At 59.9% G+C, this 57,671-nt stretch carries 52 protein-coding genes and 1 pseudogene (2 of these 53 running past the window's edge); 29 read left to right on the top strand and 24 right to left on the bottom strand.

Translation table 11 applies throughout. The annotated features are described in order from the left end of the window. Window positions 1-778, bottom strand: the 5' portion of a protein-coding gene (locus ACYZUA_RS00705; protein WP_461961696.1) for a formimidoylglutamate deiminase. 587 nt of this gene lie to the left of the window's left edge; 778 of the gene's 1,365 nt are visible here — the first part of the coding sequence; it begins with the start codon at window positions 776-778; its stop codon lies beyond the left edge, outside the window. A 200-nt stretch (window positions 779-978) separates the two neighbouring features. On the opposite strand from ACYZUA_RS00705, the gene hutC reads away from it, so the two are divergent. The 12 genes from hutC (at window position 979) to hutG (ending at window position 15,651) form a co-directional block, all read left to right on the top strand. Next, window positions 979-1,647, top strand: coding sequence for a histidine utilization repressor (gene hutC / locus ACYZUA_RS00700; RefSeq protein ID WP_236713266.1), 669 nt, complete (start codon window positions 979-981; stop codon window positions 1,645-1,647). Further along, entirely contained in the window at window positions 1,644-2,213 is a 570-nt protein-coding gene (locus tag ACYZUA_RS00695; RefSeq protein WP_461961695.1) for a HutD/Ves family protein, read from the top strand. The genes hutC and ACYZUA_RS00695 overlap by 4 nt, the downstream gene beginning before the upstream one ends. Window positions 2,214-2,705: 492 nt before the next feature. Next, window positions 2,706-4,373 carry a urocanate hydratase gene (gene hutU / locus ACYZUA_RS00690; RefSeq protein ID WP_461964166.1) on the top strand — a complete coding sequence of 556 codons (1,668 nt, stop codon included), beginning with the start codon at window positions 2,706-2,708 and terminating at the stop codon, window positions 4,371-4,373. Window positions 4,374-4,521: 148 nt separating this feature from the next. Next, entirely contained in the window at window positions 4,522-5,994 is a 1,473-nt protein-coding gene (locus ACYZUA_RS00685; RefSeq protein WP_461961694.1) for a purine-cytosine permease family protein, read from the top strand. A gap of 68 nt (window positions 5,995-6,062) precedes the next feature. After that, window positions 6,063-7,031, top strand: coding sequence for an ABC transporter substrate-binding protein (locus ACYZUA_RS00680; protein ID WP_461961693.1), 969 nt, complete (start codon window positions 6,063-6,065; stop codon window positions 7,029-7,031). A gap of 71 nt (window positions 7,032-7,102) precedes the next feature. After that, entirely contained in the window at window positions 7,103-7,954 is an 852-nt protein-coding gene (locus ACYZUA_RS00675) for an ABC transporter permease (RefSeq protein WP_074872803.1), read from the top strand. Continuing rightward, window positions 7,951-8,781, top strand: coding sequence for a quaternary amine ABC transporter ATP-binding protein (locus ACYZUA_RS00670; RefSeq protein ID WP_461961692.1), 831 nt, complete (start codon window positions 7,951-7,953; stop codon window positions 8,779-8,781). The genes ACYZUA_RS00675 and ACYZUA_RS00670 overlap by 4 nt, the downstream gene beginning before the upstream one ends. Window positions 8,782-8,924: 143 nt before the next feature. Beyond that, window positions 8,925-10,448 (top strand): histidine ammonia-lyase, encoded by a 1,524-nt coding sequence (gene hutH, locus ACYZUA_RS00665; protein ID WP_461964164.1) that lies wholly within the window; start codon window positions 8,925-8,927, stop codon window positions 10,446-10,448. Between the two features lie 114 nt (window positions 10,449-10,562). Further along, window positions 10,563-12,095 (top strand): histidine ammonia-lyase, encoded by a 1,533-nt coding sequence (hutH, locus tag ACYZUA_RS00660; RefSeq protein WP_461961691.1) that lies wholly within the window; start codon window positions 10,563-10,565, stop codon window positions 12,093-12,095. 109 nt (window positions 12,096-12,204) lie between these two features. Beyond that, entirely contained in the window at window positions 12,205-13,614 is a 1,410-nt protein-coding gene (locus tag ACYZUA_RS00655; protein WP_461961690.1) for an amino acid permease, read from the top strand. A 17-nt stretch (window positions 13,615-13,631) separates the two neighbouring features. After that, on the top strand, window positions 13,632-14,837 hold the full coding sequence (hutI, locus tag ACYZUA_RS00650; RefSeq protein ID WP_461961689.1) for an imidazolonepropionase: 1,206 nt from the start codon (window positions 13,632-13,634) through the stop codon (window positions 14,835-14,837). Between the two features lie 10 nt (window positions 14,838-14,847). Further along, a complete protein-coding gene (gene hutG / locus ACYZUA_RS00645) occupies window positions 14,848-15,651 on the top strand; it encodes an N-formylglutamate deformylase (protein ID WP_461961688.1) in 804 nt (267 codons plus the stop codon). 202 nt (window positions 15,652-15,853) lie between these two features. On the opposite strand, the gene ACYZUA_RS00640 is transcribed toward hutG, so the two are convergent. Beyond that, entirely contained in the window at window positions 15,854-16,249 is a 396-nt protein-coding gene (locus ACYZUA_RS00640) for a DUF6124 family protein (protein ID WP_461961687.1), read from the bottom strand. Window positions 16,250-16,765: 516 nt separating this feature from the next. Between ACYZUA_RS00640 and pip the strand changes: the two genes are divergently transcribed. From pip to ACYZUA_RS00605, 7 genes are all read left to right on the top strand, one after another. Next, window positions 16,766-17,737: a prolyl aminopeptidase gene (gene pip, locus ACYZUA_RS00635; protein WP_461961686.1), complete on the top strand. Its 972-nt coding sequence runs from the start codon at window positions 16,766-16,768 to the stop codon at window positions 17,735-17,737. Then, on the top strand, window positions 17,734-18,171 hold the full coding sequence (gene dtd / locus ACYZUA_RS00630) for a D-aminoacyl-tRNA deacylase (RefSeq protein WP_461961685.1): 438 nt from the start codon (window positions 17,734-17,736) through the stop codon (window positions 18,169-18,171). Before pip ends, dtd begins: the two co-directional genes overlap by 4 nt. A 321-nt stretch (window positions 18,172-18,492) precedes the next feature. Then, window positions 18,493-20,328, top strand: a complete 1,836-nt coding sequence (locus ACYZUA_RS00625; RefSeq protein WP_461961684.1) for a glucan biosynthesis protein — start codon at window positions 18,493-18,495, stop codon at window positions 20,326-20,328. After that, window positions 20,321-22,891, top strand: a complete 2,571-nt coding sequence (mdoH, locus tag ACYZUA_RS00620) for a glucans biosynthesis glucosyltransferase MdoH (protein WP_461961683.1) — start codon at window positions 20,321-20,323, stop codon at window positions 22,889-22,891. The genes ACYZUA_RS00625 and mdoH overlap by 8 nt, the downstream gene beginning before the upstream one ends. A 420-nt stretch (window positions 22,892-23,311) precedes the next feature. Further along, window positions 23,312-24,109: a transporter substrate-binding domain-containing protein gene (locus ACYZUA_RS00615; protein ID WP_461961682.1), complete on the top strand. Its 798-nt coding sequence runs from the start codon at window positions 23,312-23,314 to the stop codon at window positions 24,107-24,109. Between the two features lie 147 nt (window positions 24,110-24,256). Next, entirely contained in the window at window positions 24,257-25,216 is a 960-nt protein-coding gene (locus ACYZUA_RS00610; RefSeq protein WP_461961681.1) for an amino acid ABC transporter permease, read from the top strand. After that, complete coding sequence (locus tag ACYZUA_RS00605) at window positions 25,209-25,943, top strand: amino acid ABC transporter ATP-binding protein (protein ID WP_461961680.1); 735 nt, start codon at window positions 25,209-25,211, stop codon at window positions 25,941-25,943. The genes ACYZUA_RS00610 and ACYZUA_RS00605 overlap by 8 nt, the downstream gene beginning before the upstream one ends. A gap of 154 nt (window positions 25,944-26,097) precedes the next feature. Here the strand turns inward: ACYZUA_RS00605 and ACYZUA_RS00600 are convergent, their stop codons facing one another. From ACYZUA_RS00600 to ubiE, 11 genes and pseudogenes are all read right to left on the bottom strand, one after another. Next, window positions 26,098-26,802, bottom strand: a complete 705-nt coding sequence (locus ACYZUA_RS00600) for a methyl-accepting chemotaxis protein (RefSeq protein WP_461964162.1) — start codon at window positions 26,800-26,802, stop codon at window positions 26,098-26,100. A 201-nt stretch (window positions 26,803-27,003) separates the two neighbouring features. After that, a pseudogene (locus ACYZUA_RS00595) lies at window positions 27,004-27,885 on the bottom strand (methyl-accepting chemotaxis protein); the annotation flags it as partial. A gap of 336 nt (window positions 27,886-28,221) precedes the next feature. Continuing rightward, entirely contained in the window at window positions 28,222-28,929 is a 708-nt protein-coding gene (locus ACYZUA_RS00590) for a 16S rRNA (uracil(1498)-N(3))-methyltransferase (RefSeq protein WP_461961679.1), read from the bottom strand. Further along, window positions 28,926-29,720: a twin-arginine translocase subunit TatC gene (tatC, locus tag ACYZUA_RS00585; protein WP_095127518.1), complete on the bottom strand. Its 795-nt coding sequence runs from the start codon at window positions 29,718-29,720 to the stop codon at window positions 28,926-28,928. Before tatC ends, ACYZUA_RS00590 begins: the two co-directional genes overlap by 4 nt. Next, the gene (tatB, locus tag ACYZUA_RS00580; RefSeq protein ID WP_461961678.1) at window positions 29,717-30,178 is read right to left on the bottom strand and encodes a Sec-independent protein translocase protein TatB; all 462 of its coding nucleotides are present in this window, start codon (window positions 30,176-30,178) and stop codon (window positions 29,717-29,719) included. Before tatB ends, tatC begins: the two co-directional genes overlap by 4 nt. Before the next feature lie 10 nt (window positions 30,179-30,188). Continuing rightward, window positions 30,189-30,461: a twin-arginine translocase TatA/TatE family subunit gene (locus ACYZUA_RS00575; protein ID WP_461961677.1), complete on the bottom strand. Its 273-nt coding sequence runs from the start codon at window positions 30,459-30,461 to the stop codon at window positions 30,189-30,191. A 25-nt stretch (window positions 30,462-30,486) separates the two neighbouring features. Continuing rightward, window positions 30,487-30,819, bottom strand: a complete 333-nt coding sequence (locus tag ACYZUA_RS00570) for a phosphoribosyl-ATP diphosphatase (protein ID WP_461961676.1) — start codon at window positions 30,817-30,819, stop codon at window positions 30,487-30,489. Beyond that, on the bottom strand, window positions 30,812-31,213 hold the full coding sequence (hisI, locus tag ACYZUA_RS00565; RefSeq protein ID WP_008149521.1) for a phosphoribosyl-AMP cyclohydrolase: 402 nt from the start codon (window positions 31,211-31,213) through the stop codon (window positions 30,812-30,814). Before hisI ends, ACYZUA_RS00570 begins: the two co-directional genes overlap by 8 nt. 79 nt (window positions 31,214-31,292) lie before the next feature. Beyond that, a complete protein-coding gene (ubiB, locus tag ACYZUA_RS00560; RefSeq protein ID WP_461961675.1) occupies window positions 31,293-32,897 on the bottom strand; it encodes a ubiquinone biosynthesis regulatory protein kinase UbiB in 1,605 nt (534 codons plus the stop codon). Further along, complete coding sequence (locus tag ACYZUA_RS00555) at window positions 32,894-33,517, bottom strand: ubiquinone biosynthesis accessory factor UbiJ (RefSeq protein WP_461961674.1); 624 nt, start codon at window positions 33,515-33,517, stop codon at window positions 32,894-32,896. The genes ubiB and ACYZUA_RS00555 overlap by 4 nt, the downstream gene beginning before the upstream one ends. Continuing rightward, a complete protein-coding gene (gene ubiE, locus ACYZUA_RS00550; protein ID WP_007948968.1) occupies window positions 33,517-34,287 on the bottom strand; it encodes a bifunctional demethylmenaquinone methyltransferase/2-methoxy-6-polyprenyl-1,4-benzoquinol methylase UbiE in 771 nt (256 codons plus the stop codon). The genes ACYZUA_RS00555 and ubiE overlap by 1 nt, the downstream gene beginning before the upstream one ends. A gap of 155 nt (window positions 34,288-34,442) precedes the next feature. Between ubiE and ACYZUA_RS00545 the strand changes: the two genes are divergently transcribed. The 3 genes from ACYZUA_RS00545 (at window position 34,443) to ACYZUA_RS00535 (ending at window position 36,186) form a co-directional block, all read left to right on the top strand. Beyond that, complete coding sequence (locus tag ACYZUA_RS00545) at window positions 34,443-34,718, top strand: polyhydroxyalkanoic acid system family protein (RefSeq protein ID WP_461961673.1); 276 nt, start codon at window positions 34,443-34,445, stop codon at window positions 34,716-34,718. Between the two features lie 231 nt (window positions 34,719-34,949). Further along, a complete protein-coding gene (locus ACYZUA_RS00540) occupies window positions 34,950-35,372 on the top strand; it encodes a phasin family protein (RefSeq protein WP_095127512.1) in 423 nt (140 codons plus the stop codon). A gap of 10 nt (window positions 35,373-35,382) precedes the next feature. Next, window positions 35,383-36,186, top strand: a complete 804-nt coding sequence (locus ACYZUA_RS00535) for a phasin family protein (protein WP_461961672.1) — start codon at window positions 35,383-35,385, stop codon at window positions 36,184-36,186. 175 nt (window positions 36,187-36,361) lie between these two features. Here the strand turns inward: ACYZUA_RS00535 and ACYZUA_RS00530 are convergent, their stop codons facing one another. The 10 genes from ACYZUA_RS00530 to ACYZUA_RS00485 all read right to left on the bottom strand — a co-directional run bounded on the left by ACYZUA_RS00530 (window position 36,362) and on the right by ACYZUA_RS00485 (window position 49,359). Further along, the gene (locus ACYZUA_RS00530; RefSeq protein ID WP_033055348.1) at window positions 36,362-36,982 is read right to left on the bottom strand and encodes a TetR/AcrR family transcriptional regulator; all 621 of its coding nucleotides are present in this window, start codon (window positions 36,980-36,982) and stop codon (window positions 36,362-36,364) included. 59 nt (window positions 36,983-37,041) lie between these two features. After that, entirely contained in the window at window positions 37,042-38,724 is a 1,683-nt protein-coding gene (gene phaC / locus ACYZUA_RS00525) for a class II poly(R)-hydroxyalkanoic acid synthase (RefSeq protein ID WP_461961671.1), read from the bottom strand. 114 nt (window positions 38,725-38,838) lie between these two features. Then, a complete protein-coding gene (gene phaZ / locus ACYZUA_RS00520; RefSeq protein ID WP_282481081.1) occupies window positions 38,839-39,693 on the bottom strand; it encodes a poly(3-hydroxyalkanoate) depolymerase in 855 nt (284 codons plus the stop codon). A 232-nt stretch (window positions 39,694-39,925) separates the two neighbouring features. Beyond that, window positions 39,926-41,605: a class II poly(R)-hydroxyalkanoic acid synthase gene (gene phaC / locus ACYZUA_RS00515; RefSeq protein WP_461961670.1), complete on the bottom strand. Its 1,680-nt coding sequence runs from the start codon at window positions 41,603-41,605 to the stop codon at window positions 39,926-39,928. A 257-nt stretch (window positions 41,606-41,862) separates the two neighbouring features. Next, window positions 41,863-42,240 carry a gamma-butyrobetaine hydroxylase family protein gene (locus ACYZUA_RS00510; protein ID WP_008149540.1) on the bottom strand — a complete coding sequence of 126 codons (378 nt, stop codon included), beginning with the start codon at window positions 42,238-42,240 and terminating at the stop codon, window positions 41,863-41,865. Between the two features lie 119 nt (window positions 42,241-42,359). Next, the gene (gene hslU, locus ACYZUA_RS00505) at window positions 42,360-43,700 is read right to left on the bottom strand and encodes an ATP-dependent protease ATPase subunit HslU (protein WP_461961669.1); all 1,341 of its coding nucleotides are present in this window, start codon (window positions 43,698-43,700) and stop codon (window positions 42,360-42,362) included. A gap of 55 nt (window positions 43,701-43,755) precedes the next feature. Beyond that, window positions 43,756-44,286 carry an ATP-dependent protease subunit HslV gene (hslV, locus tag ACYZUA_RS00500; RefSeq protein ID WP_007899242.1) on the bottom strand — a complete coding sequence of 177 codons (531 nt, stop codon included), beginning with the start codon at window positions 44,284-44,286 and terminating at the stop codon, window positions 43,756-43,758. 230 nt (window positions 44,287-44,516) lie between these two features. Beyond that, window positions 44,517-45,224 (bottom strand): SPOR domain-containing protein, encoded by a 708-nt coding sequence (locus ACYZUA_RS00495; protein ID WP_461961668.1) that lies wholly within the window; start codon window positions 45,222-45,224, stop codon window positions 44,517-44,519. Between the two features lies 1 nt (window position 45,225). Next, window positions 45,226-46,962, bottom strand: a complete 1,737-nt coding sequence (gene argS / locus ACYZUA_RS00490; RefSeq protein WP_461961667.1) for an arginine--tRNA ligase — start codon at window positions 46,960-46,962, stop codon at window positions 45,226-45,228. 177 nt (window positions 46,963-47,139) lie between these two features. Further along, the gene (locus tag ACYZUA_RS00485; protein ID WP_461961666.1) at window positions 47,140-49,359 is read right to left on the bottom strand and encodes a primosomal protein N'; all 2,220 of its coding nucleotides are present in this window, start codon (window positions 49,357-49,359) and stop codon (window positions 47,140-47,142) included. 354 nt (window positions 49,360-49,713) lie between these two features. Here ACYZUA_RS00485 and rpmE point away from each other — a divergent pair, with 354 nt between their 5' ends. From rpmE to ACYZUA_RS00470, 3 genes are all read left to right on the top strand, one after another. Then, window positions 49,714-49,944: a 50S ribosomal protein L31 gene (rpmE, locus tag ACYZUA_RS00480; protein WP_008149553.1), complete on the top strand. Its 231-nt coding sequence runs from the start codon at window positions 49,714-49,716 to the stop codon at window positions 49,942-49,944. 14 nt (window positions 49,945-49,958) lie between these two features. Beyond that, window positions 49,959-50,759, top strand: coding sequence for a thermonuclease family protein (locus ACYZUA_RS00475; protein WP_461961665.1), 801 nt, complete (start codon window positions 49,959-49,961; stop codon window positions 50,757-50,759). Between the two features lie 183 nt (window positions 50,760-50,942). Then, window positions 50,943-52,211, top strand: coding sequence for a malic enzyme-like NAD(P)-binding protein (locus ACYZUA_RS00470; RefSeq protein WP_461961664.1), 1,269 nt, complete (start codon window positions 50,943-50,945; stop codon window positions 52,209-52,211). A 254-nt stretch (window positions 52,212-52,465) separates the two neighbouring features. Here the strand turns inward: ACYZUA_RS00470 and ACYZUA_RS00465 are convergent, their stop codons facing one another. Beyond that, a complete protein-coding gene (locus ACYZUA_RS00465; RefSeq protein ID WP_461964160.1) occupies window positions 52,466-54,907 on the bottom strand; it encodes a penicillin-binding protein 1A in 2,442 nt (813 codons plus the stop codon). A gap of 218 nt (window positions 54,908-55,125) precedes the next feature. Between ACYZUA_RS00465 and ACYZUA_RS00460 the strand changes: the two genes are divergently transcribed. The 4 genes in view from ACYZUA_RS00460 to ACYZUA_RS00445 are tightly spaced (each overlapping or abutting the next) and all read left to right on the top strand, a layout consistent with a single transcriptional unit that may run on beyond the window. Then, entirely contained in the window at window positions 55,126-56,190 is a 1,065-nt protein-coding gene (locus ACYZUA_RS00460) for a pilus assembly protein PilM (RefSeq protein WP_046045616.1), read from the top strand. Then, the gene (locus ACYZUA_RS00455; protein WP_461961663.1) at window positions 56,190-56,756 is read left to right on the top strand and encodes a PilN domain-containing protein; all 567 of its coding nucleotides are present in this window, start codon (window positions 56,190-56,192) and stop codon (window positions 56,754-56,756) included. The genes ACYZUA_RS00460 and ACYZUA_RS00455 overlap by 1 nt, the downstream gene beginning before the upstream one ends. Next, window positions 56,753-57,376: a type 4a pilus biogenesis protein PilO gene (pilO, locus tag ACYZUA_RS00450; protein WP_461961662.1), complete on the top strand. Its 624-nt coding sequence runs from the start codon at window positions 56,753-56,755 to the stop codon at window positions 57,374-57,376. Before ACYZUA_RS00455 ends, pilO begins: the two co-directional genes overlap by 4 nt. After that, window positions 57,373-57,671 carry the 5' portion of a pilus assembly protein PilP gene (locus ACYZUA_RS00445; RefSeq protein ID WP_461961661.1) on the top strand. 229 nt of this gene lie beyond the right edge of the window, so only the first 299 of its 528 coding nucleotides appear in the window; its start codon is at window positions 57,373-57,375; its stop codon lies off the right edge, out of view. Before pilO ends, ACYZUA_RS00445 begins: the two co-directional genes overlap by 4 nt.

Raw genomic sequence — 57,671 nt, 5'->3', positions numbered from 1 at the left:
TGTTCTCGTACAGCCATTGCAGCGGACGGCGGCCACTCCAGCTCAGGCAGTCGTCGACTTCCTTCTGCTGTTCAGCAATGTGAATGTGCACCGGGCACTGCTTGTCGCTGGCCGCCAGCACTTCGCTGATTTGCTGCGGTGTTACTGCGCGCAACGAGTGGAAACATAAACCCAACGACTGCGCCGGTTGCTGCGCCAGGATCGGCTGCAAGCGCGATTGAAGCGTGAGGTAATTTTCGGTGCTGTTGATAAAGCGGCGCTGGCCTTCGTTCGGGGCCTGGCCGCCGAAACCGGAATGGCTGTAGAGCACCGGCAGCAGGGTCAGGCCGATACCGGCGGAGCTGGCGGCCTGGCTGATGCGCAGCGCCAGCTCGGCCGGGTCCGCGTAAGGCTGGCCGTTGGTGTCGTGGTGTACGTAGTGAAATTCCGCGACCGAGGTGTAACCGGCCTTGAGCATTTCGATGTACAGCTGACGGGCGATGACGCCGAGTTGATCCGGGCTGATTTTTCCGACGAGGCGATACATCAAATCGCGCCAGGTCCAGAAACTGTCATTCGGATTACCCGCCACTTCCGCCAGCCCGGCCATGGCCCGCTGGAAGGCGTGGGAGTGTAGATTCGGCATACCCGGCAGCAGCGGACCGCTTAGCCGTTCGGCGCCATCTGCGTTGGAATCGGCCTGGATATGGGTCAACACGCCATCGGCGCTGACCTCAAGACGTACATTGTTGGCCCATCCACTAGGCAGCAGCGCGCGTTCGGCAAAGAAGGCGGACATGGTTCAGCACCCCATCGTGTGTTATTTGTATATACATATACAGACGTTTGCCTGCTCGGTAAACTCCGGCAAGCTAGCAACCTTTACTAAACGAACAAGGATTAACCGTGCCAACTCCGTCTGCCACATTGCCGCCGAATGCCAATCTGAGCGCCAATCTGGGCGACAGTCCGGCGCCCTTGTACGCCCGCGTCAAACAGATGATCACCCAGCAAATCGACAGTGGAAACTGGCCGCCGCACTACCGCGTTCCGTCGGAAAGCGAGCTGGTCAATCAGTTGGGTTTCAGCCGCATGACCATCAACCGCGCCCTGCGCGAGATGACCGCCGACGGTCTGCTGGTGCGCATGCAGGGCGTCGGCACTTTTGTCGCCGAGCCGAAAAGTCAGTCCGCGCTATTTGAAGTCCACAACATCGCCGACGAAATCGCCTCCCGTGGCCATCGCCACACCTGCAAGGTCATCACCCTCGAAGAAGAGGCCGCCGGTTCCGAGCGCGCACTGGCGCTGGACATGCGCGAAGGCCAGAAAGTCTTTCACTCGCTGATCGTGCATTTCGAAAATGACATCCCGGTGCAAATCGAAGACCGTTTCGTCAACGCACTGGTGGCGCCGGACTACCTCAAGCAGGACTTCACCCTGCAAACGCCATACGCCTATCTGAACCAGGTCGCGCCGCTGACGGAAGGCGAGCACGTGGTCGAGGCGATTCTGGCTGAGGCCAGCGAGTGCAAGTTGCTGCAGATTGAAAAGGGCGAGCCGTGCCTGCTGATTCGTCGCCGCACCTGGTCCGGTCGTCAGCCAGTGACCGCCGCCCGTTTGATCCATCCTGGTTCCCGTCATCGTCTGGAAGGACGCTTTCATAAATGAATGAATTGAAGGTTTTACGCGCAGTTGATTATCCGCGCATGCCGTGGAAAAACGGTGGCGGCAGCACTGAAGAAATCACCCGTGATGCGGGTGTTGGCCTTGATGGTTTCGGCTGGCGCCTGTCGATTGCCGATATCGCTGAGTCCGGCGGCTTCTCAATGTTTGCCGGTTACGAGCGCGTCATTACCGTGCTGCAAGGTGACGGCATGACGTTGCGTGTCGATGGTCAGGACACGCAGCCGTTGTTACCGTTGGAGCCGTTTGCTTTCAGCGGTGAGAGCCACGTTACCTGCACCTTGCTGGGCGGGCCGATTCGCGATTTCAACCTGATTTATGCGCCGCAGCGTTACGACGCGCGATTGCACTGGCTGGAGGGTGAGCAACGGTTTTTCACTTCGGCTGGCACCGTGATCGTCTTCAGTGTCACCGATGCGCTGGAAGCGAAGGTGGGTAGCCACGACGCACAATTGGGTCGCCATGATTGCCTGCGACTCGACGGTAACGTGGGTCTGTTGGAAGTCTCCAGCAACGGCCTGTGCTGTGTGATCGAGCTGACCGCACGCTGATTAACTGCTGAAGAAATCTAATGTGGCGAGGGGATTTATCCCCGTTGGGCTGCGTAGCAGCCCCAAAAAAAGGTCTGCTGCGCAGCCCAACGGGGATAAATCCCCTCGCCACAAAAGCAGTCTTCTACCCGTGTTCCCCATCGCGCACCACTTTGTTACCGAACGCCCCAGCGTGGCGCAAAACCACGCTCAAGTAACAGCCGCCATGCCCTCGCAAAATCCCCCCGAAAAATTTCATCTGTGCCAGAGCCCTTGATCCAGACGCTTTCCAGCCCTTTCAAAAATTTTCTTGAACACTCATCCAGCAAGTTGGCCGCTTGATTGCATATGCTTGTATGTACAAGTAAAGACGTATGCGTATGAGTCGATCGAGACTCCTCGCAACGTCCACTGATTCGCTTGTGTTGCTTTGACGCGCACAGGCTGGCTTACCCACCGCCAGGGTTGGTTTGGATTGATCGCTGAGGAGTCTCTTTCGTGACTGACAATAAAATGACCAAGTTTCGTGACGTTGAAATCCGCGCTGCCCGCGGTAACAAGCTGACCGCCAAGAGCTGGCTGACTGAAGCGCCGCTGCGCATGCTGATGAACAACCTCGACCCGGAAGTCGCCGAGAACCCTAAAGAACTGGTGGTTTACGGTGGTATCGGTCGTGCGGCGCGTAACTGGGAATGCTACGACAAGATCGTCGAAAGCCTGACCAACCTGAATGACGACGAGACCCTGCTGGTGCAATCCGGCAAACCGGTCGGCGTGTTCAAGACCCACAGCAACGCCCCGCGCGTGCTGATCGCCAACTCCAACCTGGTGCCGCACTGGGCGAGTTGGGAACACTTCAACGAACTCGACGCCAAAGGCCTGGCCATGTACGGCCAGATGACTGCCGGCAGCTGGATCTACATCGGTAGCCAGGGCATCGTTCAAGGCACCTACGAAACCTTCGTCGAAGCCGGTCGCCAACACTACAACGATGACCTGAAAGGTCGTTGGGTCCTGACCGCAGGCCTCGGCGGCATGGGCGGCGCTCAACCTCTGGCCGCGACACTGGCCGGCGCTTGCTCGCTGAACATCGAATGCCAGCAAGTCAGTATCGACTTCCGTTTGAACAGCCGTTATGTCGATGAGCAAGCTACTGACCTCGACGACGCTCTGGCTCGCATCGCCAAATACACCAAAGAAGGCAAAGCGATTTCCATTGCTCTGCTGGGCAACGCGGCTGAAATCCTGCCGGAACTGGTCAAGCGTGGCGTGCGCCCGGACATGGTCACCGACCAGACCAGCGCCCACGACCCGCTTAACGGTTACCTGCCAGCCGGCTGGACCTGGGACGAATACCGCGCTCGCGCCAAGACCGAGCCTGCCGCCGTCGTCAAAGCCGCCAAGCAATCGATGGCTGTACACGTTAAAGCGATGCTCGAATTCCAGAAGATGGGTATTCCGACCTTCGACTACGGCAACAACATCCGTCAGATGGCCCAAGAAGAAGGCGTCGAGAACGCATTCGACTTCCCAGGCTTCGTACCCGCTTACATCCGTCCGCTGTTCTGCCGTGGCATCGGTCCGTTCCGTTGGGCTGCACTGTCGGGCGATCCGCAAGACATTTACAAAACCGACGCCAAGGTCAAAGAACTGATCCCGGACGACGCGCACCTGCACAACTGGCTGGACATGGCGCGTGAGCGCATCAGCTTCCAGGGTCTGCCGGCACGTATCTGCTGGGTTGGCCTGGGCCTGCGCGCCAAGCTCGGTCTGGCATTCAACGAAATGGTGCGCAGCGGTGAATTGTCCGCGCCAATCGTGATCGGTCGCGACCACCTGGACTCCGGTTCGGTAGCCAGCCCGAACCGCGAAACCGAATCCATGCAGGACGGTTCCGATGCCGTGTCCGACTGGCCACTGCTCAACGCTCTGCTCAACACCGCGAGCGGCGCAACCTGGGTTTCCCTGCACCACGGCGGCGGCGTCGGCATGGGTTTCTCCCAGCATTCGGGCATGGTGATTGTCTGTGACGGTACTGACGAAGCGGCCGAGCGTATCGCTCGCGTCCTGCACAACGACCCGGCTACCGGTGTCATGCGTCACGCCGATGCGGGTTATCAGATCGCGATCGACTGCGCCAAGGAGCAAGGGCTGAACCTGCCGATGATTACCGGTAAATAAAAAACCCTGTGGGAGCGAGCCTGCTCGCGATGAGGGCGGAACATTCAACATCTGCGTTGACTGAAAAACCGCTATCGCGAGCAGGCTCACTCCCACAAAAGCCAACACAACAACCGGTATATCCAGAACAATCCACAGAGGTTGAATCATGGCTGTTAACAGCGATCGTGCAGGCAGTAAACCGTTGATCGAGAAACGTTCGATCGACTACATCCCGGAAGCGGAAAGACACGGTCGTCTGTTGAGCCAGTTCACCCTGTGGATGGGTGCCAACCTGCAAATCACCGCGATTGTCACCGGGGCCCTGGCCGTGGTGCTGGGCGGTGACGTGTTCTGGTCGTTGATCGGTCTGTTGATCGGTCAACTGCTCGGCGGTGGCGTAATGGCGCTGCATGCCGCACAAGGGCCCAAGCTTGGCCTGCCGCAGATGATATCCAGCCGGGTACAGTTCGGCGTGTATGGCGCGGCCATCCCGATCGTGCTGGTCTGTCTGATGTACCTCGGCTTCACCGCAACGGGAACCGTTCTTTCCGGTCAGGCGCTGGGCCAGTTGTTTGGTGTCAGCGATAGCGTCGGCATCCTGATCTTCGCCAGTGTCATTGTGCTGGTGACGGTGCTCGGTTATCGGGTGATCCATTGGATCGGCCGTGTCGCCAGCGTCATTGGTGTGATTGCCTTTGTTTACCTGTTCAGCCGCCTGATGAGCCAGACGGACGTGGGTGCACTCCTGCAAATCCGCCACTTCAGCTGGAGCAGTTTTCTGCTTGCGGTATCGCTCGCGGCGTCCTGGCAGATCGCCTTCGGTCCTTACGTGGCTGACTATTCACGCTACCTGCCGAGCAGCACGTCCTCGGTGAAAACCTTTTTCGCCGCTGGCGCGGGTTCGGTGATTGGCGCACAAGTGGCGATGATCCTCGGCGTGTTTGCCGCCGCTTCGGCCAACGGGCAGTTCGCCGGACACGAAGTGGCCTACATCGTTGGTTTGGGCGGTACCGGTGCCACCGCTGCGTTGCTGTATTTCAGCATCGCGTTTGGCAAGGTCACCATCTCCACGCTGAACTCGTACGGCAGCTTCATGTGCATTGCGACCATCATCAGTGGTTTCCGAGGCAACCTGCGGGTAACGCACTTGCAGCGTCTGGTCTTCGTGCTGGCCATCGTCGGCACTGCGACCCTGATCGCGTTGCTCGGTCAGCACTCGTTCCTCGGTGCGTTCAAGTCCTTCATCCTGTTCCTGCTGGCGTTCTTCACGCCATGGAGCGCGATCAACCTGGTGGACTACTACTGCATCACCCGCGAGCGCTATGACGTGCCGGCACTGGCCGATCCCAAAGGTCGCTACGGCCGTTGGAACGCCCTCGGTATCAGCGTCTATGTCTTCGGTGTGCTGGTGCAACTGCCGTTCATCTCTACCAAGTTCTACACCGGTCCGCTGGTGGACGCTCTGGGTGGCGTGGATATTTCCTGGATCATCGGCCTGGTACTTCCCGCAGCCCTGTATTACGTGTGCGCGAAAAAATGGCACAGCGCAGTACCCGATCACCTGATTCTGCCGGTCGAGCAGGACAGCGATGCAGCACCTATAACAAGCGGGGCCGGTCGCGCTTCGGCGCAGGCCTGATTGGACGTGGACAGGGCTGGATGCCTCTTGACTGCCGTAAGCCAACTCATGATTAGGAGCGTCACACAATGAAATCGAACAAGACCCTGCTGACCACATTGCTTTCCATGGGCCTGCTGGCCAGCGCCGGCGCCACTCAGGCGGCGGGTTGGTGCGAGTCGGGCAAACCGGTGAAATTTGCCGGCCTGAACTGGGAAAGCGGCATGCTGCTGACCGACGTCATGCAGGTGGTGCTGGAGAAAGGCTACGACTGCAAAGTCGACAGCCTGCCAGGTAACTCCATCACCATGGAGAACGCCCTGAGCAGCAACGACATTCAAGTGTTCGCCGAAGAATGGGTCGGCCGCAGTGAAGTCTGGAACAAGGCCGAGAAGGCCGGCAAGGTCGTCGGTGTCGGCGCGCCTGTCGTGGGTGCAGTCGAAGGCTGGTACGTGCCGCGTTACGTGATCGAAGGCGACGCCAAGCGCAAGCTGGAGCCTAAAGCTCCGGACCTGAAAGCGATTGCCGATCTGGGCAAATACGCTGCAGTGTTCAAGGATCAGGAAGAGCCATCCAAGGGCCGTTTCTATAACTGCCCGGCCGGCTGGACCTGTGAGCTGGATAACAGCGAAATGCTGAAAAGCTACGGCCTGGAAAGCACCTACACCAACTTCCGTCCGGGCACCGGTCCGGCGCTGGATGCCGCGGTGCTGTCGAGCTACAAGCGTGGCGAGCCGATCCTGTTCTACTACTGGTCGCCAACCCCGCTGATGGGCCAGGTTGACCTGGTCAAACTCGAAGAGAAACCAGGCGTGAACAAGGAAGTGACCATCAAGGTCGGCCTGTCCAAGACCTTCCACGAGCAAGCCCCGGAACTGGTGGCTGTTCTGGAGAAGGTCAACCTGCCAATCGACCTGCTGAATCAGAACCTCGGGCGCATGGCCAAAGAGCGGATCGAGTCACCAAAACTGGCGAAAATCTTCCTCAAGGAACATCCTGAAGTCTGGCACGCATGGGTGAGCGAAGACGCAGCCAAAAAGATCGACGCGGCCTTGTAGGTCAAGACTCTCCGGCTGCCCTGAGCGGCAGTCGGATGCTTGATCGCAACCCCTTGATTGAGAGTCTTTTTATGTTTCCCGAAAGCTTTACCTTTTCCATCGCCGACTGGGTCAACAGTTGGGTCGATTCGCTGGTCACCAACTACGGCGATGTGTTCCGCAGCATCTCCGACACCCTGTTGTGGGCGATCGTCAATCTTGAAGGGCTGCTGCGTGCGGCGCCCTGGTGGCTGATGCTGGCCATCGTCGCGGGCGTTGCCTGGCACGCGACCCGCAAAGTCGTGACCACCGCCGTGATCGTAGGCTTGTTGTTCCTGGTGGGTGCGGTCGGCCTCTGGGACAAGCTGATGCAAACCCTGGCGCTGATGATGGTGGCGACCGTCATTTCGGTGCTGATCGGCATTCCGCTGGGCATTCTTTCGGCGCGCAGCAATCGCCTGCGTTCGGTGCTGATGCCGTTGCTGGACATCATGCAGACCATGCCGAGTTTCGTGTACCTGATCCCGGTGCTGATGCTGTTCGGCCTGGGCAAGGTCCCGGCGATTTTCGCCACCGTGATCTACGCCGCACCACCGCTGATCCGCCTGACTGATTTGGGTATTCGCCAGGTCGACGGCGAAGTGATGGAAGCGATCAACGCTTTCGGTGCCAACCGCTGGCAGCAACTGTTTGGCGTGCAACTGCCGCTGGCCCTGCCGAGCATCATGGCCGGGATTAACCAGACCACCATGATGGCCCTGTCGATGGTAGTGATTGCCTCGATGATCGGCGCCCGTGGCTTGGGCGAAGACGTGTTGGTGGGGATTCAGACCCTCAACGTCGGACGTGGTCTTGAGGCCGGCCTGGCGATCGTGATTCTGGCAGTGGTTATCGACCGCATCACTCAGGCGTATGGTCGGCCACGGCATGAGGTGAGCAAATGAACAACGAAGCCATCAGCAAGATCGAAGTCAAAAACGTCTTCAAGATTTTCGGTAACCGTTCCAAGGATGCGCTGGCCATGATCGGCCAGGGCAAAACCAAGGATCAGGTGCTGTCCGAAACCGGCTGTGTGGTCGGCGTGAACGATTTGTCCCTGAGCATCGACACCGGCGAGATTTTCGTGATCATGGGCTTGTCGGGTTCCGGCAAGTCCACCCTGGTGCGCCACTTCAATCGCCTGATCGACCCGACCAGCGGCGCGATCCTGGTGGACGGCGTGGACATCCTGCAATACGACATGGAAGCCCTGCGCGAATTTCGCCGGCACAAGATCAGCATGGTGTTCCAGAGCTTCGGCCTGCTGCCGCACAAGACCGTGCTGGATAACGTCGCCTACGGCCTGAAAGTGCGGGGCGAGACCAAGCAAATGTGCTCCGAGCGCGCGTTGCACTGGATCAACACCGTGGGCCTCAAGGGCTACGAAAACAAATACCCGCATCAGCTCTCGGGCGGCATGCGTCAGCGTGTGGGCCTGGCTCGCGCGTTGGCGGCGGACACCGACATCATCCTGATGGACGAAGCCTTCAGTGCCCTCGACCCGCTGATTCGCGCCGAGATGCAGGACCAGTTGCTGGAGCTGCAAAAGACCCTGCACAAGACCATCGTCTTCATCACCCACGACCTCGACGAGGCCGTACGCATTGGCAACCGCATTGCGATTCTCAAGGATGGCCGCCTGATTCAGGTCGGCACGCCACGAGAGATCCTGCATTCGCCGGCGGATGAGTATGTCGATCGGTTTGTACAGCGGCGGGCTGCGGTGGTTTAAGAGCCTTGCGGTGTCTGTGCTGGCCTCATCGCGGGCAAGCCTTGCTCCTACAGGTCCGCGGTGAACCCCGTAGGAGCAAAGCTTGCTCGCGATTGCGTCGGTAAAGCTGCATAAATATTCAGGTTGTACGCATGAGGTTAATGATGTCCCAGGCTGAAAAAATCGTTATCGCCGACGCCCCGTTGCGTTGGCAGGATGTGGTCGCCGTCGCCCGCCATGGCGCACAGCTTGAGCTGTCACCACAGGTCTGGACGCGGATCGAAAATGCCCAGGCAATCGTCCAGCGCATCGTCGTCAGCGGCGAGCGCGCCTATGGCGTCAACACGGGCCTCGGCGCGCTGTGCAATGTCTCGCTCAAAGACGAGCAACTCAGCCAACTGTCGCGCAACACCCTGCTCAGTCACGCCTGTGGCGTTGGCGCGCCACTGGCCGACGAACAGACCCGCGCAATCATCTGCGCCGCCATTCGCAACTACAGCCACGGCAAATCCGGCATTCATCGCCGGGTGGTCGAAGCGCTGTTGGCGCTGCTCAATCGCGGCATCACCCCGCAAGTGCCGTCCCAGGGTTCGGTGGGTTATCTGACCCACATGGCCCACATCAGCATTGCGCTGCTGGGTGTCGGCAATGTCAGCTATCGCGGGCAGATCGTTTCCGCGCAGCAAGCCCTGGCCGAAGAAGGTCTGCAACCGGTTCAACTGGGCGCCAAAGATGGCCTGTGCCTGGTCAACGGCACGCCGTGCATGTCCGGCCTCAGCTGCCTGGCAATCGCCGACGCGACGCGTTTGGTGCAATGGGCCGACGTGATCGGCGCCATGAGCTTCGAAGCCCAGCGCGGTCAAATTGCTGCATTCGATGCCGAGATCATCGCGCTCAAGCCTCACCCAGGCATGCAGCAAGTTGGCATCAACCTGCGCGCGTTGCTCGATGGCAGTGAAGTGATTGCCAGCAGCAAAGGCATTCGTACTCAGGATGCATTGAGCATTCGCTCGATTCCGCAAGTTCACGGCGCCGCTCGAGATCAGCTTGAGCACGCGAAAAAGCAGATCGAAACCGAACTCAACTCGGTCACCGACAATCCGATGCTGCTGGGCACGCCGGACGACTTCCGAGTGGTGTCCCAGGCCAACCCGCACGGTCAATCCGTGGCCTTGGCGGCGGATTTGCTGGCCATCGCCATGGCTGAAATCGGCTCCATTGCCGAACGTCGCCTGGATCGCCTGATCAACCCGCATGTCAGCGGTTTGCCGGCATTCCTGGTGGCCAATCCGGGGGTGAATTCCGGGATGATGATCGTCCAGTACGTCGCCGCTTCGCTGTGTGCGGAAAACCGTCAGTTGGCGCAACCGGCGGTACTCGACAACTACGTCACCTCGGGCCTGCAGGAAGATCACTTGAGCATGGGCACCAACGCGGCGCTGAAGCTGCATCGCGCACTGGAAAACTGCACGCAGATCCTCGCCATCGAGTACCTGCTGGCGGCTCAGGCGTTTGAATTCCTGAAAGAGCAATGCTTCGGCGCCGGCACCGATGCCGCCTGGCGTCTGCTGCGTGAGCGAGTCCCAGCCTACGACCAGGACCGCTGGCTGGCACCGGACATCGCCGCCGCTGCCGGCGTGTTGAAAGACCCGATTTTGCTTCACAAGGCTTTACCGAACCTGAACTGATTCCCACCACACCAGCGTGCCAAGGCGCGGCTCCCCAAAAGCGAGACGCGACGGACAACGGACATCTCCGGAGCGTCTGGTGAGTTAATAAAAGACTCTCAAAAGGAGAATGATGTGACTGCGCTTAATTTGATTCCCGGCCAACTGAGCCTTGCCCAACTGCGTGATGTTTATCAGCAACCGGTCAAAATCACCCTCGACAACAGCGCCTCGGCGCAGATCGAAGCCAGCGTTGCCTGCGTGGAACAGATCCTCGCCGAGAACCGCACCGCCTATGGCATCAACACCGGTTTCGGCCTGCTGGCGTCGACCCGTATCGCCAGCGAAGACCTGGAAAACCTGCAGCGCTCGCTGGTGCTGTCCCACGCCGCCGGTGTTGGCGAGCCGATCAGCGACGCACTGGTTCGCTTGGTCATGGTGCTCAAGGTCAACAGTCTGAGCCGTGGTTTCTCCGGCATTCGTCGTGTAGTCATCGACGCGCTGATCGCCCTGATCAACGCCGAGGTTTACCCGCACATTCCATTGAAAGGTTCGGTGGGTGCATCCGGCGACCTGGCGCCTTTGGCCCACATGTCGCTGGTACTGCTGGGTGAAGGCAAGGCGCGCTACAAAGGCGAGTGGCTGGAAGCGACCGAAGCGCTGAAAGTGGCCGGTCTGACTCCATTGACCCTGGCCGCGAAAGAAGGTCTGGCGCTGCTCAACGGCACTCAGGTGTCCACCGCTTACGCGCTGCGTGGTCTGTTCGAAGGTGAGGATCTGTTCGCTGGCGCTGTGGCGCTGGGCGCACTGACCGTTGAAGCGGTATTGGGCTCACGCTCGCCGTTTGATGCTCGCATTCACGCCGCTCGTGGCCAGAAAGGTCAGATCGACGCCGCTGCCGCTTACCGCGATCTGCTGGGCGAGCGCAGTGAAGTCTCCGACTCGCACCAGAACTGCGAAAAGGTCCAGGACCCGTACTCCCTGCGCTGCCAGCCGCAAGTCATGGGCGCCTGCCTGACCCAGTTCCGTCAGGCCGCCGAAGTGCTCGCCATCGAAGCCAACGCCGTTTCGGACAACCCGCTGGTATTCGCCGCTGAAGGCGACGTGATCTCCGGCGGTAACTTCCACGCCGAACCGGTTGCCATGGCCGCCGACAACATGGCGTTGGCCATCGCGGAAATCGGTTCCCTGAGCGAACGTCGTATCTCGCTGATGATGGACAAGCACATGTCGCAACTGCCGCCGTTCCTGGTGGCCAATGGCGGCGTGAACTCCGGCTTCATGATCGCCCAGGTGACCGCTGCGGCTCTGGCCAGCGAGAACAAGGCGTTGTCCCATCCGCATTCGGTGGACAGCCTGCCGACTTCCGCGAACCAGGAAGACCACGTTTCCATGGCCCCGGCTGCCGGCAAGCGCCTGTGGGAAATGGCCGAAAACACTCGCGGCGTTCTCGCGGTGGAATGGTTGGCTGCGGTCCAGGGTCTGGATCTGCGCGATGGCTTGAAGACCTCGCCAAAACTCGAAAAAGCTCGCGGGATTCTGCGTGCCGAAGTGCCTTTCTATGAGAAAGACCGCTTCTTCGCACCGGACATCAATGCGGCGACTGAACTGCTGGCTACCCGTTGCCTGAATGAGTTGGTCGCGGCGAAGTTGCTGCCTAGCCTGTAAGGGCCCCATCGCGAGCAGGCTCGCTCCCACAGGGGTATGCATTCCAATGTGGGAGCGAGCCTGCTCGCGATTCGATTTTGCGTCGAATAAGAATAAATAAGGACGAGCAATGCAACAGTCAGAAAAGGGTTTGAAACGCGGGCTCTCTGCCCGACATATTCGCTTCATGGCGCTGGGGTCGGCAATCGGCACCGGGCTGTTTTACGGTTCTGCCTCGGCCATTCAAATGGCCGGTCCTGCGGTCCTGCTCGCTTACCTGATCGGTGGCGCGGCGGTGTTCATGGTCATGCGCGCCCTCGGCGAGATGGCGGTGCACAACCCGGTGGCCGGTTCTTTCGGTCACTACGCCAGCACCTACTTGGGTCCGATGGCGGGCTTCATCCTCGGTTGGACCTACGCGTTTGAAATGGTCATCGTCGGCATGGCCGACGTCACCGCGTTCGGTATTTACATGGGCTTCTGGTTTCCGGAAGTCGACCGCTGGATCTGGGTACTGGGCATCGTTTCGGTGGTCGGCGGCTTGAACCTGTGCAACGTCAAAGTCTTCGGTGAAATGGAATTCTGGCTGTCGCTGCTCAAGGTCGCGGCCATCATCGCGATGATCCTCGGTGGCTTCGGCATCATGCTGTTCGGTATCAGCACCGCGCCGGGCGCACAGGCGACCGACATCAGCAATCTCTGGAGCCATGGCGGCTTCATGCCCAATGGCGTGGGTGGCCTGATCGCTTCGTTTGCGGTGGTGATGTTTGCGTTCGGCGGCATTGAGATCATCGGCGTAACGGCCGGTGAAGCCAAAGACCCGCAGCGCGTGCTGCCCAGGGCGATCAATGCCGTACCGTTGCGTATCCTGCTGTTCTACGTGCTGACGATGTTCGTACTGATGTCGATCTTTCCATGGCAGCAGATTGGCAGCCAAGGCAGTCCATTCGTGCAGATTTTCGACAACCTCGGCATCAGCTCGGCGGCGACCATTCTCAATATCGTGGTGATCTCGGCGGCGGTGTCGGCCATCAACAGTGACATCTTCGGCGCTGGCCGCATGATGTACGGTCTGGCCCAGCAAGGGCATGCGCCCAAGGGCTTCGCCCGCTTGTCGCGCAATGGCGTGCCATGGATGACCGTGGTGGTAATGAGTGCCGCGCTGCTGCTGGGCGTGCTGCTGAACTACCTGATGCCGGAAAACGTATTTCTGTTGATCGCGTCCATCGCGACCTTCGCCACTGTATGGGTCTGGTTGATGATTCTGTTCACCCAAGTGGCCATGCGTCGTTCCATGAGTGCCGAGCAGGTCGCCCAACTGAAATTCCCGGTGCCGTTCTGGCCCTATGCGCCAATGGCGGCGATTGCCTTCATGCTGTTCATCTTTGGCGTGCTGGGCTATTTCCCGAATACCCAGGCGGCGCTGATCGTCGGCGTGGTCTGGATTGTATTGCTGGTGCTGGCCTACCTGACGTGGGTAAAACCGGCGGCAGGCAAGGCAGTACCGGTGGAGCGCGATCCTTCTTTTTCTCATCGATAACCTAACGGAGGCCACGGATGAAAACTCTCTGGCAACACTGCCACGTCGCAACCATGGCGCAAGGCGTCTACTCGATCATCGAGGATGCGGCCATCGTGACGTCAGGAGCGCACATTGAGTGGATCGGTCCACGCGCTGAACTGCCGTCGGGCGAGTACCCGGCAGTCAATGATCTTAAAGGGGCCTGGGTGACGCCGGGCCTGATCGACTGCCACACCCACACGGTGTTCGGCGGTAACCGCAGCGGTGAATTCGAGCAGCGTCTGCAAGGCGTCAGCTATGCAGAAATCGCAGCGGCCGGTGGTGGCATCGCCAGCACCGTGCGCGCCACTCGCGCGGCCACTGAAGACGAGCTGTTCGCCAGCGCCGCCAAGCGTCTGAAAAGTCTGATGCGCGACGGCGTGACCACGGTCGAAATGAAATCCGGCTACGGCCTCGATTTGGCCAGCGAACGCAAGATCCTGCGGGTCATCCGCCGTCTCGGCGCCGAGCTCCCGGTCAGCGTGCGCAGCACTTGCCTGGCCGCTCACGCCTTGCCGCCGGAATACGCGGACCGTGCCGACGACTACATCGATCACATCTGCGCCGAGATGCTCCCGGCCCTGGCCGCCGAAGGGTTGGTGGATGCGGTGGACGCGTTCTGTGAGTACCTAGCGTTTTCGCCGGCGCAAGTCGAGCGGGTGTTCATCGCCGCGCAGAAACTCGGCTTGCCGGTGAAGCTGCACGCCGAACAGTTGTCGTCGCTGCACGGTTCGACTCTGGCGGCGCGTTACCACGCACTGTCGGCCGATCACCTGGAATTCATGACCGAAGACGACGCCATCGCCATGGCGGAATCTGGCACCGTCGCGGTGTTGCTGCCTGGCGCCTTTTACTTCCTGCGGGAAACCCAGTTGCCGCCGATGGACGCCCTGCGCAAACACGGCGTGAAAATCGCCATCGCCAGCGACCTCAATCCAGGCACCTCACCGGCATTGTCGTTACGTTTGATGCTGAACATGGCGTGCACCTGTTTCCGCATGACCCCGGAAGAAGCCTTGGCGGGTGCAACGATTTATGCCGCCACCGCGCTGGGCATGGCTGAAACCCACGGTTCGCTGGAAGTCGGCAAGTGTGCAGATTTCGTCGCCTGGCAAATCGATCGTCCGGCCGACCTGTCGTACTGGCTGGGCGGTGACCTGGAAAAACGCGTCGTGCGTCACGGCGTTGAAGTGAGCATTTAGGAGAACAGTTGTGGATAAGGTTCTGAACTTCAAACAAGGTCGCGTGCCGCTGCTGATCAGCATGCCCCACGCCGGCCTGCGCCTGACCCCGGCGGTCGAAGCCGGGTTGATCCCCGACGCGAAAAGCCTGCCCGACACTGACTGGCATATCCCGCAGCTTTACGAATTTGCTGCCGAGCTGGGCGCCGGCACCTTGGCCGCCGAGTACTCGCGTTTTGTCATCGACCTGAATCGACCGTCTGACGACAAGCCTTTGTATGCCGGCGCGACCACCGGTCTGTACCCGGCGACGCTGTTCGACGGCATTCCGTTGTTCCACGAAGGGCATGAGCCCTCGGCCGCAGAACGCGCGACCTACCTGGAGCAGATCTGGAAGCCATATCACAGCACGTTGCAGAACGAGCTGGCGCGACTGAAAGCCGAGTTCGGCTACGCGCTGCTGTTCGATGCGCACTCGATCCGCTCGATCATCCCGCACCTGTTCGACGGCAAACTGCCGGACTTCAACCTCGGCACCTTCAACGGCGCCAGTTGCGATCCACAGTTGGCCACTCAGCTGGAAGCCATCTGCGCGCGCCACGGCGATTACAGCCATGTGCTGAACGGTCGCTTCAAGGGCGGCCACATCACCCGGCATTACGGCAATCCGGCCGAGAACATCCATGCCGTGCAACTGGAGTTGGGCCAGTGCACGTACATGGAAGAGTTCGAGCCATTCCGCTATCGCCCGGACCTGGCGGCGCCGACGCAGGTGGTGCTCAAGGAATTGCTGCAAGGGCTGCTGGCCTGGGGCGAGAAGCACTACAGCGCATAACCCCGTGCGAGCGAGCCTTTGTGGCGAGGGAGCTTGCTCCCGCTCGGCTGCGCAGCAGTCGCAAAGTCTGCAAACCGGTCCGTCTGACTCAAAATCAAGGCCAGCAACACTGTTGCGTTCAAGCCAGCCGCATAGCGGGTGAGCGGAATAAAAAATGGGCACGCCAACGAGGTTGGGTGCCCATTTTTTTATGCCTGACGAATCAGCTGACTCGATTTTGTTGCTTGGCGAAAATCGCCGCCATCGCGGGTTCATCCAGATGATCCAGCATTCGCTCCACCAACAAATGCACGCCGTCGGCCATGCGGCTGAGCGCCAGGGCTACGGAGCGGCGGGAACCGTCCACATCGTCGGCGAGGCCGGCGGCGATGGCGCTGATGGACAGCAAATCTTCCGAGGCATTGGCGAGCAGGGTTTCAGGGTGGATGCCCGGGCAGACGCTGAAGAGCTGGCCGTTGCGTTTTGGTGGTTTGGGGTCGGCTGGCGGGAAGTGATGGTCGAGGGCACGCTCGGCGGCTTCGTTGAGTTTGTTTGAATCGGGGCGTTCGTATGGGGAGACCGGATCGGTGTCCGGCGGATTTGGAGTTACCTTGAACATTGGCTCTATCCTCAAATGAGTGAGGCTGCAACCAGCTCGCTACTAAACGATAGGGAGGCAGCTGTGCACAGGTTAGTAGACCGATGAGCCAAGAAATCGGCGCGCCGAAGCGCCCTGCGCACAACCGCCATCAAGTGCAGGTATGGGATACCTGTTTGATAGAGGCATTGTGCGTCTTGACATCGACGAGCTACTAAACCCGATCACTGATGGGCAGTGACAGGAACCAAGTTACCGACCGCCCCCAAGGCGCACAAGCCGGCAGATTCTGGCGTAGCCGTAGGCAACGACGCAAGGTGTTGTAGCTTGCAGGAAGTAACCTTGAGGCGTTTTAAACAAGCGCTGTCCAGCGGTGTTTAACTACCGAAATGTTGGCAAGAACGAGTCTGAAAAAATCGGCTGAAAAACTCTGACTCTGCAAGGCATGCTCATTGGCGTAATTCGGGTTTATGATGCCGGACGGCAGAATAATAGAAGTCCCCCCAGGGATGACCTCGACCCCTTACGGAGCGCGCAATGCAGACTTTGTACCCGCAGATCAAACCCCACGCCCGGCACGATCTGGCCGTCGATGAAACCCACACGCTGTATGTCGACGAAAGCGGTTCGCCGGAAGGTTTGCCGGTTGTATTCATCCACGGCGGCCCCGGCGCCGGGTGTGATGCCCAAAGCCGTCGGTATTTCGATCCAAACCTGTATCGTATTGTGACCTTCGACCAGCGCGGTTGTGGTCGTTCCACGCCCCACGCCAGCCTGGAAAACAACACCACCTGGGATCTGGTCGCCGACCTTGAGCGGATTCGTCAGCACCTTGGCATCGATAAGTGGGTGTTGTTCGGCGGTTCGTGGGGTTCGACCCTGGCATTGGCCTACGCGCAAACCCATCCAGAGCGTGTACACGGTCTGATTCTTCGCGGGATTTTTCTTTGCCGCCCGCAGGAAATCGAGTGGTTCTACCAGTGTGGCGCCAGTCGTCTGTTCCCCGATTACTGGCAGGACTACATCGCGCCGATCCCGCTGGACGAGCGCGAAGACTTGCTCTCGGCTTTCCACAAACGCCTGGTCGGCAACGATCAGATTGCCCAGATGCACGCGGCCAAGGCCTGGTCCACCTGGGAAGGCCGGACTGCTACCCTGCGCCCGAACCCGCTGGTGGTCGATCGTTTCTCCGAGCCACAGCGCGCGTTGTCCATCGCCCGCATCGAATGTCACTACTTCACCAACAATGCGTTCCTTGAGCCCAACCAACTGATCCGCGACATGGGCAAAATCGCCCATTTGCCTGGCGTGATCGTCCACGGTCGCTACGACGTTATCTGCCCGCTTGATAACGCCTGGGAACTGCATCAGAACTGGCCGAACAGTGAATTGCAGGTGATCCGTGACGCCGGTCATGCCGCCTCCGAACCTGGCATTACTGACGCACTGGTTCGCGCCGCCAATCAGATGGCCCATCGTCTGCTCGACCTGGCCCCTTCAGAAGCATGAAGGGCCTGCTGCAACGCGTGCGTGGCGCGCGAGTCGAGGTAGCGGGGGAGGTGGTTGGCGCCGTTGATCAGGGATTGCTGGTGCTGGTGGCGGTTGAGCCTGAGGATACTCGGGCCAGCGCCGACAAACTTCTGCAGAAGCTGCTTAACTATCGTGTGTTCAGTGACGCCGAGGGCAAGATGAATCTGTCTCTGGCGGATGTAGGCGGTGGGTTGCTGCTGGTCTCACAGTTCACCTTGGCCGCCGATACCAAGAGCGGGTTGCGCCCGAGTTTTTCGACCGCTGCCCCTCCGGCCTTGGGCGAGGAGCTTTTCGACTATCTATTAGGCAAAGCGAAACAGATGCATGGCACTGTGGCATCAGGTAGATTCGGCGCGGATATGCAGGTGCACCTGGTCAACGACGGCCCGGTAACCTTCCTGTTACAGACCTGAAAGCGCTTGAAACATGTTTTTAAGGGCTTTTCGACTGAAAACAGGCGTTTTTCGCGATAAATACTTTGTTACCCCTGATGCGTTGTAACGCGGCCTACTAGATAATCGCGCGCTACGGGGATCAGCGTTCGTTGGTCCATTTTGACTTAGGTAGAGACTTGTCCTGGACCTCTTGGGGAATCATTTAGCCCCACAGGAGTCGGAACAATGCTCGCCAACTTGGCAAGAGTGGTCTGTAGGGTCGGTTTTTTCATGCCGCACACCTCTCAGGCACTTTAACTGGCCGTTGGTTTTTTGATCTGTTTTCGGCGAGGGTTGCTCGTGATTGTTAGTCCCTGTAATGCAAAATTGTCTGCCAAACGGTTACGAAGCGCTCTGGTAGCGGGCTCTGCACTGCTCTGCCTGCTCAGCGCCGGTCAGCTTTGGGCATTCAATCTGGATGATGTATCGGTCAAGGCAAAAGAGCTGGCCGGGCAGAAGTACGAGGCTCCGCGCAGTAACCTGCCGAACGAGTTCCGCGAGATGAAATTCGCGGACTATCAAAAAATTCGCTTCCTGACCGAAAAAGCCGAGTGGGCCGATCAGAAGACCCCGTTCAAGCTGTCGTTCTATCACCAGGGTATGCATTTCGATACGCCGGTGAAAATCAACGAAATCACAGCCAATACCGTCGAAGAGATCAAATACGACCCGAGTCGTTTCGATTTCGGCGACGTGAAGTTCGATCCTAAAGCCACTGAACAACTGGGTTATGCCGGTTTCCGTGTGCTGTACCCGGTCAACAAGGCTGACAAGCAAGACGAAATCATGACCATGCTCGGCGCGAGTTACTTCCGCGTTGTCGGCAAGGGTCACACCTATGGCTTGTCCGCTCGCGGCATGGCCATCGATACCGCGTTGCCGTCCGGCGAAGAATTCCCGCGTTTCACCGAATTCTGGATTCAACAGCCGAAACCGGGTGACAAGCACCTGGTGATCTTCGCCCTGCTGGATTCGCCACGCGCTACCGGTGCCTATCGCCTGACCCTGCGTCCGGGCAGCGACACCGTTGTCGACGTCAAGGCCAGGATGTTCCTGCGTGACAAGGTCACCAAGCTTGGCGTTGCGCCGCTGACCAGCATGTTCCTGTTCGGCGCCAATCAGCCGTCGAAAGTGCTGAACTACCGTCGCGAACTGCATGACTCCAGCGGTCTGTCGATCCATGCCGGTAACGGCGAGTGGATCTGGCGCCCACTGAACAATCCGAAACATTTGTCGGTGAGCAACTTCGCGATCGAGAACCCGCGCGGTTTCGGCCTGCTGCAACGTGGCCGCGACTTCAGCCACTACGAAGACCTCGACGACCGCTACGACAAGCGCCCAAGTGCCTGGATCGAACCAAAAGGCGATTGGGGCAAGGGTTCCGTCGATCTGGTAGAGATTCCGACTGCCGACGAAACCAACGACAATATCGTTGCGTTCTGGAGTCCGGAAAAACTGCCTGAGCCTGGCCAGCCGCTGGACGTCGCTTATCGCATGCACTGGACCATCGACGAAGCTTCGCTTCACGCACCGGACAGCGCCTGGGTTCAACAGACCCTGCGCTCCACGGGTGACGTGAAACAGTCCAACCTGATCCGTCAGCCGGACGGCAGCGTCGCTTATCTGGTGGACTTCGAAGGCCCGTCCCTTGCGGTATTGCCGGAAGATACGGAGATTCGTAGCCAGGTCAGCGTTGGCGAGAATGCCGAGCTGGTCGAGAACAGCGTACGTTACAACCCTGAAACCAAGGGCTGGCGCCTGACGCTGCGGATGAAAATCAAGGATCCGGGCAAGCCAACCGAGATGCGTGCTGCACTGGTCAAGAACATCGTGACTGCTGACCTGGCCAAAACATCGTTGCCAGCATCCAATTCTTCCGTCGCCAAGGCTGACAAGATTGCCGCTCGGCAGCAGGAGAAGCTGGACAAGGAAGCCAAGGAAGCCAAACAAGCTGAGGCCAAGCAGGTTGAAGCCACGCCGGCCGAAGCCAAGCCAGCCGCAGATTCCAAGGACACGGACAACAAAGACGCCACGCAGCCAGTCGCTGCCGAAGCGGTCCCAGCCACACCGGAATCGGTACCGACTGAAGAAGTCCTGACCGAGACCTGGAGCTACCAGTTGCCTGCCGATGAGTAATTCCCAAGTACAGCCAGAGACTCTTGCCGAGTATCTGGCGCATCTGCCGATGACCGACCAGCAGCGCGCGGAACTCGCGGGCTGCCAGTCTTTCAGCGAATTGCACGAACGCCTGTCGTCCTCGACGTTCGACGCGCCGACCGAGGCTGCTCAAGCTTCAGTCGGTCGTCGCCTGACCCTGAACACCGCCGAAGAACTGGCCGACGCTGAAATGCTGGTGCTCGACGCCAGCGGCCGGGTTTGCCTGCGGGCAACCCCGCCGATTCGTCGAACTAAAGTCGTGCCGGAGCCGTGGCGCACCAACATTCTGGTGCGCGGCTGGCGTCGTCTGACCGGTCGCACCAATCCGCCGGCCCCGCCGAAGGATGAAAATGTGTTGCCGGCGGCTCGCTGGCGCACTGTCGGTTCGATCCGTCGCTACATTCTGCTGATACTGATGCTCGGCCAGACCATCGTTGCCGGCTGGTACATGAAAGGCATCATGCCGTACCAGGGCTGGTCGTTCGTCGACCTCGAAGAAGTCCTGCACCAGCCGTTCCTGCAAACCGTCACGCAAGTACTGCCGTATGCGCTGCAAACCAGCATCCTGATTCTGTTCGGGATTCTGTTCTGCTGGGTGTCGGCCGGTTTCTGGACAGCGCTGATGGGCTTCCTCGAGTTGCTCACAGGCCATGACAAATACCGCATTTCCGGTAAAAGCGCCGGCAACGAGCCGATCCCCAAGGACGCACGCACCGCTCTGGTGATGCCGATCTGCAACGAAGACGTGCCGCGAGTGTTTGCCGGTCTGCGGGCGACCTTCGAGTCGGTCGCGGCCACGGGTAACCTGGATCGCTTCGACTTCTTTGTCCTCAGCGACAGTAACGACGCCGATATCTGCGTCGCTGAACAACAAGCCTGGCTGGACGTCTGCCGTGAAGCCAAGGGCTTCGGCAAGATCTTCTATCGCCGCCGTCGTCGTCGCGTCAAGCGTAAAAGCGGCAACCTCGACGACTTCTGCCGTCGTTGGGGCGGTGATTACAAGTACATGGTCGTGCTCGACGCGGACTCCGTGATGAGCGGTGATTGCCTGAGCAGTCTGGTGCGCTTGATGGAAGCCACCCCGGACGCCGGGATCATCCAGACCGCGCCGCGCGCGTCTGGCATGGACACGCTGTATGCACGCATGCAGCAGTTCGCCACCCGCGTATACGGTCCGCTGTTTACCGCCGGTCTGCACTTCTGGCAGTTGGGTGAATCCCACTACTGGGGCCACAACGCGATCATCCGCATGAAGCCGTTCATCGAGCACTGCGCCCTGGCGCCGTTGCCCGGTAAAGGCGCATTCGCTGGTGCAATTCTGTCCCACGACTTCGTTGAAGCGGCGCTGATGCGCCGTGCCGGCTGGGGCGTGTGGATTGCCTATGACTTGCCGGGCAGCTACGAAGAATTGCCGCCGAACCTGCTGGACGAACTCAAGCGTGACCGTCGCTGGTGTCATGGCAACCTGATGAACTTCCGGTTGTTCCTGGTAAAAGGCATGCACCCGGTGCACCGTGCGGTGTTCCTGACGGGCGTGATGTCTTACCTGTCGGCGCCGTTGTGGTTCTTCTTCCTCGTGCTGTCGACGGCGCTGCTGGCGGTCAACACGCTGATGGAGCCGCAGTACTTCCTTGAGCCACGCCAGCTCTATCCGTTGTGGCCACAATGGCACCCGGACAAGGCAATCGCGCTGTTCTCGACCACCGTCGTGCTGCTGTTCCTGCCGAAGTTGTTGAGCATCATCCTGATCTGGGCCAAGGGCGCGAAAGAGTTCGGTGGCAAGTTCAAGGTGACGATGTCGATGCTGCTGGAGATGCTGTTCTCCATGCTGCTGGCGCCGGTGCGGATGATTTTCCACACCCGCTTCGTGCTCGCCGCGTTCCTCGGCTGGGCCGCGACCTGGAACTCGCCGCAACGTGACGACGACTCCACGCCATGGAGCGAAGCGGTCAAGCGCCACGGCCCGCAAACCTTGCTGGGCTTCTTCTGGGCCCTGTTGGTGATCTGGCTGAACCCGAGTTTCCTCTGGTGGCTGGTGCCGATCGTCGGTTCGTTGATGCTGTCGATTCCGGTGTCGGTGATCTCCAGTCGAGTTGGCCTGGGCCTCAAGTCCCGTGACGAAAGCCTGTTCCTGATCCCTGAGGAATACAATCCGCCACAGGCGTTGGTGGCAACCGACCAGTACACCCACGAAAACCGTTGGCATGCGCTGAACGACGGCTTCACCCGGGCAGTGGTCGACCCACAGCAGAACGCCCTGGCGTGCTCGCTGGCGACTTCACGCCACCGTGAGGCCGAGCCGATCGAATGGCTGCGGATCGAACGGGTGCGTCATGCGTTGAAAGTCGGCCCTGAGGGTCTGAGCAACGATGAGCGCGTGCAACTGCTCAGTGATCCGGTGGCATTGGGTCGTCTGCATGAGCAGATCTGGAACGAAGCTCACCCCGAGTGGCTGGAGGCGTGGCGTAAATCGGTGAAGGCCGATCCCCATGCGCCGCTGTTGCCGCTCAAACCGCTGAGTGTGCAGCCTCAGTTGGCCTGACAAAAAACCCCGCTAAATTAGCGGGGTTTTTCGTTTGTGGTGGGGCGTGAATCTGGATCAACCTTCAGATCCACCCCTCACCCTAGCCCTCTCCCGAAGGAGAGGGGACTGACCGAGGTGTCTTGAGCTATACATCGACCTGAAATATCGAGTCGAACTCGGGTTTCGAATCCAACGCAGATCGGCTCCCTTTCACCCTCTCCCCTGTGGGGCGGTCCGACGTTTCGGGAGGGCTGGGGTGAGGGGTGGCTCTTGAATTCCACACAAATCCCAACCAAACCCTTGTGCAAACGAACGAGTGCGTTAGCATCCGTCCCCGAATTGGTGCGCCCGGACAATTTTCTGTTCGTATCTGTCGGTTTTCCAAGGGAAACCCGCAGTTTGCGCGCCTCACAACGCGATGGTTTTGGGGACTTGATGATGAAGAAGTATCTCTCGATGCTGCTGGTCGGCGTCACGGCATTGGTTGCAGTCAACACGGCGCACGCCGGTGCCATCGATGACGCGGTCAAGCGCGGCACGCTGAAAGTCGGTATGGACCCGACCTACATGCCGTTCGAAATGACCAACAAGCGCGGCGAGATCATCGGCTTCGAAGTCGACCTCCTCAAAGCCATGACCAAAGCCATGGGCGTCAAGCTGGAGATGGTTTCCACCGGCTACGACGGCATCATCCCGGCCCTGCTTACCGACAAGTTCGACATGATCGGCAGCGGCATGACCCTGACCCAGGAACGCAACCTGCGCCTGAACTTCAGCGATCCGTTCATCGTGGTAGGCCAGACCTTGCTGATCCGCAAGGAACTGGAAGGCACCATCAAGTCCTATAAAGACCTGAACACCGCCGACTACCGGATCACTTCCAAGCTCGGCACCACCGGCGAGATGGTGGCCAAAAAGCTCATCTCCAAAGCCAGCTACCACGGCTACGACAACGAGCAGGAAGCCGTGCTCGACGTGGTCAACGGCAAGGCCGATGCCTTCATCTACGACGCGCCTTACAACGTCGTGGCGGTGAACAAGGTCGGTGCCGGCAAATTGGTGTTCCTCGACAAGCCGTTCACCTACGAGCCACTGGCCTTCGGTCTGAAGAAGGGTGACTACGACAGCCTCAACTTCATCAACAACTTCCTGCGTCAGATCCACGAAGACGGCACCTACGATCGCATCCATGACAAGTGGTTCAAAGACACCGCTTGGCAGAAGGATATGGAATAACACTCGATCAGATAGACCGCGTCGCCCCCATCGCCAGCAGGCTGGCTCCCACAGGGGATTTGTGTACGCCACAGATCCAGTGTGGGAGCCAGCCTGCTGGCGATGACGGCCTTCCTGGCGACACAACTTTCGGATTTTGCTAAACCCATGAAACAGAAAAAAGCCCAATGGCCGTGGCACGTGTTAACCGTGCTGCTGCTGATCGGCCTGGCCGGCGCGTTGTATTACGCCACCTCGCTGATGTCCTACGAATGGCGCTGGAACCGCGTGCCGCAATACTTCGCCTACCACGCCGAAGAATCCCAGCGTGCCGCCGATATCTCCACCGTCAGCGAACTGGTGCGCAAAGGCGACAAGGCTGAAGTCACTCTGCGCAATGATGCCGGTGCAGAGCAGCACCTGACCGTCGACGACAACAGCCTGCAAGTCGCCCAAGGTGATGACGTGGCCGAAGGCGACGTGATCGGCGTGACCCGCCACTGGGCCGCCGGACCGCTGATGTGGGGACTCTGGACCACCTTGTGGTTGTCCGTGGTTTCAGGTGTGCTCGGTCTGCTCATCGGCCTCGCCACGGGCCTGTGCCGACTGTCGAGCAACCCGACCCTGCGCGATCTCTCGACGATCTACGTCGAACTGGTCCGCGGTACGCCGCTGCTGGTGCAGATATTCATCTTCTACTTCTTCATCGGCACCGTGATGAACCTCTCCCGGGAGTTCGCCGGGATCGCCGCGCTGTCGCTGTTCACCGGCGCTTATGTGGCGGAAATCATCCGTTCCGGCGTGCAATCCATCGCCCGTGGCCAGAACGAAGCCGCGCGCTCCCTGGGCCTGAGCGCTGGTCAGTCGATGCGCCACGTGGTGCTGCCGCAAGCGTTCAAACGGGTGCTGCCACCGCTGGCCGGTCAGTTCATCAGTCTGGTCAAGGACACCTCGCTGGTGTCGGTGATTGCGATTACCGAGCTGCTCAAAAGCGGTCGCGAAGTCATCACCACCTCGTTCTCGCCGTTCGAAATCCTGTTCTGCGTGGCCGGCCTGTACCTGTTGATCAACCTGCCGCTGTCGAAAATCGCCAGCCGGCTTGAGCGGAGGCTCGCGCAAAGTGATTGAAGTCCGCGATCTGGTAAAAGTTTTCGACGCCCGCGGCCACGTGGTTCGCGCGGTGGATAACGTTTCGACGCACGTGGCCAAGGGCGAAGTGGTGGTGGTGATCGGCCCGTCCGGTTCCGGCAAGTCGACCTTCCTGCGTTGCCTCAACGGCCTGGAAGAGTTTGATTCTGGCTCGGTGAGCATCGACGGCCTACAACTGGCCGACCCGAAAACCGATGTGAATGCCTATCGCCGTGAAGTCGGCATGGTGTTCCAGCACTTCAACCTGTTCCCGCACATGACTGTGCTGGAAAACCTCTGCCTGGCCCAGAAAGTCGTGCGCAAGCGCGGCAAGAAAGAGCGCGAGGCCAAGGCCTTGGCGTTGCTGGAAAAGGTCGGTATTGCGCAGAAGGCCAACGAGTTTCCGTCGCGCCTGTCCGGCGGTCAGCAACAGCGCGTGGCCATCGCCCGGGCACTGGCGATGGAACCGAAGGTCATGCTGTTCGATGAGCCGACCTCGGCGCTCGACCCGGAAATGGTCGGCGAAGTGCTGGACGTGATGAAAACCCTGGCGGTGGAAGGCATGACCATGGTCTGCGTCACCCACGAAATGGGCTTCGCTCGGGAAGTGGCGGATCGGGTGCTGTTCTTCGATCACGGTAAATTGCTGGAAGACGCTTCACCGGCCGAATTCTTCGATGCGCCGAAGGATCCGCGGGCGCAGGCCTTCTTGCGGCAGGTCCTCTAACCTCAGCGCCTGATAAACCGCCATCGCGGGCAAGCCTTGCTCCTACAGGTCTTGTGTTATGCCAAATCTCGCGGCAAACACCAACCTGTAGGAGCAAGGCTTGCCCGCGATGGCATCACCTCGGTCCTCAATGAACCGAGGTACAACCATCACCTCAAACCTTGAAACGCCCCACCAGCATCTGCAGATGCGTCCCCAACCGTGCCAGCTCAACGCTGGAGGCCGCGGTTTCTTCACTGGCCGCCGAGGTCTGTTCGGACACGTCGCGCACGTTCAGCACGCTACGGTTGATCTCTTCGGCCACCGCGCTCTGTTGTTCGGCAGCGGCGGCGATCTGCTGGTTCATCGACTGAATCGCCGAGACGGTGCGGGTAATGCTTTCCAGCGAGCCACCGGCGCGGCGGGTCAGTTCGACGCTGCTGTCGGTCAGGCTGCGGCTGTTGTCCATGATGGTTGCCACTTGCTGGGTGCCGGTTTGCAGGCCGACGATCAGCTCTTCAATTTCTTCGGTGGACTTCTGGGTACGCTGGGCCAGGCTGCGGACTTCGTCGGCGACCACCGCAAAACCACGTCCGGCCTCACCGGCACGGGCGGCCTCAATCGCCGCGTTGAGCGCCAGCAGGTTGGTTTGCTGGGCCACGGATTTGATCACGTCGAGCACGCTGCCGATCTTGTCGCTTTCACGTTTGAGATGACCCATGGCTTCGGTGGAGCTGCCGACTTCCTTGGCCAGGCGCTCGATCTGGGCGATGGCTTCGCCGACCACTTTGTCACCTTCGCGGGCCTGCTGGTCGGCGGCGACGGCAGCTTCGGACGCTTCTTCGGCGTTACGCGCGACTTCCTGCACGGTGGCAGTCATTTCGTTCATGGCGGTGGCCACCTGGTCGGTCTCGACCTTCTGGCTGTTGACCCCGGCGCTGGTCTGCTCAGTGACTGCCGACAACTCTTCGGCGGCGCTGGCGATTTGCGTGACGCCGTCACTGATGCCGCCAATCAACTCGCGCAGGCCCAAGGTCATGCTTTGCATGGCGCGCTGTAGCTGACCGAGTTCATCCTGGCGCTCAGAGATAAGGTTTTGGGTCAGGTCGCCGGCAGCGACGCGCTCCGCCACTTTGAGGGTCTGGCTCAGGGGAATCACGATCTGGCGAGTGATCGCCCACGCGGCAAGCATGCCGAAGGCGAGCGCCAGGACGGTGGCCAGTAACAGCAGGTTTTTGGCGTGCGCGGCATCGGTGTCACGGACAATGGTTTGCGACACGGTGAGTTTTTTGCTGACGTCGAGCAGGATATCGCCTTGTACGGCCATGCGTTGGAGAGCCGCGGCGCTGGCAACCTGAGAGTCGCGGAACTGGCTGACGGCGGCGCGATAGGCCTTGAGCGAGTCAGTGGCCTGCTGCAGGTTGGCGATGTGCTGTTCCGGCAGTCTGGAGGGCAGGCTTTCGAGGTTTTTCAACGCGTTGTCGATGGCGTCCAGCGCCGGTTGCTGGGCTTCGGTTTTGCCGCTGTAGGTATAACCGCGCACCTGGAAGCGCGCTTGCTGGATCAGTTTGCTCAGGTCGATCACGCTGTTGAAATCAGCGACGCTGTCACCTTGCAGCATGGATTTTTCGACTTCGGCGACACGGGCCACGGCGTTGTCGGCGGTGGCGCCGAGTTTGCCGCGGGCGTCTTCGCGGGTGGCACCGGCCTGGGTCATGGCGGTGAAGGCTTGTTTGTACTCGCTGACGGCGGCCAGTTGCTGGTCGATCATGGCCACGTCGGCGGGTTGTTCGATCAACGTGCGCGCGGTTTTCAGGCCGGTATCGAGTTGGCCGAGCAGGTCGTTGACCGCAGCGGGGCCTTGTTCGCCACGACGCATTTCGTAATCCAGACGGGCCAGGCGCAGGTCTTTGGTCAGGTCATTGAGGCTGGCAATAAACCCCAGCTTATCGCCGCGACTCATCACACCGCTCAGGCCGGTCCAGCCGGTGAAGGTGATCAACAAGGTAAGCAGCAGCACCAGACCGAAGCCGACACCCAGTTTGCGATTGACGCTGACGTTCCCCAGTTTCTCGGCTAGCCATCGGTACATGCTGCAACTCCCTCGAACCATTTGTTGGTTTTATGGGGACTGTATCGGCTGGCAGCCGGAGTTCTGTAGGCGTACACGTTGGTCGCGACGACGAATTTTCCTGTGGGAGCGAGCCTGCTCGCGATGGCGGTGGGTCAGCCAACACCTGGGTTAACTGGCAGTCCACCATCGCGAGCAGGCTCGCTCCCACAGGGATAGTGTCTGGTTTTAGAAAAGGCGGGCGAGCAGTGCAGTGACGGCGGTTTCGACCCGCAGGATGCGGTCGCCGAGTTGCACCGGTTGCAGGCCGGATTTGCCCAGCAGGTCGATTTCGTAAGGAATCCAGCCACCTTCGGGGCCGATGGCCAGGGTTACCGGTTCGTCCAGGCCACGAGGGCAGGGCGGGTAGTTGCCGGGGTGGCCGACGAGGCCAAGGGTGCCTTCGGTAATGGCTGGCAAACGATCCTCGACGAACGGCTTGAAGCGCTTCTCGATGACGATCTCCGGCAGCACGCTGTCCCGGGCCTGTTCAAGGCCAAGGATCAGTTGCTCGCGAATCGCCTCGGGCTCCAGGAACGGCGTTTGCCAGAAGCTCTTCTCGACGCGATAGCTGTTCACCAGAATAATTCGCGGCACACCCATGGCCGCCACGGTCTGAAACACTCTACGCAGCATTTTCGGCCGTGGCAGGGCCAACACCAGGGTCAGCGGCAGCTTGGCTGGTGGTGGCTGATCAAGGGTGACACGCAATTCGGCTTCATCGGCGTCCAGGCGCAGCAGTTCGGCCGAGCCCATCAGCCCGCCGATGCGCCCGACCCGCAGGCTGTCGCCGACAACCGAGCGGTGGACTTCCTGCATGTGCGTCAATCGGCGATCACGCAGGATCGCCCGGTCGGCCGCAATGAAGTCGGCCTCCTCGAGAAGCAGCAGGTTCAAGGTTGAGTCGCTGGCGGCTGGTCGTTGTGATCGTCGGCCGGCTGGTCGTCCGGGTGCTCGCCGCGCTTGCTGATCAGGCCACCGAACAGGATGCCGATTTCAAACAGCAGCCACATCGGTACCGCCAATAGCGTCTGCGAAAAAATGTCCGGAGGCGTCAGGATCATGCCGACCACGAAGCAGCCGATGATCACGTACGGGCGGATTTTCCTCAGGTAAGCGACGTTGACCACGCCGATCCACACCAGCAGCACCACGGCCACCGGAATCTCGAACGCTACACCGAAGGCGAAGAACAGCGTCATGACGAAATCGAGGTAGCTGCTGATGTCGGTCATCATTTCCACGCCGGCCGGGGTGGCGGCGGCGAAGAACTTGAAGATCAGCGGGAACACCAGGTAATAGGCGAACGCCATACCGGTATAGAACAGCATGATGCTGGACACCAGCAGCGGCACCGCAATGCGCTTCTCATGCTTGTACAGGCCTGGCGCGATAAAGCCCCAGATCTGATGCAGGATCACCGGGATCGCCAGGAACAGCGACACCATCATGGTCAGCTTCAGTGGCGTCAGGAACGGCGACGACACGTCGGTGGCGATCATCGTCGCGCCCACTGGCAGGTATTGACGCAGCGGCGTGGAGACGAAGGTGTAGATCTGCTGGGTGAAGGCAAACAACCCGGCGAAGATGATGAAGATCGCCGCTACACACCGCAGCAGGCGGGTACGCAACTCGGTGAGGTGCGAAACCAGCGGCATGTGCTGGTCGTTTTCGGGGAGATCGCTCATGGGGCTCGCGGCGGCAATGTTGGGTCATGAGGGGCCGGCGTTGTGGGCGCGGCGGCAGGAGCAACAGGTTCTACGGGCGCGACAACCGGCGCCGGTTCAACAGTTTTCACTGTTTCCGTCGGTGCAGCGGCAGGTGCAGCTTCTGCAATCGGAGCATGAATCGTCTGCTCAGCCACAGGACCAACCGGCTGAACCGGCGTAGCCTCCTGCTGAGTCGGCGTGAAAATCTTCCGCGCCTCCTGCTCAAGCGACAGAATGTGCTCGTTGTGCAACTGCCGACGAATCTCGTCGGCGCCGATTTCACGTTCAACTTCCTGTTTGATCGCGTTGAAGCTGCGCTTCAGACGGCCGACCCACAGGCCGGCGGTGCGCGCAGCACCCGGCAGACGCTCGGGGCCCAGCACCAGCAGGGCCACGAGGCCGACGAGCAGCAGTTCAGAGAAGCTGATACCAAACATTAGTCAGTGCTCACACGTCTTTGCGGATCGGCTCTTCGACTTTTTGCGCCTGCACGTCGATGGTGTGCGGCTGGTTCACCGAGGCCTGTGGCTGAACCGGTGGTACCGGTTGGGCCGGGGTCACCGTCGGATCGGCCGGTTTCTCGTCGTCGTTCATGGCTTTTTTGAAGCCCTTGATCGACTCACCGACGTCAGTGCCGAGGTTTTTCAGTTTTTTGGTGCCGAACACCAGCACGACAACAACCAGGATGACGATCCAGTGTTTCCAGTCAAAAATGCCCATGTCGCTGCTCCTCTCTAATAGTTGTTCAGGCGGACGGACGCGAGGCTTTCTCGGCGTGTCCGGACAGACCGAAACGACGGTCCAGTTCATCGAGTACAGCCTGTGGATGCTGCCCCAGTTGGGCGAGCATGACCATGCTGTGGAACCACAAATCGGCGGTTTCGTAGATCACATCGCTACAGTCACCGCTGATGGCGGCATCCTTGGCGGCGATGATGGTTTCGACCGACTCTTCGCCGACTTTCTCCAGAATCTTGTTCAAGCCCTTGTGGTACAGGCTGGCGACATACGAGCTGTCGGCGGCGGCGCCTTTGCGCTCTTCCAGCACTTCGGCCAGACGGGTCAGAGTGTCATTCATGGCTGTGTCCTGCGGAATAGATCGCGTGCGGGTCCTTCAGAACCGGGTCGACGGTTTTCCAGTCGCCGTTCTCGAAGACGCGGTAGAAGCAGCTCTGACGGCCGGTATGGCAAGCGATGTCGCCGATCTGCTCGACCATCAGGATGATCACGTCGGCGTCACAGTCCAGGCGCATCTCATGCAGGGTTTGCACATGGCCGGACTCTTCGCCCTTGCGCCACAGCTTGCCACGGGAACGTGACCAGTAAATGGCGCGGTTCTCGGCAGCGGTCAGCTCCAGCGCTTCACGGTTCATCCAGGCCATCATCAGGACGCGCCCGGTCTTGTGATCCTGGGCAATCGCCGGCACCAGGCCATCGGCGTCCCACTTGATCTCGTCCAGCCAGTTTTTCATCTTCGACTCCGACAGCGGGCCCGACACTTCATTAGCCGGGCAGGCGTTGAAACAGTGTGCCAGCGTGCGGGGGCGCTGGCTATCGGCGAACGACCAGATACAAACCGACGGCCACCATGATCCCGGCCGGCCAATGACCCAGTTCGTTCAGCGGCCCACCGACAGCGAGTAGGGTGCCGCCGGCCAGGTGCGCACAGCCGAGCAGTCGCAGCAGCCAATCGTCCTTGCGGCGGTGCCACGGTGGCGGCGGGTCGTAAGCGTGAGGTTGGGACATGCGCTCGAGCAGGTCGCGGGCCATGTTGGCCAGGTGCGGCAGCTGTTCGAACTGGCTTTGCACGTTGCCAATCAAGGCTTTGGGGCTGACGCGTTCACGCATCCAGCGTTCGAGGAACGGCTGGGCGGTGTTCCACAAATCGAGGTCCGGGTATAACTGACGGCCCAGGCCTTCGATGTTCAGCAGGGTTTTTTGCAGCAGCACGAGCTGCGGCTGCACTTCCATGTTGAAGCGCCGGGCGGTCTGGAACAGGCGCATCAGCACCTGACCGAAGGAAATATCTTTTAACGGTTTTTCGAAGATCGGCTCGCACACGGTGCGAATCGCCGCCTCGAACTCGTTGAGTTTGGTTTCCGCCGGCACCCAGCCTGAATCGATGTGCAACTGCGCGACACGACGGTAATCACGCTTGAAGAACGCGAACAGGTTGCGCGCCAGGTAGTCCTGGTCTTCCGGGGTCAGGCTGCCGACGATGCCGCAGTCGATCGCAATGTACTGCGGGCTCCACGGGTTCACGGTGCTGACGAAGATGTTGCCGGGGTGCATGTCGGCGTGGAAGAAGCTGTCGCGGAACACCTGGGTGAAGAAGATCTCCACACCGCGCTCAGCGAGCATTTTCATGTCGGTGCGCTGGTCGGCGAGGGTCGCGAGGTCAGTGACCTGAATGCCGTAGATGCGCTCCATCACCAGCACTTTCGGCCGGCACCAGTCCCAATAGACTTGCGGCACGTAGAGCAGCTCCGAACCGTCGAAGTTACGCCGCAACTGGCTGGCGTTGGCCGCCTCACGCAGCAGGTCGAGTTCGTCGTAGATAGTTTTTTCGTAGTCCTGGACCACGTCCACCGGGTGCAGCAGACGCGCGTCGGCCGAGAGTTTTTCGGCGGCGCGAGCGAGGATGAACAGCCACGCCAGATCCTGCGCGATGATCGGTTTCAGTCCCGGGCGGATGACCTTGACCACCACTTCTTCACCGGTTTTCAGCTGCGCGGCATGCACCTGCGCCACCGAGGCCGAGGCCAGCGGCTCGACGTCGAAGCGGCTGAAGACTTCACTGATCTTTTTGCCGAGCTGTGCTTCGATCAGATTGACCGACACTTGCGAGTCGAACGGCGGCACGCGGTCCTGCAGCTTCATCAGTTCATCGGCGATGTCTTCCGGCAGCAAGTCGCGGCGGGTGGACAGGATTTGCCCGAACTTGATGAAAATCGGTCCCAGGTCCTGCAACGCCAGACGCAATCGCGCGCCACGGCTCAGGTCCAGCGTCTTGCGCGGGAACCAGCGCCACGGCAAGGCGTAGCGCAGCGCCAGCAGAAACCACGGCAGTGGCAGGGCGAACAGCAGGTCATCGAGGCGGTAGCGAATCACAACGCGCTGGATGCGCAACAGACGGCGGACGGCAAGCAGCTTCATGCGTTATCGCTTGGGTCAAGGAATCGGGAAAGGCGCTCGAAACGCGCCTCAAGACGTTCCAGATCGAGTTTGATCTGGTCCAGTTCACTGAAACGGGCTTCGGCTTCGCGTTGACCGACGAGGGTGCGCGATTCTTCGGCCAGGTATTCGCCAAGATTCTGGTTCAGGCTGGCGAACCCTTGCTGATACCAGCGTGCGCGACTGCGCAGGTGACCGCCGACCAGCTGCGTGGCGACCGGTCCCAGCCAGCGCGAGAGTTCGTACTCCCAGTCCAGCTCAAGGTCCTGAAGGATCGCCGCCAGTTCCAGCAGCACGCCGCTGTCGCCGTCGAGTTCGACTTCAGGAGCATGCAGGACCGAAGTCTTGTCCTTGCTCATGGCCAGTTTCAGCAGGCTGGAGGCCGGTGCGCGCAAGGTACAGTCGGCACCGGTTTCCCAGTGGGAAGCCAGCATCAAGCCTTCGTCGCTGGGCAGGATGAACACTTGCAGCGCCGGGCTGCGGCAATCGACGGCAATCACCTTGCCACTCAAATGCGCCAGCCGCGGCAACGCCGTGCTGTCGAGACGCAGCACCCGGTTCAGACCGAGTTCAACGCTGGCGAGCAGGCCGGCCAGCAACATCAGGGTTTGATGCCACGGTGCAGGGCGACGATGCCTGCGGTCATGTTGTGGTAGGTCACACGGTCGAAACCGGCCTCGACCATCATCGACTTCAGGGTTTCCTGATTCGGGTGCATGCGGATCGATTCGGCCAAGTAGCGATAGCTTTCCGAGTCGTTGGTGATCAGCTTGCCCATCAGCGGCATGAAGGCGAACGAGTAGGCGTCGTAAGCTTTGGACATCAGCGCGTTGGTCGGCTTGGAGAACTCCAGCACCAGCAAACGGCCGCCCGGTTTCAGCACGCGCAGCATCGAGCGCAGGGCGTCTTCTTTATGGGTAACGTTGCGCAGGCCGAAAGCGATGGTCACGCAGTCGAAATGGTTGTCCGGGAACGGCAGCTTTTCAGCGTCAGCCTGGACGAATTCGACGTTGCCGGCCACACCCAGATCCAGCAGGCGGTCACGACCGACCTTGAGCATGGATTCGTTGATGTCGGCCAACACGACCTGGCCGGTCGGGCCAACGAGGTGCGAGAACTTTTTGGTCAGATCGCCCGTGCCGCCGGCGATGTCCAGCACGCGGTTACCGGTGCGAACGCCCGACAGCTCGATCGCGAAACGCTTCCACAGACGGTGCATGCCGCCCGACAGGAGGTCGTTCATCAAATCGTACTTGGCGGCTACCGAGTGGAAAACTTCAGCGACTTTTTCCGCTTTCTGGCTTTCCGGAACGTTTTTGAAGCCGAAGTGAGTGGTGGGTTCGGCATCGCTGCCTTTGCGCTGATCAGTCATATCGCTGTCACCAAAAGAGAATGCGGGACATTCTAATCCCGGTGGCCTGCTTTGTCTTGGCAAGGCTGCAGGTAAGATAGGCAATCGCCGGGACGTTTTGCCGCAGTAGCGGTCAAGATGCTTCAGGAAAGTATTCATAAAGCAGGAGTCATTCGATGGCCCGTATTAGTGTTGAGCGTTCCCACGGCCTGGGTAAGGAAGCGGCCCGCGAGAAGGCCGACCAGTTGGCGCAGAAACTGTCCGAGCAATATGGCCTGGAGCCGCAATGGTCTGGCGACACCCTGAACCTTAAGCGTTCCGGTGTGAAAGGCGCGGTGTATGTGGGCGAGGATTCGATCCGCGTCGATGTGGAGTTGGGCCTGATGATGTCGGCCATGAGCGGCATGATCAAATCTGAAATCGAGAAGGCCCTCGATAAAGCCCTCACATAACTCACGCTTTTCCGCAGGAGCAAAGCTTGCTCGCGATGGCATCACCACGGACTAACTGAAATACCGCGGTGTCTGCATCGCGAGCAAGCTTTGCTCCTACAGGTGAGTGGTGAGGCATCACCGGTTTGTGTCAGTTGTTAGGGTGCCGTTTCTAATTTTTCTCCCTACTTTGTGCCTGAGCCCGACTCTTTCGCGGGCAGTTCCTCAAACCTTCTGCGCGTGAGGTGCACCATGGCCAAAGTTATTTTGAAGAAAAAAATCGACGCTTCGACGACTGCTCTGGGCGACGTTAAATCTTATGCCCGCAAGATCTGGCTGGCAGGCCTGGGTGCCTACACCAAGGTCGGTCAAGAGGGCAGCGAGTACTTTCAAGAGTTGATCAAGGCTGGTCAAACTGTTGAAAAACAAGGCAAAAAAGTAGTTGCCGAGAAACTTGAAGCGGCCAATGCCGAGATCGATGAAGCCAAGAGTGAAGTGAGCACTTTCAAAGGCAAGGTCGAACTTCAACTCGACAAGGTCGAGAAGGCTTTTGACTCGCGTGTCGCAAGTACCTTGAATCGTATCGGCATTCCGTCTAAACATGACGTTGAGACACTCTCTGCCAAGCTCGATGAGCTGACGGCATTGCTCGAACGCGTCGCGCGTAAATCTTAAGGAGAACGGGATGGCTGGTAAAAAGAACACCGAAAAAGAAGGCAGCTCGTGGATCGGGAAAGTCGAAGACTACTCCCGCAAAATCTGGCTGGCTGGTTTAGGCGTGTACTCGAAGATCGACACTGACGGCAGCAAGCTCTTCGATACATTGGTTAAAGATGGCGAGAAAGCCGAGAAGCTCACCAAGAGCGCTGTTGGCAAGAAAGTCGATGCTGCCAAGGACTCTGCTACGTCGGCCAAGTCGCGCATCAGCGGCGTGAAAGATCGTGCACTGGGCAAGTGGGATGAGCTGGAAGGGGCTTTCGACAAGCGTCTGAACAGCGCCATTTCGCGCCTGGGTGTACCGAGCCGCAATGAAGTCAAGGCACTGCACAGCAAGGTCGATACCCTGACCAAGCAAATCGAAAAACTCACCGGTGCCAAGGTCGCGCCTGTTGCGGCAAAAACCGCGGCGGCCAAACCTGCAGTGAAGTCCGCTGCCAAACCACTGGCTAAAGCTGCCGCTAAACCGGCTGCCAAACCAGCGGCCAAAACTGCCGCAGCCAAAGCAGCAGCAAAACCAGCCGCTAAACCGGCTGCCAAAACTGCAGCGGCCAAACCCGCAGCCAAGCCAGCGGCAAAACCTGCCGCAGCGAAGAAGCCAGCGGTGAAAAAGCCGGCAGCTCCGAAAGCGGCTGCACCAAAACCAGCAGTGGCTGCCGCCAAACCGGCAACCCCGGCCCCGGTCAGCGCATCGAACTCCGCTGCTGCACCGACCGCTGCTGTAACCCCGACTGTCGCGCCAGCTCCTTCGACGCCAACCAGTCAGTCCTGATTTTCAGGGCTCAAGAAAACGCCCGGCCTGTGAAGGTCGGGCGTTTTTTTATGCACGGATTAATGAACGCCGCAGATCCACTGTGGGAGCGAGCCTGCTCGCGAAAGCGGTGGGTCAGTCGACATCATTTTTGAATGATAAACCGCTTTCGCGAGCAGGCTCGCTCCCACAGGGGTTATTCGTGTTCTTCGAGGTATTGAAGCGCCAACTGCTCCGTCGCGACCTTGATCGGCGGCAACAAATGCGGCGCCACCAGCATCATGATCTGGTACACCACCAACCTCACCTCGCCCTCGCGATCAAGAATCCGCTGATAGTCCAGCGAAAACAGCAGCGTCATGGTGATCTGTTCCACCAGTTGCCCCAACGCCTGGGTATCGCTGACCAATTGCCCTTGAGCCTTCAATCGTGCGAGCAACGAAGCCAGCGTGCGCTTCAACGCGTTGAGCAGGTTGCGTATGCCCTTGGCCAGTTTCGGCAAGCGCCCGGCGAGGTTCGACAGGTCCTGGAACAGAAACCGGTAGTGGGCCAGGCGCTCGACAATCAAATGCAGGAACAGCCAGTAATCTTCAGGTGCAAGTTCCACATCGGCCGGTGGATCGAGCAGGGGCGCCAGTTCGGCCTGGAAGCGCTCGAACAGTCCGAGAATCAACGGTTCCTTGCCGTGGAAGTGGTAGTAGAGGTTGCCCGGGCTGATGCCCATTTCGTTGGCCACTTCCATGGTGGAGACGTTCGGCTCGCCCTTCTGATTGAACAATTGCAAAGCACATTCGAGAATCCGGTCGCGGGTTTTCATCCAGTCTTCTTAATGGTCAAGTCATGCCACGGCCGGCGCCGGCCGTGGTTCGTTGTCAGTCAGCGCACGCGCACATAAGTGCCGGGTGCCGCTTCCATTGGTGGATAGTTCTGGTTGCCGAGCGCCATGTGGGTTTCTTTTTGCGCGCCTGAACGTTCTTGAATCCAGCTCAACCATTGTGTCCACCAACTGCCGTTGACTTGCTTGGCGTCGTAATACCAGGCGCGTGGGTCACCGCTCAGCTTCGTGCTCTCGACGAAGTTGGCTTTCGGGTTTGATGGTGGGTTGAGAATGCTCTGTATATGACCGCTGTTGGACAACACGAACCGTCGCTCGCCACCCAGCAGCAGGGTCGAGCGATACACCGCATCCCACGGGGTGATGTGGTCATTGATGCCCGCAACGCTAAAGCTGTCGACGGTGACTTTCTGCAAGTCGATCGGTGTGCCGCACACCTCCAGACCACCCGGATGACTCATCGGGTTGTGTTTGAAGAAGTCCAGCAAGTCGCCATGCAAGGCTGCCGTCAAACGTGTGTTGTCATTGTTCCAATAGAGGATGTCGAACGCCGGTGGCTCCTTGCCCAACAGGTAGTTATTGACGAAATAGCTCCAGATCAAATCGTTGGGGCGCATCCAGGCGAAGACCTTGGCCATGTCGCGGCCGTCCAGCACGCCTTTCTGATAGGAGCGACGCTTGGCCGCTTCAAGCGTCTGCTCGTCGGCGAAGAGAGTCGCAGGCGAGTCCATCTGACTGTCGAGCAGGCTCACGAGATAGGTCGCGCTGGACACTCGCCGAAGTTGTCGCTTGGCCTGCAAATGGCCTTGCAGGGCGGCAATGGTCAGCCCGCCCGCGCAGGCGCCCATCAGGTTGACCTCACGAGCGCCGGTGATCGCCCGGCACACATTCATCGCTTCTTCCACGGCTTCGACGTACGTCGATAGCCCCCATTCGCGATGACGTACATCCGGATTGCGCCAACTGATCATGAAGGTCTGCAAACCGTTCTTCAGGGCGAACTGGACGAAGCTGTTGTGCGGGCTCAGGTCGAAAATGTAGTACTTGTTGATCTGTGGCGGTACCACCAGCAGCGGTTTGGAATACTGTTTTTCGCTCATGGGCTTGTACTGGATCAACTCCAGCAGCTCATTGCGAAACACCACGGAGCCCGTCGTGGTGGCGACCGTTTTGCCGACCTCGAAAGCTTGCTTGGTGACTTGTCTGGGCAGGCCGTCGTTGTGCAGGAAGTCGTCGACCAGGTGGCCGATACCTCGCACCAGGCTGTTGCCGCCGGAGTTGAAAATCTCCTTGATCGCCAGCGGATTGAGCAGGCTGTTGGACGGAGCCATGGCGTCGTTGAGCAAGGCGAACGCGAAGTGCGCGCGGGCGCGATCGTCCGGGGTCATGTTGCTGTCGTCGATCCAGTGTCTGACCTCTTTCTGCCAGCTCAGGTAGGCCTGCAAACTGCGGCGATAAAAAGGATTGAGGCTCCACGCCGGGTCGGCAAAGCGATTGTCCTGCGGATTGGTCGGGTGCAGGGTTTCGCCCAGCAATACGCGGCCCAGTTGACCACCCAGCTTCAAGGCGTGTCGGGCGGTGTGCACCGGGTTGCGCAAACCATGGGCGGCAACGCTGCGCAGGGTGGAAAACAGATCCCGGCCACGCAGGCCGGTAATCGCACTCTGTGCGTTGATGAACGCGGCGGGAGTGGACAAAAATTCCCTCGCTGGTTTTTCGCGCATGAATGAACACTCCTTCGTCTTCAGGCCAAATACAGATACACCGAACCAGAACACCATAGACGCTGTTGCGGATTGTTGCGCGGCGCTGCGTCTTCCCGACCGACAATGGGCCGATTAGCCGCCAAATGGAGCCGGATGCGGATGCATCACGGCACGCTGACGTTCTTCCTCGAGAAACTTCATGATGATCGGTGCCACCGCTTCGGCCCGAGTGATCAAAAACAGATGCCCGTCATCGATGATGTGCAATTGGGCGTTGGGAATCCGCCAGGCCAGTAACCGCATGTTGACCAACGGGATCAGTGGATCGTCGTCACCGGCCAGCACCAGGGTTGGCTGGTGGATCTTGTGCAACCAGTGAATGCTGGTCCAGCCGAGGCCGGCGAACAGCTGCCAGTAATAACCGAGTTTGCCGGCCGAGCGGACCTTGGCGGCATGGCTGGCGGCGAGGGTTGGATCGCGACGGAACGCACCGCCGTAGATCATCGGCGCAATGCGAATCACGTGAGACGGCTGGATGTAGCGTCGTGGGCTGGCCATCATCCACAGGACTTTCGGCTTGCCCGGCACCATCACCGTGCCCGCCGCCGTGGCCGCCAGAACGAGTTTTTTGCAGCGCTCGGGATAGTCGTAAGCGAACTGCTGGGCCAGGGCGCCACCCCACGACACGCCGATTACGTTGACTTGCCCGTAGTCGAGATAGTCGAGCATCCGTGCCGTGAGTTTCGCCAGGCCCGGAAAGCGATACGGGCGCCGTGGCGTCGACGAACCGCCGACACCAGGCACGTCGAAGGCGATGACTTCCAGGTCCGGGTCCAGCGCCGCGACGAACGGAAACACCAGCTCCAGGTTGGCGCCGATGCCGTTGAAAATCAGCAAGGGCGTCAAGTGAGGCTTGCCGGGGCGTACCGCCGTGCGGAGGGTCTGGCCATCCAGGTCGACGGTACGAAATATGAACGGTTGCGGCATGCTTCAGGCCCTGTGGGTCACTGTCTCAATTTCACCCCCCGATCCCCTGTGGGAGCGGGCTTGTGTGGTGAGGGGATTTATCCCCGTTCGGCTGCGAAGCAGTCGTAAAAACCAATGCACTCGGTGTAACTGATACACCGAGGCCGCAGATTTTGGGGCGGCTTCGCCACCCAACGGGGATAAATCCCCTCGCCACACAAGCCCGCTCCCACAGGAGGGCGAGGTGTGTCAGTTATCGCTCATGCACATAGGTGCCTGGTGCAGCTTCACCTGCTGGATAAGCCTTGTTGCCCAAACTGCCTGGAGACTTCTTCAGCTTGCCCGAACGCTCGGCTTGCCATGCCTGCCAGTGCAGCCACCAGGAATCGGTGTGCTTGGTTGAGTTCTCTTGCCATTCCTCGGCTTTGATCGGCATCTCGGTGCTGGTCATGTAGCGCGATTTCGGATTGCCCGGCGGGTTCAGAATGCTCTGGATATGCCCGCTGCTGGACAGCACGAACTCAACCTTGCCGCCGAACAGTTGCGCCGACTTGTAGCAGGACTTCCACGGGGTGATGTGGTCGTTGGTGCCTGCCAGGGAATAGATGTCGGCAGTGACCTGCTTCAGATTGATCGGTGTGCCGCACACTTCCAGTGCGTCAGGACGGATCAGTGGGTTGGTCTTGAACATCTCGATCAGATCGCCGTGGAACGCTGCGGGCAACCGTGTGGTGTCGTTGTTCCAGAACAGGATGTCGAACACCGGCGGCTCGTTGCCCAGCAGGTAGTTGTTGACCCAGTAGTTCCAGATCAGGTCGTTGGGGCGCATCCAGGCGAAAACTTTCGCCATGTCGCGACCTTCCAGCACGCCGGCCTGATAGGAGTGGCGCTTGGCCGATTCGAGGGTTTGCTCGTCGACGAACAGTGCCACGTCGCTGTCCAGGGTGGTGTCCAGCACGCTGACCAGCAGCGTCAGGGCGTTGACCTTGTTCTCGCCGATCGCGGCGTAGTGGCCCAGCAGGGCGGTGCAGGTGATGCCGCCGGAGCAGGCGCCGAGCATGTTGATGTCTTTGCTGCCGGTGATTGCGGTGACCACGTCGACCGCTTCCTTGAGCGCTTCGATGTAGGTCGACAGACCCCACTCGCGCTGCTCCTTGGTCGGGTTGCGCCAGCTGACAATGAACGTCTGCATGTTGTTGCGCAGGCAGAAGCGCGCCAGGCTCTTGTCCGGGCTCAGGTCGAAAACATAGAACTTGTTGATCTGCGGTGGCACCACCAGCAGTGGGCGCTCGTGCACCTGTTCGGTGGTCGGCCGATACTGGATCAGCTCCAGCACATCATTGCGAAACACCACCGTGCCTTCGGTGACGCCCAGGCTCTTGCCGACCTCGAACGCGCCCATGTTGACCTGGCTCGGCATGCCGCCGTTGTGCACCAGATCCTTGGCCAGATGGGAGAGGCCGTCGAGCAGGCTTTTGCCGCCGGTTTCGAAGAAGCGTTTGACCGCCGCCGGGTTGGCCGCACTGTTGGTCGGGGCCATGGCTTCGGTCATGAGGTTGATCACGAAATGCCCGCGTGCGACGTCCTTGGGCGAGAGGTTGCTTTCGCCGATCCAGTCATGGAGCTCCTTGCGCCACGCCAGGTAAGTTTGCAAATAACGTTTGTAGAGCGGGTTCTGGCTCCAGGCCGGATCATGGAAGCGACGGTCATCGCTGGTCGGTTGCAGCGCGGATTTGCCAAACAGCACGTTCTTCAGTTCGATGCCGAAATGAGCGACATGCTTTGCACTATGAATCGGTTGTTTGATGGCCTGGGTCAGCACCATTCGGGCAGAGCCCAACAGATCTTTTCTACGCAGTCCAACGACCGGATTCAGCCCCAAGGTATTTTCCGAGGCTTGATACTTCAAGTCATCGTTATTCTTGTTACTCATCTACGACGCTCCATTGTCCTGAGACGAGTACCTGGGTCCAGCTGTGCAGTCCACAGCCAATGCCAGGTACTACTGCTCGGGTGACCGTTAATTCTGCATCGCTGCTTTTTAGTTCAGAGAGCACTGCAGGTACCTTGCCAGCTCCATTGGTTACCCGAGTTTAATTTTTTTCGCAAGCAGGCCAATCGTCGGCCCGAAAGCGGAGCATTCAAACAGATGGAATTAGAAAATGCCTTCTAATGAGTGAAAGGCCTGATTTAGAGCATCAGCTTGACGATGGATTCGTTCGGGTCGCGGGTCTTTCCGGCGGCTTTGAGTTCGGCAAGATAATCGTTCCAGAGATCCTCTTGGCGCACGCCCAACTGGTACAGATATTCCCAGGTGAACAGGCCGCTGTCGTGGCCGTCGTCGAAGGTCAATTTCAGTGCGTACTGACCGGCCGGTTCGACCTTGGTCAGGCCTACGCCGATCTTGCCAAATTGCAGGATAGGTTTGCCGTGGCCCTGGACCTCGGCGGAAGGAGAGTGCACGCGCAGGAACTCGGCGGGCAGGTGATGCTCCTCGCCAGACGCGTATTTCAGCGACAGGGTTTTCGAGGCTTTGTGCAGTTTGATATCGGTGGGGAGTTGGGTCATGACCTGGAGTCCGTCTGTAAGCGCATGGTCTGACTCCTGTAGGAGCACGGCTTGCCGGCGATGGCGATCTCAAGTGCGCCATCGCCAGCAAGCTGTGCTCCTACAGAGGGTCGCTTGGCTTACAGGATATAACGGGACAGGTCTTCGTTCTGCGCCAATTCGCCCAAGTGGCTGTTGACGTAATCGGCGTCGATCAGGATCGCCTTTTCGTCGTGGGCGCTGGCCAGATCACCGGCGCTGAACGACACCTCTTCAAGCAGGCGCTCAAGCAGCGTGTGCAGGCGACGGGCACCGATGTTCTCGGTCTTCTCGTTGACCTGCCAGGCGATCTCGGCAATACGCTTGATGCCGTCCGGCAGGAATTCAATCACCAGGCCTTCGGTTTTCAGCAGTGCGCAATACTGCTCGGTGAGCGACGCGTGCGGCTCGCTGAGAATGCGTTCGAAATCTTCAGGTGTCAGGGCCTTGAGTTCGACACGAATCGGCAGGCGACCTTGCAGCTCGGGCACCAGATCGCTCGGCTTGCTCAGGTGGAACGCACCGGACGCGATGAACAGGATGTGGTCGGTCTTGACCATGCCCAGTTTGGTGTTGACGGTGCAGCCTTCGATCAGCGGCAGCAAGTCGCGCTGTACGCCCTCACGGGAGACGTCGACGCCACCGGTGTTGCCGCGCTTGGCGACCTTGTCGATTTCGTCGATGAACACGATGCCGTGCTGCTCGACCGCTTCCAGCGCCTTGGCCTTCAACTCTTCTTCGTTGACCAGGCGACCGGCTTCTTCGTCACGCACCAGTTTCAGCGCTTCCTTGACCTTGATCTTGCGGCTCTTGCGTTTGCCCTTGCCCATGTTGGCGAACAGGCTCTGCAGCTGGTTGGTCATCTCTTCCATGCCCGGTGGCGCGGAGATATCGACACCGGCCATTTCGGCGACTTCGATTTCGATCTCTTTGTCATCCAGCTGACCTTCGCGCAGGCGCTTGCGGAACAGCTGGCGGGTGTTGGAGTCGGCCGACGGCGCGGCGTCGTCGTTGCTGAAACCCATACGTGCCGGTGGCAGCAGGGCGTCGAGGATGCGTTCTTCGGCGGCGTCTTCGGCGCGGTGGCGAACCTTGGTCATTTCCTGTTCGCGCAGCAGCTTGATCGCCGCGTCGGCCAGGTCACGAATGATCGATTCAACGTCGCGGCCGACATAGCCGACTTCGGTGAACTTGGTCGCTTCGACCTTGATGAACGGCGCGTTGGCGAGTTTGGCCAGGCGACGAGCAATCTCGGTTTTGCCGACACCGGTCGGGCCGATCATCAGGATGTTTTTCGGTGTGACTTCAACGCGCAGCTCTTCAGGCAGCTGCATCCGGCGCCAGCGGTTACGCAGCGCGATGGCGACGGCGCGCTTGGCATCGTCCTGGCCGATGATATGGCGATTGAGTTCGTGGACGATTTCACGGGGAGTCATGGACATAGTAATTGGCGGTCCTCAGGTAAAAGTGAGCCGTGGCGTGGTGGCCAAAACAGGCTTACTCAGCGAGGTCCTGCTCCTCAATGGTAAAGGTGTGGTTGGTGAATACACAGATGTCGCCGGCGATACCGAGGGCGGTTTCGACGATTTCCCGGGCCGACAGATCGGTTTTCTTCAGCAGTGCGCTAGCGGCAGCCTGGGCGTAACCGCCACCGGAGCCCATGGCGATCAGACCTTCTTCAGGTTCGACCACGTCGCCGTTGCCGGTGATGATCAGAGAAGCGTCTTTGTTCGCGACCGCGAGCATGGCTTCGAGGCGGCTGAGGGAGCGGTCAGTGCGCCATTCTTTGGCGAGTTCGACGGCGGCGCGAACCAGGTGGCCCTGATGTTTCTCAAGCTGGCCTTCGAACCGCTCGAAGAGGGTGAAGGCGTCAGCGGTGGCCCCGGCAAAACCGGCGATTACCTGCCCGTGGTACAGGCGGCGAACTTTCTTCGCGTTGCCTTTCATCACGGTATTGCCGAGAGAAACCTGGCCGTCGCCGCCCATGACGACTTTGCCGTGGCGGCGAACTGAAACGATGGTGGTCAAGGGAGAGTCTCCACGCAGCGGGGCGAAAATGCCTTATGCCAACTCATATGGGGGTGGTGGAGCGTTTTTCAACTGCAGGAAGGGAGAGGGGACGAGCGGTGCGAGGCGAATGAGATGTGTGGTGCTGTTAAGGACGCCATCGCGAGCAGGCTCGCTCCCACAGGGTTAGTGCATATCCTGTGGGAGCGAGCCTGCTCGCGATGAACGATGACGCGGTGTCGCTGATAGAATCAGCGGTTTTGGCGTTGTTGTAACAACAGGTTGCTGAACCCACTGCCGGCCAGTTGTTTCTGGGCGGTAGTCAATTGCTCGCGATTGCTGAACGGTCCGACCAATACCCGATACCAGGTTTCATCCTTCACGGTGCCGGATTCAACCGCCACGGCCTGACCCAGCAAAATAATCTGCGCCCGAACCTTGTCCGCGTCAGCCTCCTTGCGGAACGAACCGGCCTGCAGGAAGAACTTGGTCACTGGCGCCGCTTTGGACACCGGCGGCGCTGGCGGCGGGGTAATCCCGGCCAGTGCGGCCTGAGCCCGCGCGGTATCGATCTTCGCCGCTTGCTCTGGTGTGACCGGCGTCGTCGGAATGGCCGGCACTTGTGGCGTCGGCAGGGTTTTCTCCGGCACGGCATCCGGCGGCACGATGACTTCCGATTCCGGCAGCAACGTGTAGAAGTCGTACTTCGGCTTCACCGGTTGCGTCGGGCTCGGCGGGGTCTTGTTAGCCTCGGCGATCTTCGTGGCTTTTTGCTGCTCGATCTTCTCGCGCTTGACGCTCTCGCTGCCCTTGCCCGGTTCCAGTTTCATCAGGAACACAAGAAACGCGCCGACCGTCAGGCCGATGGCCATCCACAGCCAGCCCGGGATCGGTTGCTTTGCAGGAGCTTGGTAACGGCTGGCGCCACGCTTGGGTGCAGGTTTTTTCTTGGCAGCCAACTTACATACGCTCCAGAGTTTCCAGACCCAAGAGTTCCAGGCCTTGCTTGAGAGTGCGGCCGGTCAGCGCGGCGAGGCGCAGGCGGCTCTGCATTTGCGCTGGGGTGTCGGCGCTGAGGATCGGGCAGTTCTCGTAGAAGCTGGAGAACAGGCCGGCGACATCGTACAGGTAGGTGCACAGGATGTGCGGCGTGCCCTTGTCGGAAACGTTGTTCAGCACTTCGCCGAACTGCGCGAGTTTCGCCGCCAGTTCGTGTTCGTGCGCCGCTTCGAGGGCGATCTGGCCTTCGACTTCGCTGAAGTCCTTGCCGAGTTTGCGGAACACGCCGGCCACGCGGGTGTAGGCGTACAGCAGGTACGGTGCGGTGTTGCCTTCGAAGTTCAGCATCAGGTCGAAGTTGAAGCTGTAGTCGCTGGTGCGATGCTTGGACAGGTCGGCGTATTTCACCGCGCCAATACCCACGACCTTGGCGATGTTGCGCAGCTCGTCATCGGCCAGCTCCGGGTTCTTGTCCTTCACCAGGGTGTAGGCGCGTTCCTGGGCTTCGGTCAGCAGATCGATCAGCTTCACGGTGCCGCCATCACGGGTCTTGAAAGGACGGCCATCTTTACCGTTCATGGTGCCGAAGCCCATGTGTTCCATTTCCATCGGGTGCGTCACGAAGCCGGCCAGGCGCGCGACCTGGAATACTTGCTGGAAGTGCAGGGCCTGACGCTGGTCGACGAAGTACAGCGCGCGATCAGCCTTCAACTTGCCGCTACGGTAACGCACGGCCGCCAGGTCGGTGGTGGCGTAGAGGTAACCGCCGTCAGCCTTGACGATGATCACTGGCAGCGGGTCGCCATCGGCGTTCTTGAATTCATCGAGGAACACGCACTGGGCGCCGTTGCTCTCGACCAGCAGGCCAGCGGCCTTGAGGTCGTTGACCACGTTGATCAGGTCGTCGTTGTAGGCGCTTTCGCCCATCACATCGGCCATGGTCAGTTTGACGTTCAACAGTTCGTAGATTTTCTGGCAGTGCGACAGCGAGATGTCTTTGAACTTGGTCCACAGCGCCAGGCAATCCGGGTCGCCGGCTTGCAGTTTGACCACCAGGCCACGGGCGCGATCTGCGAACTCTTCGGATTCGTCGAAGCGTTGCTTGGCCGCACGGTAGAAGTTTTCCAGGTCCGACAGCTCGTCGCTGGTGATCGGGTTTTCCTGAAGGTAGGCCATCAGCATGCCGAACTGGGTGCCCCAGTCGCCGACGTGGTTCTGACGGATCACTTCGTCGCCGAGGAATTCCAGTACGCGCGCCACGCCGTCACCGATGATGGTCGAGCGCAAGTGGCCAACGTGCATCTCTTTGGCCAGGTTCGGTGCCGACAGGTCGACGACGGTGCGCTGCACCGGGCCGGACTTGCGCACGCCGATGTGGGCGTCGGCCAGGGCGGCGTCCAGGCGAGTGGCCAGGGCTTGAGTATTCTGGAAGAAGTTCAGGAAGCCAGGGCCGGCGATTTCGGTCTTGGTGACGTTTTCATCAGCCGGCAGCGCGGCGATGATTTTCTCTGCCAGGTCACGCGGCTTCATGCCGGCCGGTTTGGCCAGCATCATGGCGATGTTGCTGGCGAAATCGCCGTGAGTCTTGTCACGGGAGTTTTCCACCTGGATCGCCGGCGACAGGCCTTCAGGCAACACACCTTCGTTGACGAGTTGGGTGATGGCTTGTTGGATCAGCTGGCGAATGGTGTCTTTCATGGTGTTCTCTTTCGACCGCAAGCGCGGCGGCGCCTGGATGCGCTAGTGGAAAAACTGGGCATTATCCGTTGCGAAGACGGGCTTGCCAACTATAGCGGGCAGGTTATGGATATGTGGTGACAAATCGGCCGCCATCGCGTGTAGGAGCAAGGCTTGCCCGCGATGGCGATCTACCCATCAATACAAATCCACGGGATCGACATCAAGGGACCAGCGTACCGCCCGCCCACTCGGCATCTGCTCCAAAACCAGCAGCCAGCTGCTTAATAGTCGATGCAGCGGCGCCCGGGCCGTCGCTTGCAGCAACAACTGCGCACGATAACGCCCGGCCCGGCGTTCCATCGGCGCAGGTACCGGCCCTAGCAGCTCAATTCCGGTCAGGTTCTGTTCGGCCAGCAAACGCTCGGCCTCGCTGCACGCCTCATCAAGAAAACCCTCAGCTTGACCCGGTTTGTGCGCTTCGGCCCGCAGCAGCGCCAAGTGCGCAAACGGCGGTAAACCTGCCGAGCGCCGTTCGCTCAACGCCTGTTCGGCAAAGGCGAAATAGCCCTGTTCAGTCAGTTGCACCAGCAGCGGATGGTCAGCCAGGTGCGTCTGGATGATCACTTTGCCCGGTTCTTCAGCCCGGCCCGCGCGCCCGGCAACCTGGACGATCAACTGCGCCATGCGCTCGCTGGCGCGGAAGTCGCCGGAGAACAGGCCGCCGTCGGCATCCAGAATCGACACCAGGGTCACCCGTGGAAAGTGATGTCCTTTGGCAAGCATTTGCGTGCCCACCAGAATGCACGGCTGGCCCTTCTGGATGGTCGCGAACAGCTGATTCATCGCGTCTTTGCGCGAAGTGCTGTCGCGGTCGACCCGCAGCACCGGGACGTCCGGGAACAGAATCCCCAGCCGTTCCTCGGCGCGCTCGGTGCCGGCGCCGACAGGTCGCAAATCGACTTTGCCGCACTTCGGGCAATGCCGAGGGACGCGTTCGACGTAGCCACAATGGTGGCAGCGCAGTTCGCCGGAGCGCTGATGCACGGTCATTCGTGCATCGCAGCGCTGACACTCGGACATCCAGCCGCAGTCGTGACACAGCAAGGTCGGGGCAAAACCGCGTCGGTTGAGGAACACCAGTACTTGTTGTCCAGCGGCCAGCGTCTGACCGATGGCCTGCTGCATCGGCCCGGAAATGCCGCTGTCCAGCGGACGACTTTTCACGTCCAGGCGCAGGAAACGCGGCTGTTTGGCGCCACCGGCGCGCTCGTTCAATCGTAGGAGGCCGTAACGACCGGTGTAGGCGTTTTGCAGACTTTCCAGCGAAGGCGTGGCGGAGCCGAGGACAATCGGGATGTTTTCCTGGCGGGCGCGCACCAGTGCCAGGTCGCGGGCGTGATAGCGCAGGCCTTCCTGCTGTTTATAGGAACCGTCGTGCTCTTCATCGATGATGATCAGGCCGGGGTTCTTCATCGGCGTGAACAGTGCCGAACGGGTGCCGATAATAATGTCGGCGTCACCGTCGCGGGCGGCGAGCCAGGCTTCGAGGCGCTCGCGGTCGTTGACCGCCGAATGGATCAGCGCGATGCGTGCATTGAAACGCTGTTCGAAGCGCGCCAGGGTCTGCGGGCCGAGGTTGATCTCCGGGATCAGTACCAGCGCCTGCTTGCCGGCCTCAAGGGTTTCGCGGATCAGTTGCAAATAGACTTCGGTCTTGCCGCTGCCGGTGACGCCGGCCAGCAGGAACGCGTGATAACTGTCGAAGCCTGCGCGAATCGCTTCATAAGCGGCGCGTTGCTCAGGGTTGAGTGGCAGTTCCGGCTGCGCCAGCCAGTGTTCGTGGCGGGCGTCGGGGGCGTGCTTGCGGATTTCGACTTGCACCAGATCCTTGGCCAGCAGCAAATCCAGGCTGTCCTTGCTCAGCATCAGTTTGCTCAACAACTGATGGGCGACGCCGTGGGGATGCTGGGCCAGGGTCGCCAGGGCCTCCCGTTGGCGCGGGGCGCGAGCGATGCGCGGGTCATCAAGGCTGGCGCCGGGTGCGGCGGACCAGAAGCGTTCCTGCCGTGCTTCGGCCAGTTCGCCTTGTCGCAACAGTACCGGCAGCGCCCAGCTCAACGTGTCACCAAGGCTGTGCTGGTAATACTGGGACGTCCACAGGCACAGTTTGAACAGCGCTGGCGGCAGCGGCGGCGTGGCATCGAGCAGGGCCAGGGCCGGCTTGAGCTTTTCTACTGGCACTTCGCTGTGATCGGTCACCTCCACCAGAATCCCGATCATTTCCCTCCGGCCGAACGGCACCCGCAGGCGCATGCCCGGCTGCAACTGGGCACGCAGAACCCCGGCCGGGGCACGGTAATCGAACAGGCGGCGCAGGGGCGAAGGCAGGGCGAGGCGCAAAATGGCGTCGGGCACGCGGGGGGATCTCGATCAGCGGAAAATAAACAGCAGGGCCAAGACCTGTGGGAGCGAACTGTGGCGAGGGGATTTATCCCCGTTCGGCTGCGAAGCAGTCGCAAACCCGGTGAATACGGTTTTTCTGAAACACCGTAATCACAGGTTCAGGGCCGCTACGCGACCCAACGGGGATAAATCCCCTCGCCACAGTTCGCTCCCACAGGGACGGCGCTTTGGCCCGGGAGCCTAGCAGACGGTCGGTGTAAGGGACAGCTTGCGTGATTGCAAAGGTCTGGTAGAATCCGCGGCCTAATTATGTGCGGTATTCAACAATAGTGTTGAGTGGCGGCACACTAGCCTGAGGAATACACCATGAAAGCCGATATCCATCCAGCGTACGAAACCATCGAAGTAACTTGCAGCTGCGGCAACAAGTTCGAAACTCGTTCGAACCTGTGCAAGCCACTGGGTACTGACGTATGCAACGAGTGCCACCCGTTCTACACCGGTAAGCAGAAGACTCTGGATACTGGCGGCCGTGTACAGCGCTTCGCAGACCGTTTCGGTGCTTTCGGCAAGAAACCTGCTGCTGCAGCAGAGTAAGGTTGCAAAGCCCCATGGGCTTTACCTTGCTGATGAAAAAGGCGTCCCTCGCGGGCGCCTTTTTTGTGTCTGCGATTTGGCTTTCCGGTGCTCAGGCGTTCTGTCCGGCGCCGAGCGGGCTGACCTCGGTCGCGGTGCAACGGGTGGTGGATGGTGACACGCTGCGCCTGAGCGATGGCCGTAGCGTGCGCATGATCGGGTTGAATACGCCGGAGCTGGGCAAAAAAGGCCGCTCCGACGAGCCGTTCGCGGTGGCGGCACGCCAACGCCTGGAAGCACTGGTGAACGCCAGCGGTGGACGGGTCGGTTTATTGCCCGGCAAAGAAAGCAAAGACCATTACGGTCGCACCTTGGCCCATGTCTACAGCGCCGATGGCGCCAACCTTGAAGCGCAGATGCTCGCTGAAGGACTCGGTTTCCAGGTCGCGGTCGCGCCGAATGTCGATCTGGTCGACTGCCAGCAAGCGGCGGAACACAGCGCTCGTCAGGCCGGGCTCGGCTTGTGGCGCCAATCCCCTGTAACGAAAGCGGAGCAGATCAGCGCTTCCGGTTTCGCTGTGCTCAGCGGTCGTGTGAGCAAGGTTCAGCGCAATCGCGGCGGGGTTTGGATCGAGTTGCAGGATTCGGTTGTATTGCGCATTGCTCCCAATTTGCTGGGGCAGTTCGATGTGGCGAGTCTCGAGAGGCTGAAGGGCAGGCAGATCGAGGCTCGTGGCTGGGTGCTGGACCGTTCGCGGCGCGGTGGACTGAAAGAAGGGCAGGCGCGCTGGCTTCTGCCATTGACTGACCCGGCAATGCTTCAGATGGCGCAGTGATAAAAAGTTGTAGACATTTTTCCTGTCGATTGTGAACAGTCAATCCCTTGTGTTCCGCGGCTCTTGGTCCAAAGTCGTAGGGCCGGGCGCTTGACAGGGGTGACTGGTCAGTCTTGTGAGGACTTTGCGAGGCGAGTATCCTCGGCGGTCCGTCTGTCCCACAGTAAAAAGCGGAATGCCCATATGTCTGATTTGAAAACTGCCGCTCTCGAATATCACGCCCATCCCCGTCCAGGGAAGCTGAGTGTCGAGCTCACCAAGGCCACCGCTACCGCCCGCGATCTGTCGCTGGCCTACAGCCCCGGCGTAGCCGAACCAGTACGCGAAATCGCCCGCGATCCTGAACTGGCCTACAAATACACCGGCAAAGGCAACCTGGTTGCAGTCATTTCCGATGGCACCGCAATTCTTGGCCTGGGTAACCTCGGCCCATTGGCTTCCAAGCCAGTAATGGAAGGTAAAGGCGTGCTGTTCAAGCGCTTCGCCGGCATCGATGTGTTCGACATCGAAGTCGACTCCGAAAGCCCGCAAGCCTTCATCGACACCGTCAAGCGCATCTCCATCACCTTCGGTGGCATCAACCTGGAAGACATCAAGGCACCTGAGTGCTTTGAGATCGAACGTGCTCTGATCGAGCAGTGCGACATTCCGGTATTCCACGATGACCAGCACGGCACCGCGATCGTTACCGCAGCCGGCATGATCAACGCCCTGGAAATCGCTGGCAAAACCCTCGCTGACGCCAAGATCGTCTGCCTGGGCGCCGGTGCTGCCGCCATCTCCTGCATGAAATTGCTGGTGAGCATGGGTGCCAACATTGAAAACATCTTCATGGTTGACCGTACCGGCGTGATCCACTCCGGCCGTGACGACCTGAACCAGTACAAGGCTGTGTTCGCTCACTCGACCGAGAAGCGCACCCTGGCCGACGCCCTGAAAGGCGCGGACGTGTTCGTTGGCCTGTCCGGCCCGAACCTGCTGAGCGCTGAAGGCCTGAAATCCATGGCGGCCAACCCGATCGTGTTCGCGTGCTCCAACCCGGACCCGGAAATCTCCCCGGAGCTGGCTCACGCCACCCGTGACGACGTGATCATGGCGACCGGCCGTTCGGACTACCCGAACCAGGTCAACAACGTGCTGGGCTTCCCGTTCATCTTCCGTGGTGCCCTGGACGTTCGCGCCAAGCGCATCAACGAAGAAATGAAAGTGGCGGCGGCCAACGCCCTGCGTGAACTGGCCAAGCTGCCGGTTCCTCAGGAAGTGTGCGACGCCTACGGCGGCATCAAACTGGAATTCGGTCGTGAGTACATCATTCCGAAACCAATGGATGCCCGTCTGATCACCTTGATCTCCGATGCCGTGGCCAAGGCTGCGATCGAGACTGGCGTAGCGACCCTGCCATATCCGAAGAACTACCCGCTGAAAAGCGTGGATGACGTGTTCAACGGCTAAGTCGTTGTAGCGCTTCAACAAAAAGCCCCGGCTCTAACGAGTCGGGGCTTTTTTATTGCCTGTGGTTGTTGTGTGTTCATGAGGGCCTCATCGCGGGCAAGCCTTGCTCCTACGGATGTGTGTCAGGCGTGGTATTCCGTACGACAGGAACCTGTAGGAGCAAGGCTTGCCCGCGATGGCGGTCTGACAGTCACCCAATGCAAAAAAAGCCCCGCTCTTCTTTCGAAGGCGGGGCTTTTTGCCGCTTCAGGCGATCAGAACAAATCGATCGGTGCCGCTTCATCCGCAGGCAGTGGGCTGCCCGGCGCAATGCCATTGCCCAGCTCGTTCCCCGACGGTGGCGTGTCTTCGGCCTTGAACAGCTCGAAGTAGGCGCCTGGCGTGCCTGGGGTGGCTGCACGGCCGCTGATCGGGTCGACTCGCAGGCTGAGGAGGCCTTCCGGCTCTGCCTGCGTATGAGGCGGCAGGCCTTTGAGCGCGGCGCCCATGTAGTTCATCCAGATCGGCAGGGCGACGGTACCGCCGAACTCCTTGCGACCCAGGCTTTCAGGCTGGTCGAAACCGGTCCACACAGTGGTCACATAATCGGCGTTGTACCCAGAGAACCAGGCGTCCTTGGACTCGTTGGTAGTACCGGTCTTGCCCGCAATGTCGCTGCGGCCCAAGGCCAAGGCGCGGCGGCCGGTGCCGAGTTTGATCACGTCCTCGAGCATGCTGTTGAGGATGAACGTGGTGCGACCATCGACGATGCGCTCGGCCACGGCCGGCGTTTGTGGCGCTGGCTGGGCGGTCAAGGCTTCGCCCGGAGTTGCGTTGACGGTGAAGGCACTGGCCGCGACAGGGGCGGCGATGCCGTCGGTGACGACATTGCCTTTCGGGACGCTCGGCGGGTTGGCGACGAACAGCGTGTCGCCATTGCGGCTTTCGATCTTGTCGATGATGAAGGGGGTGATCTTGTAGCCGCCGTTGGCGAAAGTACTCCAGCCGGTGGCGATTTCCATTGGCGTCAGCGTCGCGGTGCCCAGTGCCAGCGACAGGTTGGGCGGCAGGTCCTGCTTGTTGAAGCCAAAGCGCGTGATGTAATCGATGGTCCTGCCAACGCCCATGGCTTGCACCAGCCGGATCGAAACCAGGTTGCGCGACTTGTACAAGCCTTCACGCAAGCGGATCGGGCCGAGGAAGGTGTTGGTGTCGTTCTTCGGACGCCAGACCTTGTCCAGGTACTCGTCGACGAACACGATCGGTGCGTCGTTCACCAGGCTGGAGGCGGTGTAGCCGTTATCCAGCGCCGCACTGTAGACGAACGGCTTGAAGCTCGAACCCGGCTGACGTTTGGCCTGCATGGCGCGGTTGTAGTTGCTCTGTTCGAAGGCGAAGCCGCCGACCAGGGAGCGAATGGCACCGTTCTGCGGGTCGAGGGAAACCAGCGCGCCCTGAGCCTGCGGGATCTGGCTGAATTTCAGCGAGTTGTCCGGCTGGCGCTGTACACGAATCAGGTCGCCGACCTGGGCGACGTCCGAAGGCTGTTTCGGATTGGGCCCCATGCTGTTGGTGTTCAGGAACGGACGCGCCCATTTCATGCTGTCCCAGCCGACATGTTCGTCACCGGTACGGGTCATCACTTGCAGGCCGGTCTTGTCGACCTGGGTGACGATGGCAGGTTCAAGGCTGCTGATGGTGCGCTGTTTGGTCAGCTCGGTTGTCCAGGCCTCGCGAGTCTTGCCCGGCAGGCGCGACTCCGGGCCGCGATAGCCATGACGCTGGTCGTAGGTCATCAAGCCTTCGTGAACGGCGGTGTTGGCCATTTCCTGCAGGTTGCTCGGCACCGTGGTGGTGACGCGGAAACCCTCGGTATAGGCGTCGCTGCCATAACGGCCGACCATTTCGGCGCGGGCCATTTCAGCGATGTACGGCGCATTCACTTCCGGGGTCGGCACGTGATAACTGGCGTTCAGCGGCTCGTTGATCGCGGTGGTGTAGTCGGCTTCGGTGATTTTGCCGAGCTTGTACATGCGCCCAAGGATCCAGTCGCGACGTTCCTTGCTGCGGGCCGGGTTGGCCAGCGGGTTGAAGCGCGAGGGGGCTTTCGGCAGGCCGGCGATCATCGCCATCTGCGCCAGACTGACATCACGAATCGACTTGCCGTAGTAAACCTGCGCGGCGGCTTCGATACCGTAGGCGCGGTTGCCCAGATAGATCTTGTTGACGTAGAGCTCAAGAATCTCGTCCTTGGTCAGCTGCCGTTCGATCTGCAGGGCCAGGAGAATTTCGGTGGTTTTGCGCGAGAAGCTGCGTTCGCTGGTCAGGAAGAAGTTCTTCGCCACCTGCATGGTGATGGTGCTGCCGCCGGACTGAATGTGTCCGCTTTTTACCAATTGGGTGGCCGCGCGCATCAGGCTGCTGGGGTCGACACCGTAGTGATTGGCGAAGTTGTCATCTTCAGCACTTAGTAACGCATTAATGAAATTGGGGGGAATGTCGGCGAACCGGATCGGTGTGCGGCGCATTTCGCCAAATTCTGCGATCAGCTTGTTGTCGCTGCTGTAGACCCGCAAAGGAATCTGCAACTGGATGCTTCTCAGCGCCTCCACGGATGGCAAACCCGGACTAAGGTAGAGAAAGGCGCCGCTAAGACTAAGGAGCAGCCCGCAGAAAACGGCGACGATGGACCATCCGAAAAATTTCAGCAGACGAATCAAGGCTTTTGGACATCCAGGGCAAAGAATGAATTTGGCATCAGGGTTCAGATAAACAGGGAACGACCCGCGCTTGAAGTAAAAATCGGAAAAAAACGCTGGGCATTATAAGCATTTTTCCGGCGAGAGCGTCATTTGCGCTGCTGTCAAGACGGGTGGTTTGAACGCAACGGATATTACAGAGTCCGTAAGACACGGATAGTCATAGGGAATTGGTAGTGCTAGGACTCTTCAATAAAAAGGCCAATACGCTTCTGGGGATCGACATCAGCTCCACGTCGGTCAAGCTTCTGGAGCTAAGCCGCCAAGGCGACCGTTATCGGGTCGAGGCCTATGCGGTGGAACCTTTACCCACCAACGCGGTGGTCGAGAAAAATATCGCCGAGCTCGAAGGCGTAGGGCAGGCACTCGCGCGCGTGTTACTCAAGGCCAGAACCAACCTCAAAAATGTCGCCGTGGCCGTGGCCGGTTCGGCGGTGATCACCAAGACCATCGAGATGGACGCCGGTCTTTCCGACGACGAAATGGAAAACCAGCTGAAGATCGAGGCCGATCAATACATCCCTTATCCATTGGACGAAGTGGCCATCGACTTTGAGGTCCAGGGCGTTTCTGCGCGCAACCCCGAGCGAGTCAATGTGCTGCTGGCGGCCTGTCGCAAGGAAAACGTCGAGGTCCGGGAAGCGGCCCTGGCCCTGGCCGGCCTGACAGCCCGCGTGGTCGACGTCGAGGCTTATGCATTGGAGCGTTCCTACGGATTGCTGGCGAGTCAGCTGGCGGCTTCTCAGGAACGCCTGACGGTAGCAGTGGTTGATATCGGCGCCACCATGACCACCCTGAGCGTGCTGCATCAGGGGCGGATCATCTACACCCGCGAGCAATTGTTCGGCGGTCGTCAACTGACGGAGGAAATCCAGCGACGTTATGGCCTGACCCTTGAGCAGGCGGGGCTGGCGAAAAAGCAGGGCGGTTTGCCGGACGATTACGTCAGTGAGGTGCTGCAGCCGTTTCGCGATGCGCTGGTGCAGCAGGTGTCGCGTTCGTTGCAGTTTTTCTTCGCCTCCGGTCAGTACAACTCGGTTGATCACATCCTGTTGGCCGGCGGTACAGCATCGGTCCCGGGGCTGGACCGATTGATCGAGCAACGATTGGGTACGCCGACGCAAGTGGCCAACCCCTTCTCCGACATGGCCCTGAGCAGCAAGGTCAACGCCGGTGCGCTGGCCAGCGATGCGCCGGCACTGATGATCGCCTGTGGGCTGGCCCTCAGGAGTTTCGACTGATGGCGCGGATCAATCTTTTACCCTGGCGCGAAGAGCAGCGTGAAGCGCGACGCAAACGCTTTTTGCTGGCGCTGGTCGGTGTGATGGTGGGGGCCGTGGGCGCGGTGCTGATCGGGAATCAGGCCATCAGTGGCGCTATTGATCGGCAAATGGCTCGTAACGATTACATCGGTAAACAGATTGCCGTGGTCGACGAGCGGATCAAACAGATCAGCGATTTGAAGGCTCGTCGCCAGCAACTGGTCGAGCGCATGCGCATCATTCAGGACCTGCAAGGCAACCGTCCGATCAGCGGGCGGATCTTCGATCAGTTGGCGCGTACCTTGCCAGACGGGGTGTACTTCACCGAGGTGAAAATGGCCGGCAAAACCCTGTCCATTACGGGCGCGGCAGAATCCAACAATCGTGTTTCGGACCTGATGCGTAATCTGGATGCGTCGGACTGGTTCAATGCGCCGACCCTGACGGAAGTCAAAGCGACGACCGCCGGTCAGCTGGATCAGGCCAACGTCTTTCAGCTGACCGTTCGTCAGACTCAGCCCGCCGCTGCGGAGGGCGGCAAATGAGGCTGTCTGACTGGTTCGAAGGCCTGCGCAAGATCGACATCAATGACCTGGACACCAATAACATGGGTTCCTGGCCGCCAGCCATCAAGGCGCTGGCGGGTAGTTTGCTCATGATCCTGGTGCTTTCGCTGGGCTACAGTTTTTCCATCAGCGACCTTCAGAGCCATCTCGAACTCAAGCGCGAGGAAGAGTCGACCCTCAAGGAGCAATTCGCCAACAAAGCCCATATGGCGGCGAATCTGGAGCTGTATACGCAGCAGATGAAGGAAATGGAGAACTCCTTTGGCGTGCTGCTGCGGCAATTGCCCAGCGACACCGAAGTGCCTGGCCTGCTGGAGGACATCACTCGCACCGGCCTGGGCAGTGGCCTGGAGTTCGAAGAGATCAAGCTGCTACCGGAGAACACGCAGCAGTTCTACATCGAGCTGCCGATCCAGATCACCGTCACCGGCGCCTATCACGACCTTGCCACCTTCGTCAGCGGCGTCGCCGGGCTGCCACGGATTGTCACCCTGCATGACTTCGATCTTGCGCCGGCCAACCCGGAAGGGGGTCCGAAGTTGCGCATGAGCATCCTCGCCAAGACCTACCGCTACAACGACAAGGGGCTGCAAAAATGAGCCCGATTCGTTGTTTTTCGGTAGTGATGTTGGTCGCCGGCCTGGCCGGTTGCGGCAGCGACAATGACTTCAGCGACCTGGATGCGTACATGAACGAAATGCGTTTGCGTGCTCCCGGCAAGATTGAACCAACGCCGACATTTCGGTCTTACCCCACATTCACCTACAGCGCTGCCAACCTGCGAAGCCCGTTTTCCCGACAGATCAGAGTCGATCTGGCCGGCCAGAAACATGGCTCGCGCAACGTCAAACCTGACCCGAGTCGGGTCAAGCAGTACCTCGAAGGTTTCAACAT

It is taken from the genome of Pseudomonas sp. LS2P72, from assembly GCF_054897865.1.
The sequence above is the reverse complement of the archived record's forward strand: the minus strand, read 5'-3'. Positions and strand labels throughout refer to the sequence as shown.

Coding starts and splice junctions, on each gene's coding strand:
- argS (WP_461961667.1), bottom strand. CDS start 46,962: ATGAAAGACACCATTCGCCAGCTGATCCAACAAGCCATCACCCAACTC.
- dtd (WP_461961685.1), top strand. CDS start 17,734: ATGAAGGGCCTGCTGCAACGCGTGCGTGGCGCGCGAGTCGAGGTAGCG.
- ubiE (WP_007948968.1), bottom strand. CDS start 34,287: ATGACTGATCAGCGCAAAGGCAGCGATGCCGAACCCACCACTCACTTC.
- phaC (WP_461961670.1), bottom strand. CDS start 41,605: ATGAGTAACAAGAATAACGATGACTTGAAGTATCAAGCCTCGGAAAAT.
- ACYZUA_RS00640 (WP_461961687.1), bottom strand. CDS start 16,249: ATGTTCAAGGTAACTCCAAATCCGCCGGACACCGATCCGGTCTCCCCA.
- ACYZUA_RS00570 (WP_461961676.1), bottom strand. CDS start 30,819: ATGAATGACACTCTGACCCGTCTGGCCGAAGTGCTGGAAGAGCGCAAA.
- ACYZUA_RS00685 (WP_461961694.1), top strand. CDS start 4,522: ATGGCTGTTAACAGCGATCGTGCAGGCAGTAAACCGTTGATCGAGAAA.
- ACYZUA_RS00680 (WP_461961693.1), top strand. CDS start 6,063: ATGAAATCGAACAAGACCCTGCTGACCACATTGCTTTCCATGGGCCTG.
- ACYZUA_RS00470 (WP_461961664.1), top strand. CDS start 50,943: ATGTCTGATTTGAAAACTGCCGCTCTCGAATATCACGCCCATCCCCGT.
- ACYZUA_RS00600 (WP_461964162.1), bottom strand. CDS start 26,802: ATGACTGCCACCGTGCAGGAAGTCGCGCGTAACGCCGAAGAAGCGTCC.
- phaC (WP_461961671.1), bottom strand. CDS start 38,724: ATGCGCGAAAAACCAGCGAGGGAATTTTTGTCCACTCCCGCCGCGTTC.
- ACYZUA_RS00510 (WP_008149540.1), bottom strand. CDS start 42,240: ATGACCCAACTCCCCACCGATATCAAACTGCACAAAGCCTCGAAAACC.
- hutH (WP_461964164.1), top strand. CDS start 8,925: ATGTCCCAGGCTGAAAAAATCGTTATCGCCGACGCCCCGTTGCGTTGG.
- ACYZUA_RS00475 (WP_461961665.1), top strand. CDS start 49,959: ATGGGCTTTACCTTGCTGATGAAAAAGGCGTCCCTCGCGGGCGCCTTT.
- ACYZUA_RS00575 (WP_461961677.1), bottom strand. CDS start 30,461: ATGGGCATTTTTGACTGGAAACACTGGATCGTCATCCTGGTTGTTGTC.
- hutI (WP_461961689.1), top strand. CDS start 13,632: ATGAAAACTCTCTGGCAACACTGCCACGTCGCAACCATGGCGCAAGGC.
- ACYZUA_RS00675 (WP_074872803.1), top strand. CDS start 7,103: ATGTTTCCCGAAAGCTTTACCTTTTCCATCGCCGACTGGGTCAACAGT.
- pip (WP_461961686.1), top strand. CDS start 16,766: ATGCAGACTTTGTACCCGCAGATCAAACCCCACGCCCGGCACGATCTG.
- ACYZUA_RS00615 (WP_461961682.1), top strand. CDS start 23,312: ATGAAGAAGTATCTCTCGATGCTGCTGGTCGGCGTCACGGCATTGGTT.
- ACYZUA_RS00695 (WP_461961695.1), top strand. CDS start 1,644: ATGAATGAATTGAAGGTTTTACGCGCAGTTGATTATCCGCGCATGCCG.
- ACYZUA_RS00610 (WP_461961681.1), top strand. CDS start 24,257: ATGAAACAGAAAAAAGCCCAATGGCCGTGGCACGTGTTAACCGTGCTG.
- ACYZUA_RS00540 (WP_095127512.1), top strand. CDS start 34,950: ATGGCCAAAGTTATTTTGAAGAAAAAAATCGACGCTTCGACGACTGCT.
- ACYZUA_RS00545 (WP_461961673.1), top strand. CDS start 34,443: ATGGCCCGTATTAGTGTTGAGCGTTCCCACGGCCTGGGTAAGGAAGCG.
- ACYZUA_RS00555 (WP_461961674.1), bottom strand. CDS start 33,517: ATGTTGCTGGCCGGCCTGCTCGCCAGCGTTGAACTCGGTCTGAACCGG.
- hisI (WP_008149521.1), bottom strand. CDS start 31,213: ATGAAAAACTGGCTGGACGAGATCAAGTGGGACGCCGATGGCCTGGTG.
- ACYZUA_RS00530 (WP_033055348.1), bottom strand. CDS start 36,982: ATGAAAACCCGCGACCGGATTCTCGAATGTGCTTTGCAATTGTTCAAT.
- pilO (WP_461961662.1), top strand. CDS start 56,753: ATGAGGCTGTCTGACTGGTTCGAAGGCCTGCGCAAGATCGACATCAAT.
- mdoH (WP_461961683.1), top strand. CDS start 20,321: ATGAGTAATTCCCAAGTACAGCCAGAGACTCTTGCCGAGTATCTGGCG.
- hutC (WP_236713266.1), top strand. CDS start 979: ATGATCACCCAGCAAATCGACAGTGGAAACTGGCCGCCGCACTACCGC.
- rpmE (WP_008149553.1), top strand. CDS start 49,714: ATGAAAGCCGATATCCATCCAGCGTACGAAACCATCGAAGTAACTTGC.
- ACYZUA_RS00670 (WP_461961692.1), top strand. CDS start 7,951: ATGAACAACGAAGCCATCAGCAAGATCGAAGTCAAAAACGTCTTCAAG.
- tatC (WP_095127518.1), bottom strand. CDS start 29,720: ATGAGCGATCTCCCCGAAAACGACCAGCACATGCCGCTGGTTTCGCAC.
- ACYZUA_RS00535 (WP_461961672.1), top strand. CDS start 35,383: ATGGCTGGTAAAAAGAACACCGAAAAAGAAGGCAGCTCGTGGATCGGG.
- phaZ (WP_282481081.1), bottom strand. CDS start 39,693: ATGCCGCAACCGTTCATATTTCGTACCGTCGACCTGGATGGCCAGACC.
- hutU (WP_461964166.1), top strand. CDS start 2,706: ATGACCAAGTTTCGTGACGTTGAAATCCGCGCTGCCCGCGGTAACAAG.
- ACYZUA_RS00455 (WP_461961663.1), top strand. CDS start 56,190: ATGGCGCGGATCAATCTTTTACCCTGGCGCGAAGAGCAGCGTGAAGCG.
- ubiB (WP_461961675.1), bottom strand. CDS start 32,897: ATGAAGCTGCTTGCCGTCCGCCGTCTGTTGCGCATCCAGCGCGTTGTG.
- tatB (WP_461961678.1), bottom strand. CDS start 30,178: ATGTTTGGTATCAGCTTCTCTGAACTGCTGCTCGTCGGCCTCGTGGCC.
- hslU (WP_461961669.1), bottom strand. CDS start 43,700: ATGTCCATGACTCCCCGTGAAATCGTCCACGAACTCAATCGCCATATC.
- ACYZUA_RS00655 (WP_461961690.1), top strand. CDS start 12,205: ATGCAACAGTCAGAAAAGGGTTTGAAACGCGGGCTCTCTGCCCGACAT.